This is a genomic window from Streptomyces sp. SID14478 (assembly GCF_010548525.1).
Lineage (GTDB): Bacteria > Actinomycetota > Actinomycetes > Streptomycetales > Streptomycetaceae > Streptomyces.
In genome coordinates, this window is sequence record NZ_JAAGMG010000846.1 from 1 (window position 1) to 46,382 (window position 46,382).

Annotated in this window: 45 protein-coding genes and 1 pseudogene; 34 read left to right on the top strand and 12 right to left on the bottom strand. The window is 69.1% G+C overall.

Annotated features, from left to right (window positions below; genetic code table 11):
- The 3 genes from G3I40_RS27695 to G3I40_RS27705 all read left to right on the top strand — a co-directional run.
- Window positions 1-463 (top strand): hypothetical protein (locus G3I40_RS27695; protein WP_343245029.1); only part of this gene is annotated, 463 nt, incomplete at its 5' end.
- On the top strand, window positions 433-3,051 hold the full coding sequence (locus G3I40_RS27700; RefSeq protein WP_164305051.1) for an ATP/GTP-binding protein: 2,619 nt from the start codon (window positions 433-435) through the stop codon (window positions 3,049-3,051). The genes G3I40_RS27695 and G3I40_RS27700, both read left to right, overlap by 31 nt.
- Window positions 3,048-3,962: a replication-relaxation family protein gene (locus G3I40_RS27705; protein ID WP_164305053.1), complete on the top strand. Its 915-nt coding sequence runs from the start codon at window positions 3,048-3,050 to the stop codon at window positions 3,960-3,962. Before G3I40_RS27700 ends, G3I40_RS27705 begins: the two co-directional genes overlap by 4 nt.
- Window positions 3,963-3,994: 32 nt before the next feature.
- Here the strand turns inward: G3I40_RS27705 and G3I40_RS27710 are convergent, their stop codons facing one another.
- The gene (locus G3I40_RS27710; protein ID WP_343245030.1) at window positions 3,995-5,395 is read right to left on the bottom strand and encodes a serine/threonine-protein kinase; all 1,401 of its coding nucleotides are present in this window, start codon (window positions 5,393-5,395) and stop codon (window positions 3,995-3,997) included.
- 535 nt (window positions 5,396-5,930) lie between these two features.
- Here G3I40_RS27710 and G3I40_RS27715 point away from each other — a divergent pair.
- The 12 genes from G3I40_RS27715 to G3I40_RS27770 all read left to right on the top strand — a co-directional run bounded on the left by G3I40_RS27715 (window position 5,931) and on the right by G3I40_RS27770 (window position 17,315).
- Complete coding sequence (locus tag G3I40_RS27715; RefSeq protein ID WP_164305056.1) at window positions 5,931-6,479, top strand: hypothetical protein; 549 nt, start codon at window positions 5,931-5,933, stop codon at window positions 6,477-6,479.
- A complete protein-coding gene (locus tag G3I40_RS46595; protein ID WP_203644884.1) occupies window positions 6,425-7,291 on the top strand; it encodes an ATP/GTP-binding protein in 867 nt (288 codons plus the stop codon). The genes G3I40_RS27715 and G3I40_RS46595 overlap by 55 nt, the downstream gene beginning before the upstream one ends.
- A gap of 37 nt (window positions 7,292-7,328) precedes the next feature.
- A complete protein-coding gene (locus G3I40_RS27725) occupies window positions 7,329-8,027 on the top strand; it encodes an SAF domain-containing protein (protein WP_164305058.1) in 699 nt (232 codons plus the stop codon).
- Window positions 8,027-8,878: a hypothetical protein gene (locus tag G3I40_RS27730; RefSeq protein ID WP_164305060.1), complete on the top strand. Its 852-nt coding sequence runs from the start codon at window positions 8,027-8,029 to the stop codon at window positions 8,876-8,878. Before G3I40_RS27725 ends, G3I40_RS27730 begins: the two co-directional genes overlap by 1 nt.
- Before the next feature lie 139 nt (window positions 8,879-9,017).
- The gene (locus tag G3I40_RS27735; RefSeq protein WP_164305062.1) at window positions 9,018-10,397 is read left to right on the top strand and encodes a CpaF/VirB11 family protein; all 1,380 of its coding nucleotides are present in this window, start codon (window positions 9,018-9,020) and stop codon (window positions 10,395-10,397) included.
- Window positions 10,394-11,332, top strand: coding sequence for a type II secretion system F family protein (locus G3I40_RS27740; RefSeq protein WP_164305064.1), 939 nt, complete (start codon window positions 10,394-10,396; stop codon window positions 11,330-11,332). The genes G3I40_RS27735 and G3I40_RS27740 overlap by 4 nt, the downstream gene beginning before the upstream one ends.
- A complete protein-coding gene (locus G3I40_RS27745; protein WP_164305066.1) occupies window positions 11,329-12,231 on the top strand; it encodes a hypothetical protein in 903 nt (300 codons plus the stop codon). The genes G3I40_RS27740 and G3I40_RS27745 overlap by 4 nt, the downstream gene beginning before the upstream one ends.
- Before the next feature lie 13 nt (window positions 12,232-12,244).
- Window positions 12,245-12,484 (top strand): hypothetical protein, encoded by a 240-nt coding sequence (locus G3I40_RS27750; RefSeq protein WP_164305068.1) that lies wholly within the window; start codon window positions 12,245-12,247, stop codon window positions 12,482-12,484.
- A gap of 10 nt (window positions 12,485-12,494) precedes the next feature.
- Window positions 12,495-12,887 (top strand): TadE/TadG family type IV pilus assembly protein, encoded by a 393-nt coding sequence (locus G3I40_RS27755; RefSeq protein WP_164305070.1) that lies wholly within the window; start codon window positions 12,495-12,497, stop codon window positions 12,885-12,887.
- 101 nt (window positions 12,888-12,988) lie between these two features.
- Window positions 12,989-13,351 carry a pilus assembly protein gene (locus G3I40_RS27760; protein WP_164305121.1) on the top strand — a complete coding sequence of 121 codons (363 nt, stop codon included), beginning with the start codon at window positions 12,989-12,991 and terminating at the stop codon, window positions 13,349-13,351.
- Window positions 13,348-13,842 (top strand): hypothetical protein, encoded by a 495-nt coding sequence (locus tag G3I40_RS27765; protein ID WP_164305072.1) that lies wholly within the window; start codon window positions 13,348-13,350, stop codon window positions 13,840-13,842. Before G3I40_RS27760 ends, G3I40_RS27765 begins: the two co-directional genes overlap by 4 nt.
- Window positions 13,839-17,315 (top strand): LysM peptidoglycan-binding domain-containing protein, encoded by a 3,477-nt coding sequence (locus G3I40_RS27770; protein ID WP_164305074.1) that lies wholly within the window; start codon window positions 13,839-13,841, stop codon window positions 17,313-17,315. The genes G3I40_RS27765 and G3I40_RS27770 overlap by 4 nt, the downstream gene beginning before the upstream one ends.
- A 61-nt stretch (window positions 17,316-17,376) precedes the next feature.
- Here the strand turns inward: G3I40_RS27770 and G3I40_RS27775 are convergent, their stop codons facing one another.
- Together G3I40_RS27775 and G3I40_RS48180 are read right to left on the bottom strand one after the other, a co-directional pair.
- Complete coding sequence (locus G3I40_RS27775; RefSeq protein ID WP_164305075.1) at window positions 17,377-17,817, bottom strand: hypothetical protein; 441 nt, start codon at window positions 17,815-17,817, stop codon at window positions 17,377-17,379.
- Between the two features lie 235 nt (window positions 17,818-18,052).
- The gene (locus G3I40_RS48180; RefSeq protein WP_343245031.1) at window positions 18,053-19,855 is read right to left on the bottom strand and encodes a DUF2637 domain-containing protein; all 1,803 of its coding nucleotides are present in this window, start codon (window positions 19,853-19,855) and stop codon (window positions 18,053-18,055) included.
- A 497-nt stretch (window positions 19,856-20,352) separates the two neighbouring features.
- On the opposite strand from G3I40_RS48180, the gene G3I40_RS27785 reads away from it, so the two are divergent.
- On the top strand, window positions 20,353-21,795 hold the full coding sequence (locus G3I40_RS27785; RefSeq protein ID WP_164305077.1) for a pentapeptide repeat-containing protein: 1,443 nt from the start codon (window positions 20,353-20,355) through the stop codon (window positions 21,793-21,795).
- 263 nt (window positions 21,796-22,058) lie between these two features.
- Here G3I40_RS27785 and G3I40_RS48185 read toward each other — a convergent pair whose 3' ends face one another.
- Complete coding sequence (locus G3I40_RS48185; RefSeq protein ID WP_343245034.1) at window positions 22,059-22,481, bottom strand: DUF6417 family protein; 423 nt, start codon at window positions 22,479-22,481, stop codon at window positions 22,059-22,061.
- Here G3I40_RS48185 and G3I40_RS27795 point away from each other — a divergent pair.
- Both G3I40_RS27795 and G3I40_RS27800 read left to right on the top strand, forming a co-directional pair.
- Entirely contained in the window at window positions 22,477-23,163 is a 687-nt protein-coding gene (locus G3I40_RS27795; RefSeq protein ID WP_164305081.1) for an HAD-IA family hydrolase, read from the top strand. The two genes, G3I40_RS48185 and G3I40_RS27795, sit on opposite strands and share 5 nt — an antisense overlap.
- Window positions 23,164-23,347: 184 nt before the next feature.
- Window positions 23,348-23,491 (top strand): hypothetical protein, encoded by a 144-nt coding sequence (locus G3I40_RS27800; protein ID WP_164305083.1) that lies wholly within the window; start codon window positions 23,348-23,350, stop codon window positions 23,489-23,491.
- A 173-nt stretch (window positions 23,492-23,664) separates the two neighbouring features.
- On the opposite strand, the gene G3I40_RS27805 is transcribed toward G3I40_RS27800, so the two are convergent.
- The 3 genes from G3I40_RS27805 to G3I40_RS27815 form a co-directional block, all read right to left on the bottom strand.
- Window positions 23,665-25,146: a glycosyltransferase family 39 protein gene (locus tag G3I40_RS27805; protein ID WP_164305085.1), complete on the bottom strand. Its 1,482-nt coding sequence runs from the start codon at window positions 25,144-25,146 to the stop codon at window positions 23,665-23,667.
- 52 nt (window positions 25,147-25,198) lie between these two features.
- The gene (locus G3I40_RS27810) at window positions 25,199-26,416 is read right to left on the bottom strand and encodes an IS3 family transposase (RefSeq protein WP_164305087.1); all 1,218 of its coding nucleotides are present in this window, start codon (window positions 26,414-26,416) and stop codon (window positions 25,199-25,201) included.
- A gap of 241 nt (window positions 26,417-26,657) precedes the next feature.
- Window positions 26,658-27,221: a hypothetical protein gene (locus G3I40_RS27815; protein WP_164305088.1), complete on the bottom strand. Its 564-nt coding sequence runs from the start codon at window positions 27,219-27,221 to the stop codon at window positions 26,658-26,660.
- Window positions 27,222-27,960: 739 nt separating this feature from the next.
- Here G3I40_RS27815 and G3I40_RS27820 point away from each other — a divergent pair.
- A pseudogene (locus tag G3I40_RS27820) lies at window positions 27,961-28,467 on the top strand (transposase); the annotation flags it as partial.
- Window positions 28,468-28,500: 33 nt separating this feature from the next.
- On the opposite strand, the gene G3I40_RS27825 reads toward G3I40_RS27820, so the two are convergent.
- Window positions 28,501-29,262 (bottom strand): metalloregulator ArsR/SmtB family transcription factor, encoded by a 762-nt coding sequence (locus G3I40_RS27825; RefSeq protein ID WP_164305090.1) that lies wholly within the window; start codon window positions 29,260-29,262, stop codon window positions 28,501-28,503.
- Between G3I40_RS27825 and G3I40_RS27830 the strand changes: the two genes are divergently transcribed.
- From G3I40_RS27830 to G3I40_RS27860, 7 genes are all read left to right on the top strand, one after another.
- Window positions 29,261-30,781, top strand: coding sequence for an MFS transporter (locus G3I40_RS27830; RefSeq protein WP_203644886.1), 1,521 nt, complete (start codon window positions 29,261-29,263; stop codon window positions 30,779-30,781). The genes G3I40_RS27825 and G3I40_RS27830 overlap by 2 nt on opposite strands.
- A 70-nt stretch (window positions 30,782-30,851) precedes the next feature.
- Window positions 30,852-31,724: a PhzF family phenazine biosynthesis isomerase gene (locus G3I40_RS27835; protein ID WP_164305092.1), complete on the top strand. Its 873-nt coding sequence runs from the start codon at window positions 30,852-30,854 to the stop codon at window positions 31,722-31,724.
- A gap of 1,538 nt (window positions 31,725-33,262) precedes the next feature.
- Window positions 33,263-33,523, top strand: coding sequence for a hypothetical protein (locus tag G3I40_RS27840; protein ID WP_164305093.1), 261 nt, complete (start codon window positions 33,263-33,265; stop codon window positions 33,521-33,523).
- Complete coding sequence (locus tag G3I40_RS27845; protein WP_164305095.1) at window positions 33,520-33,921, top strand: hypothetical protein; 402 nt, start codon at window positions 33,520-33,522, stop codon at window positions 33,919-33,921. The genes G3I40_RS27840 and G3I40_RS27845 overlap by 4 nt, the downstream gene beginning before the upstream one ends.
- Window positions 33,922-34,248: 327 nt before the next feature.
- On the top strand, window positions 34,249-34,458 hold the full coding sequence (locus tag G3I40_RS47370) for a hypothetical protein (protein WP_164305049.1): 210 nt from the start codon (window positions 34,249-34,251) through the stop codon (window positions 34,456-34,458).
- Window positions 34,459-34,496: 38 nt separating this feature from the next.
- Window positions 34,497-34,700, top strand: a complete 204-nt coding sequence (locus tag G3I40_RS47375; RefSeq protein ID WP_239091970.1) for a hypothetical protein — start codon at window positions 34,497-34,499, stop codon at window positions 34,698-34,700.
- A 92-nt stretch (window positions 34,701-34,792) separates the two neighbouring features.
- Window positions 34,793-35,401 carry a transposase family protein gene (locus G3I40_RS27860; protein WP_343245032.1) on the top strand — a complete coding sequence of 203 codons (609 nt, stop codon included), beginning with the start codon at window positions 34,793-34,795 and terminating at the stop codon, window positions 35,399-35,401.
- A 120-nt stretch (window positions 35,402-35,521) separates the two neighbouring features.
- Here the strand turns inward: G3I40_RS27860 and G3I40_RS27865 are convergent, their stop codons facing one another.
- Window positions 35,522-36,403 (bottom strand): SDR family oxidoreductase, encoded by an 882-nt coding sequence (locus G3I40_RS27865; protein ID WP_164305099.1) that lies wholly within the window; start codon window positions 36,401-36,403, stop codon window positions 35,522-35,524.
- An 88-nt stretch (window positions 36,404-36,491) separates the two neighbouring features.
- Here G3I40_RS27865 and G3I40_RS27870 point away from each other — a divergent pair, with 88 nt between their 5' ends.
- The 3 genes from G3I40_RS27870 (at window position 36,492) to G3I40_RS27880 (ending at window position 39,354) form a co-directional block, all read left to right on the top strand.
- Complete coding sequence (locus G3I40_RS27870) at window positions 36,492-37,070, top strand: TetR/AcrR family transcriptional regulator (RefSeq protein ID WP_164305101.1); 579 nt, start codon at window positions 36,492-36,494, stop codon at window positions 37,068-37,070.
- A gap of 279 nt (window positions 37,071-37,349) precedes the next feature.
- Window positions 37,350-37,571 (top strand): hypothetical protein, encoded by a 222-nt coding sequence (locus tag G3I40_RS27875; RefSeq protein WP_164305103.1) that lies wholly within the window; start codon window positions 37,350-37,352, stop codon window positions 37,569-37,571.
- Window positions 37,572-37,950: 379 nt separating this feature from the next.
- Window positions 37,951-39,354 (top strand): PIN domain-containing protein, encoded by a 1,404-nt coding sequence (locus G3I40_RS27880; RefSeq protein WP_164305104.1) that lies wholly within the window; start codon window positions 37,951-37,953, stop codon window positions 39,352-39,354.
- 255 nt (window positions 39,355-39,609) lie between these two features.
- Here the strand turns inward: G3I40_RS27880 and G3I40_RS27885 are convergent, their stop codons facing one another.
- Both G3I40_RS27885 and G3I40_RS27890 read right to left on the bottom strand, forming a co-directional pair.
- A complete protein-coding gene (locus G3I40_RS27885) occupies window positions 39,610-39,987 on the bottom strand; it encodes a toxin Doc (protein WP_164305106.1) in 378 nt (125 codons plus the stop codon).
- A 3-nt stretch (window positions 39,988-39,990) separates the two neighbouring features.
- Window positions 39,991-40,242 carry a hypothetical protein gene (locus tag G3I40_RS27890; protein ID WP_164305108.1) on the bottom strand — a complete coding sequence of 84 codons (252 nt, stop codon included), beginning with the start codon at window positions 40,240-40,242 and terminating at the stop codon, window positions 39,991-39,993.
- 675 nt (window positions 40,243-40,917) lie between these two features.
- Between G3I40_RS27890 and G3I40_RS27895 the strand changes: the two genes are divergently transcribed.
- The 3 genes from G3I40_RS27895 to G3I40_RS27905 all read left to right on the top strand — a co-directional run bounded on the left by G3I40_RS27895 (window position 40,918) and on the right by G3I40_RS27905 (window position 43,826).
- Window positions 40,918-42,174 carry a glycosyltransferase family 4 protein gene (locus G3I40_RS27895; RefSeq protein ID WP_203644888.1) on the top strand — a complete coding sequence of 419 codons (1,257 nt, stop codon included), beginning with the start codon at window positions 40,918-40,920 and terminating at the stop codon, window positions 42,172-42,174.
- The gene (locus G3I40_RS27900; protein ID WP_164305110.1) at window positions 42,171-42,674 is read left to right on the top strand and encodes a hypothetical protein; all 504 of its coding nucleotides are present in this window, start codon (window positions 42,171-42,173) and stop codon (window positions 42,672-42,674) included. Before G3I40_RS27895 ends, G3I40_RS27900 begins: the two co-directional genes overlap by 4 nt.
- Window positions 42,675-43,043: 369 nt before the next feature.
- Window positions 43,044-43,826 carry a D-glucuronyl C5-epimerase family protein gene (locus tag G3I40_RS27905; RefSeq protein ID WP_164305112.1) on the top strand — a complete coding sequence of 261 codons (783 nt, stop codon included), beginning with the start codon at window positions 43,044-43,046 and terminating at the stop codon, window positions 43,824-43,826.
- Window positions 43,827-44,563: 737 nt separating this feature from the next.
- Here G3I40_RS27905 and G3I40_RS47380 read toward each other — a convergent pair.
- A complete protein-coding gene (locus tag G3I40_RS47380; protein WP_343245033.1) occupies window positions 44,564-44,842 on the bottom strand; it encodes a UDP-N-acetylglucosamine 2-epimerase in 279 nt (92 codons plus the stop codon).
- Between the two features lie 554 nt (window positions 44,843-45,396).
- Here G3I40_RS47380 and G3I40_RS27915 point away from each other — a divergent pair.
- Both G3I40_RS27915 and G3I40_RS27920 read left to right on the top strand, forming a co-directional pair.
- Window positions 45,397-45,786, top strand: a complete 390-nt coding sequence (locus G3I40_RS27915; protein ID WP_164305114.1) for a hypothetical protein — start codon at window positions 45,397-45,399, stop codon at window positions 45,784-45,786.
- Window positions 45,787-45,887: 101 nt separating this feature from the next.
- Window positions 45,888-46,382 (top strand): sortase (locus G3I40_RS27920; protein WP_164305115.1); only part of this gene is annotated, 495 nt, incomplete at its 3' end.

Sequence of the window (46,382 nt, forward strand, 5' to 3'; positions counted from 1 at the left end):
CGCCACCGGCGCGGCGCCCGACCAGTTCGCCTCGCCGACCCGCTCGCCCGCGGGTGAACTGCCGCCGCGGGGTGAAGGACGGGCCGGGGACCGGGCCATCCAGCAGTTGCTGGAACAGTCCTGGCCCGCCGATCTGTCCGCCGCGCAGGCCAAGCAACTGCTCGATACGGCAGCAAAGGTGCTGCGCGCGGACGCCACGGGACTGGGCCAGGACGCCTTCCCTAGCGCGTTCCCCAGCGCCGCGCACTCCGGCGCCGTCTCCCCGGCGTTCACCCGGATCCGAATCCAGGCCGCGATCGCCCGCCAAGACCCCGCCCGGCCGGGCCAGACGCTCGCACATCTGGTGTGGGCCGCGGCCGACCGCGGCGGCACGTACACCGACGGCCGTCTCGCCGACATTCCCTTCACTCACCGCACCGGAGATGCCACCGCATGGACGCCGCTTCCCCCCGCCACCTCATGACTGTCCAGGCCCTGCCCGACCTCGCCGATGCCAGCTTCGCCGTGGGCCGCGCCGCGTGGTGGCTCGTCGCGCACTGGTACGTGCCGCTGTTCCTCGCCCTCGCGGCAGGTGCGCTGTGGGAACTGATCAGCAGGCGCCTGTCCGAGCTGGCCTCGCGGGAGCGGTGCGTACTGATGGTGACGCCCGCGCCGTACTTCGACCCGGACGAGGAGCGGGTGCTGCGCCAGGGCCTGAAGATGCTGCAGGCCGCGAACGCGCTGCCGTGGTGGGCCCCCAAACGCTCGCGGTCAGTACGGATTCGGATGCGCTCGGACGAGACGCATCCCCTGTCCTACCGGCTGGAGGGACCAGAGGGTGCGCAGAAGTTTCTGCGGGTGAGCGCGTTCGGCGACGCCGTGGCCGTACAGAATATGTCGCCCAAAGATGCCGAGCGTGCGTGTGAGCAAGCAGGTGACCAGCGGGACTTCGAGGTGCGCGGGGAAATGGTCCTGCGCGGCAACCCGGCTTCCTATCTGCGCGAGGTGCCGCTGAATCCGGATCCGCTGCAGCCGATCGTGGACGCCGTCTCCGCGCTGAAGACCGAGCTCGGCGACCTGGTGGAAATCTGCGTCGACTTGCAGCCCGCACCGCGGCCCGCGGTGCGCCTGCAGCGCTGGCAGCTCATGCAAAGGGCCCGCGGCGAAGAGCATGCCGAGGCCCGGGCAGCATCCCGGTGGATGCGCCAGGACGTGGCCGCGGCCGCCGATTCGCTGCGCACCCTCGCCCAGGGCCGCAATCAGGGCGCGGCCCCTCTGGTCGTGCCGCACCCGCGGCGCGTCGACAGGGACAAGGCGCTCGGCAAGCTTGCCGACGACACCGCGCTGGCCCGCGTGCAGATCCTGATCCGCTGCGCCTCCGACCGCGAGGGCCGCGCGCGGGCCCTGCTCGCCCAGGTGCAGGGCGGTTTCACGGTGTTCGCGCACGAAGCGCGGCTCGCGCCGCGCGGTCTGCGGCTATTCGCCTGGTGGTGGGGACCGGACCAGTGGCCGCTTCGCCGCAGCTGGCAGCGCCGCTGGGACCTGGGTCAGTGCCGCCCCTCCAGTGCGAACCTCGCACGGCTCACCGAGCTCACGGGCCTGCTCAAGCCGCCAACCCGGCACTGCCGCCTCCCGCTGCTGCCCGCCCAGTTGCCGACCTTCGAGCACGGCAACGCAGACCTGCTGCTACAGGGCGCTCTCGTGGAGAGCGACGGGACGCGCCGACTCGTCGCCACGCATGCCGCGCAGACGCTGTTCGAGACCGGACTCGGCAAGTCCGGCGCCGGCAAGACCGAACGGGCCCTGGCCCAGGCGATTGCGGTCGCACATGCCGGTGGCGGACTGCTGTACGTCGACCCGCACGGTGACTCCTGGCACCGCGCCGCCCCCTACCTCGCCCACCCCATGATCATGGCGCGGGTGCAGGTCGTGGATCTCAAGCCGGCCGACAACACCCGGCCCATCGCCGCGTGGAACCTGCTCGACATGAGCGCCGGGCAGCCGCGCCATGAGGTCACCGACGCCGTCGTCGACGGACTGGCCGCCGGCATGAAGTGGGACGACACGAGCACGCCGCGCGGCATCACCATCCTCACCGCCTGCGTGCAGGTCCTGACGGCCCTGAACGCGAAGGCCTGCGCGGCGGGCCGGCCCGAGGCGCAGGCCACCGTCTTCCACATCACCGCGCTGCTCACCGACCGCACCTTCCGGACCGCCGCGCTCCAGGCCGTGCGCGGCGAGCTGGGTGACGAGGCGAGTTCCTGGTGGGACAGCGTCTTCCCGTCCCTGACCTACGACGCGTTCGGCATCGTCCTCAACCCGCTGACTCGGCTGTCCCAGAACCCCGTCTACCACGCCTTCCTCGGCCAGCCCCAGGGCCGCCTCAACCTGCGTCGCGCCATGGATACGCGCCGCATCCTGTGGATCTGCACTGCCGGCAACGGCCCCAACGACCGGCTGGTCTCCAGCCTGATCGCGCACGAACTGCTGCGCGCCGGACGCTCCCGCCGCGACACCGCGCCCGACGACCGCGTCGACTTCCGCGGCTACCTCGACGAGCTGATCACCATCGCGGGCAGCGCCCCCGAGTCCGTGGCCAGTATGTTCGAAGACCTCCGCAAATCGAAGGTGTTCATCCACGGCATGTCCCAGTCTCTCAGCCGGCTCCCCCAGGCCGTGCGCGAGGCGCTGCTGCAGAACTCCTCCACGCTGGCCACCACCACCGGCACCCGGCGGGTCATCAAGGTCATGACCGAGGAATGGGGCGAGCGCCCCAGCGAGGACCAGGTCATCGCCCTGCCCTTGTACGAGCACTACGCCTCCTTCACCGTCGACGGCCAGCGGATCGGGCCGGTGCGCATCTCCGGCATCCACCTCGACGACGACTTCACCCACCTCGCCCGCCCCCAGCAGGTCAAAACCCTCAACGCCCGCGCGCACCGGGCGGCCGGCGGACGCCCCCTGCCCGAGGCGGCGCGCGCCGCCGCTACCCAACTCGGCGCCGTCCGCGCCTTCCTGACCACGCTGACGCCCCAGGCATCCGTCGACATGACCAAGGGATACCGCTCATGACCCCGCCCAAGACCGCCCCGTTCATCCCCAGCAGCCGCGAGAACCTGGACCACCAGATCATCGGCATGATCGCCCAGCACCGCATGGTCACCGTAAATCTGCTGCACCAGGTCCTGCTGCACGGCCAGCGCCGCGAACACATTTCCCGCGCCCTGGCCCGCCTGCGCCGCCAAGGCGTCGCCGACTGCGTCGTGCTGCCCGCCTCCCACGGCACCCGCGCCTGGTACCTCACCGAAACCGGCGCCGACATCACCCGCCACCTACCCCAGATGCAGGACCGCCCGCCCTACCCCATCACCTCCACCAGCGCCGCCTCCCTGCGCACCGCGCACACCCTCACCGTCGTCCGCGCACACGCCAGCTTCGCCACCACCGCCCGCGCCCGCGGCGACGAACACGGCCCCTGGGACTGGATCCCCGAGGTCGCCCACAACGTCGGCGACGGCGAACGCCTCATCGCCGACGCCCTTCTCTACTACACCCACCACACTCCCGGCGGGCAGCGCACCAAATACCGGGCCTTCGTCGAGGTCGACCGGGCCACCATGAGCAGCGAACGCCTCGCGGCCAAACTCATCGACTACGCCCGCCTGTTCATCTACGAACCCGCAATCGTCGGCGCCACCCGCCGGGCACGCACCGACGCACTCGGCGGACCGGCGTGGCTGCGCTGGTATCCCGCATTCCCGCGCGTCCTGTTCATCCTCACCGGCGCCGGACCCACCGCACTGGCCCACCGCATCGAGGACCTCGCCACCATGGTCCGCGAGCACCCCACCGTCGCTGCCCTCGCCCGGACCATCCCGATCGGAGCCGCCGTCCTCGAAGACATCGAGACCCTCGGCGTCGACGCCCCCGTATGGCACTGCCTGCGCACCCCGGGCGCGACACGACCCTGGACCGAACTGTGACCCGCCGCGCTCACGCCCGACGGCAGGAGCACCTACTCGTACTCGGCTCGCGGAACCAGCCGCATCGGTGCCCGCGCCACGGCGATGCGACGCAGGCCGGGTTTCGGCGGCCCGAAAGACACGCGGGCGATCGCCGCCGGCGTGTCCCGGCCCGTCACCTCTTCGACCGTGCCGAAACCGAACACGGCGTGCTCCACCACGTCCCCGACCTCCGGGACGACCAGCGGCTCCTCCACGGGCAACAGAGCGCGCCGGCCCGCTTCCCAGGCGAGGTACGTCTCCAGGTCGCCCCGCCCCACCCTCTCGGCGGGCTGGCGCTGTTCAGCCCGGCGGACGCGGCGAGCGGCGCGACCGCCCCGCCACCACCGCCACCCAGCACCACGGATCTCATCCTCGCCGCCGGCAGCGACCGTGACCGGCTGCGAGGCCAGCGCCACAGGCTCGTCGAGCGCAGGCGCGGACGCGACGGTCGGCAGGTCCCACCAGGGCGTCGCGGCCGGCACCTCCCACCAATCGCCGTCCGGCGGCGAACTGGCCTCGGGCCGGTCCTGCGCGCTGGATGCGGGCAACGGGCGGCCCTGCGCAGGCGGAGTCAGCGTGGTCAGGACGTGATGCAGGTCAGGGCGCTGCCCGGGGTCTTTGGCCAGGCAATGGGCGAGCATCGGCCTCAACGCCCTGGGAACCCCGTCAAGATCGGGTTCGTCGTGCACGACCCGGTACAGCAGGGTAGGAACGTTTCCGGTGCCGAACGGGCCGTGCCCGCTGGCCGCGTACACGAGCAGTGCGCCGAGCGAGAAGACGTCGCCGGCCGCCGTAACCCGGCGGCCCTCAGCTTGTTCCGGAGCGAGGTAACCGGGTGTGCCGATGACCGCGCCGAGGGTGGTCAGGGTCGGCCCCTCTCCCGCTGCGCGGGCGATCCCGAAGTCGATGATGCGGGGGCCGCCGGCGGCCAGGAGCACGTTGCACGGCTTCACGTCGCGGTGCACGAGACCGGCCCGGTGCACGTCGAGCAGCCCCTCGGCGAGCCCCGCCCCCAGACCGGCGGCCTCGGCAGCGCAGAGCGGACCGTGTGTGCGGACATGTGTGTCAAGGGCGGGGCCGTCGACGAACTCGGCTGCGACCCACGGTGGTTCGCCGGCCGGGTCGGCGTCCACCACCGCGGCGGAGAAGAAGCTGTTGACCGTGCGGGCGGCGGTGATCTCGCGGCGGAACCGCTCGCGAAAGCCGGGGTGGGCCGCCAGTTCGGGCCGCACGGTCTTGATGACGATCGGGCGCCCGCCGGGCGTGGCCGCCCGGTACACCGTACCCATGCCGCCCGCCCCGATACGACCGTGCACCGCGTACGGCCCGAGCCGGGTCGGGTCCTGCGCGGCCTGCCCGCCTGCCCGCCTGCCCGCCTGCCCGCCTGCCCGCCTGCCACCGCATCCTCCCACCGGACCGCTTGCTGCATCGCCGTGTGCATCTGCATATTCGCGTCAATTGCCCGCTGGTCAAGACGAGTTCGGATGTACGTCGGAGCGCACATTGCAGCAACTGCACAGTCCGTAAAAGTGCGATCCGGGCAAGGCAGGCGCATTTCACAAGGCCGCAACCTTTGACCAGTCACCTGACCTGGCCAGAGACATGACGTGCCGTCGGAGAACCTCGACGGTTCAACTACTGGAATGGTATGGCCCGTTGACAGAGAGTGGCCTAATGTACGTGCCAGCGAAGAATCGGAACCGCCCCGTCATTGAGATGTGTGTATGGGTACAGATGGAGCGGTTGCGGCGAGACGGACCTCATGAGGCGATGAGGCCCCCGGTCCACGACCAAAGACCGACTGGAACCACCCTTCGCGAAGCCGTTGATCGCCTCACGCCACGGGGAGAGTCCATGACACGAGCAGCACGGCACCCGGCATATTCCGCCCTTCGCAAGCGAAAAAGCGTCCGCTCAATCGGCTTTACTTTGGGCGCCGCTGCGCTCGTGACCACCCTGCTCACCGGCTGCTCTGGTGACGACGGCAAGGGCCCTGAGGCAACCCTCGGCCCCAAGGACCCCACGGCTTCGGCCTCGAGCGGTGATGCCGCCTCGCCGACTCCCAGTCCGACCGACCCCAATGCGGCAGTCAAGCAGGCTGTGCTCGACACCTACGACCGCATGTGGGCAGAGCAGGTCAAGGCTTATGGCAAGGGCAGCATCAACGGCACTGCCCTACGCGAGTACTCCGCGGGGCCGGCCCTGGCGGACACGCAGATCGCCATGGACAGCTTCAAGGAGAAGGGCGTTGTAACCCGCGGGGCGCCCACTCACGAGGTCACGCTGAGCGGGCTGAAGCCGGAGAAGAAGGTGCCCTGGGCGAGTCTGACGGACTGCCTGGACACGACCGCCTGGAAGTACGTCTACAAGAAGACCGGCAAACCCGTCGACATGCCCAAAGATCAAGTACTCAAGTACGTGACCAAGGTGCAGGCAGAGAAATGGGGGAAGTCGTGGAAGATCGTAGACGTCAAGCCGTCCAATACCTCCTGCTGACCGGCGCACTCGGCACCCTGCTGCTCTACCCGACGAACACCGCCGGGGCCGATGTCCCCATGGGCGCGCACTGCAGCGACTTATCACCGTTCATCACGTGCAAGGCCGATGGAGACACTGCATCACGCGGTGAAGGTGACAAAGGCGGGCGCGCCGCTCCCAAGGGAGCCGCACAGGGCAAACCTCCGAAGTGCAAGACTCAGGTTCTGGAGCCGCAGCCTGAGCCGGGGAGCCTTTTCTACAAGGGTCCTGGGAAAACCGTCTACGAGCGCGTGTGCCCGGATGGCAACACCACGACCGTCGGGGTAACTCCCGGCAATGGTGCACCCGCCATCGATCCGACCGTCGTTGCGCAGCAGGCGGTCGACAAGATGAAGCTGGTGGGCCCGAAGGTCGCCAGTCCGCGGGCGAATGCGAAGTACGTGGTCGGCGTCCCGATGTGGTTGTGGGTGACACCGAGCGCGACGACGTTCGGGCCGAACTCAACGACGGCATCGGCCGGTGGCGTCACGGTGACGGCGACGGCCAAGGTGTCGAAGATCGTGTGGTCGACGGGAGATGGCGAGAAGGTCGTGTGCAACGGACCGGGCACGCCGTTCACGAGTACCCGCAAGGGCTTGGAGTCGCCGGACTGCGGCCACATCTACCAGACGGCGTCCACGCAAGAGCCCGGTGCGAAGTTCCATCTGAGCGCCGTTTCGTACTGGAACGTGACGTGGCAGGCGAACACCGGTGAGCAGGGGCAGATCCCGACGACGCGTGAGACCGATGTGGCGTTCACCGTTGGCGAGTTGCAGGCCGTGGGCGACTGATGGTTCCGCGGATTCTCGAACGAGAGAGGCACGTGAGGTGAGCAGGACGGATGTGCCCGCCCAGCCGGCGGCGCGCGAGGCTCAGGTGGTAGCGCCGAGGGCGGGGACACAGGCCCGCTGGCAGGCGCGGCGGCGTCGGCCGGGCATGGTGGCCGCCGCGGTGGCGTGTATCGCCGTGTGCGTGGCGGGCAACTGGTGGTACTGGACGCAGAACGGGCAGCGTCAGCAGGTTCTGGAGCTTTCGCGTGATGTGCCGGCGGGGAATGTGATCAAGGACAGTGATCTGAAGGCTGCCTCGGTGGCGCTGGATCCGTCGATGCAGGTGGTCGGCATCCAGCAGCGTAGTCAGGTGGTCGGCATGCGGGCGCTTTCCTCGCTGCACTCTGGCGCGCTGCTGCACCCCAAGGAGGTCACCCGTAAGTCGTTGGTGAAGGGCGGGGAGCAGAAGGTTCGGATTGCGCTGAAGTCGGGCCAGATGCCGCAGTTGAGGCCCGAGGACACAGTGCAGGTCGTGTTCACCGCGGATGCCGCATCGTCGTCCGCGGGTGCGCCCAAGACCGAGGACACGAGTGCTCCGCAGTCGGTGCAGGTCCGCGTGGTGTGGGTCGGAGCGGCGCCGGAATCCACCGGTGAGCAGGTGGTGGATGTGGCTGTGGACAAGGCGCAGGGCCCGAAGCTGGCGGCGCAGGCGGCCGCCGGCGACGTGGCGCTGGCGGTGAACGGGGCGGGCAGCTGATGGCGGTCATCGCGTTGGCTGGTCTGCCCGGGGCGCCCGGTGTGACGACAACAGCGTTGGCTCTGCTGCAGAGTTGGCCGTTGGAGGACGATCGGCGCACGCTGCTGGCCGAGTGCGATCCCGACGGCGGTGCGGTGCTGGCCGGGGCTTTGCAGAGCAGTCTGCGGGCGGACATCGGGCTGCGGAACCTGGCCGTGTCGCGGCGAGGTGAACAGCCGCTGCCGCAGGCCTTTTGGACGCAGCTGGTGCGCCTGGGAGGCGACGACGGGGCGGCCAGTGAGCGGCATGTGCTGCTGCCGGGCCTGCCTGATCCGTCGCTGGCGCCCTCGTTGAAGCCTGAGTGGCCGGCGTTGGCCGACCTGTTCGTCGGGATCGACCGTTTGTCCACCCACCCGCATGACGTGCTGATTGACCTGGGCCGCAGTGGCGTCTACGGGCCCACCCGGGTGCTGGCCCAACGCGCCGATCTGGTGCTACTGGTGATGCGGGGCACGCTGCGCAGCCTGCATGCCGCGAAGTCGCGTGTCCCGATGGTGCAGGCCGCGCTGGAGGACGGGCACGGCGGCCCGAGCCCGTCGCTCGGCATCCTCCTGATCACGCAGGGCTCGTACGGAAAGCGGGAAGTCGAGAGCGAACTGGAGACCCGGGTGATCACCACGCTGCCGTACCGGCCGGAGGAGGCGGCGGTGTTGTCGGACGGGGCGCCCGAACCGCGGAAGTTCGCCAGGTCCCCGCTGATGAAGGCCGCGCGAGAAGCCTGCCCGCCACTGCAGCAGTTGGTGCTGATGCGTCGCTCGCGCCTCAGGTCGCCGATGCAGCAGCGCCTGGCGGAGGTGCGCCGTGCGCGCTGAGCCCGTCTACCAGGGTCCGCAGCCGCCGCGGCGGCGCACGTCCCTGCCGCCCCAGCAGCCTGCCGCGACGCCCGGGCCCGTCCCGCCGGGACAATTCGGCCCGCCGCCCTCGCCGACCGCCCAGGCGAGGCTCCCGCACGTGCAGACGGCGGGGCCCGCTTCCTTCCAGGAGCAGCGGACCGGGCTGTTCCGCCCAGCGCACAGCATCAAGAAGGTCGTGCTGGAACAGCTACGCGAGGAGGGCAAGCACCGCACGACGAAGCTGGCCCAAGAGGCCACGGAGCAGCGGGGCCGCTCGTTGATCAATGAGCAGGTGGCGGTCTGGGCGGACGCGCAGGGCGTGGCGGCCGGTGGCCTGGTCGATCCGGCGCTGGAGCGGGATCTTGCTTCGCTTGCGTTCGACATGTGTTTTCGTGCCGGGCGGCTGCAGCGTTACCTCGATGACGAGCAGGTGGAGGACATCTGGATCGAGGGCTTTGAGCGGGTCTTCCTCAAGTACGCCGGCCGGCGCAGCCCCGTGCAGGTGGACCGGGTCGCCGACTCGGAGGCCGAACTGCACGAACTGGTGCGGGACCTGATCAGCACCTCCGGGCATAATCGGCAGTTCTCCACGCACTCGCCGCAGGTCGAGCTCGAGATGCGGGACGGGGAGCGGCTGCAGGCACTCGGCCCGGAGATCACTGATGGGCGCACCCATGTAACGATCCGCCGCCACCGCTATCTGGACGCCTCGCTGCCGCGGCTGGTGGCGCTGGGAACGGTCAGCCAGGAGGCCGCCGATGTGCTGGCGGCCGCGGTCCGCGCCCGCCTCAACATCATGGTGTCCGGGGAGGCAGCGGCCGGAAAGACCACGTTTTTGCGGGCACTGCTCAAGGAGATCGCTCCCGAGGAGCGGTTCGGCACGGCGGAGACCACGTTCGAATCGCTGACCAGCCGCGCCTTCCACCCGCATGTGGTGCCGATGCAGGAGCGGTTCACCAACGGCGAGCGCGGCTTGGACGGCCGGTCGGCGGGTGAGATCACGCTCACCGACCTGATCAAGGCTGCCAAGCGGATGTCGCTGACCCGCACGATCGTCGGCGAGGTCCGCGGTGGGGAGATCACCGCGATGATGGACGTGATGACCAGTGAACGGCGCGGCAACATGTGCACCATCCACGCCTCCGACCCGTCTGCGGTCTTCGACCGGGTTGCCGAACTGTACTTGCGCGCCCAGGAGAATTTTTCCGAACGCCTGGCGTACCGGCAGATCGCCAACGGGGTGCACTTTATCGCCCACTTGTCGGTCGATGACCAGGGCACCCGCCGTCTGTCGCATATCTGGGAGGTCACCGGTGTCGCGCATGACGGGCGCCCCGGCCACAACGAGATCTTCGGACCGTCCGACGGCTTCGCCGGGCCCGCGGTGCCCCGGGACCGGATGAGCGAGCCCAGAATGCGGCAGTTGACCGCGGCCGGCCTGGCCTCTGACCTGCTGTCCCCTCAGGCCGTGGCCTACCTTCACGGAGGCCGCGCATGATCCCCTCCTTGTGGTGGATCGTCACCGGCGCCCTGGGCGGCATCGGGGTGGTGCTCGCGGTGGCCGGGCTGGTGGGAACCAGTGCGCCGAAGAAGCCGCTGCCGTGGCAGGGCGAACGCGGCACCATGGCCCGGCAGTTCGCCGCCCAGCGCCGCCTCCTCCTTGCCGTCGCCGGGGTAGCTCTGCTGGTGGTGTGGCTTGTGACCGCCATGGTGATGGCCGGCGTGATCGTCGCCGCCGTGATCGTCGGAGGCCCGTGGCTGCTGGCCGGGCAGGCCGTGAACAGGACGCAGATCGCCCGGCGCGAAGCGCTGGCCGACTGGGCACAGCGGCTCTCGGAGATGGTGCGCCTGGGCAACGCCCTGGAACGCTGCCTGATCGCCTCCCGTAAACACGCGCCCACCGCGCTCGCCGCCGAAGTGATCGACCTGTCCGACAAGATCCAGGCGGGGTGGCCCGCACACGAGGCCCTCGCCGACTTCGCCCGGGGCCTGGACGACGTGACCGGGGACAAGGTGTGCGCCGCTTTGATCATGGCGGCGCGGGACCCGGGCCCGGGCCTGGCCCAGGCCATGGAGGACCTGTCCGTCTCCGTGCGCGAGGAGGTCAAGCAGCGCCGCGCCATCGAGGCCGACCGGCAGCGGATCCGCACCACCGTGCGGGGGCTGACGATCGTCGCCCTGGTTTTGGTCGGCCTGGGTTTCACCGTCCCGTCCTACACCGGCGTCTACGCCGGGGCGCTGGGGCAGCTGGTCCTGGCGCTGCTCAGCGGCGGCTTCGTCGCCACCTTGATGTGGGGGCGCAGTTACGCCACCCGCGGGCGCAGCGCCCGGGTTCTGGTGCCCGACCGCAAGAGCCCCGTCAAGGTGCCGGAGCGGCCCGATGCGGACGAGGACGGCTTCGCTGCGGCGGAGCCGGTGTGGGGGGCCTCATGAACAACCTGGGCATCGTGATCGTCTCCGCCGCGCTGGGCGGCGGCGGTCTGGCGCTGCTGGTCAATGAACTGTTGCCCGCGGCGCCCAAGTTGGGGCCGGCCCTGGACCGGCTCAACCCGCCCCCTGCACCGCCGCAGGCGGGCGTGCAGCCCGCAACGTCCGTGCAGTCTCGGGCCCAGGAGCAGTTCGGGCAGTGGCTGCTCCGGAAGATTCCGCTCACTCTGCCCCGCCGGGATCTGGACCTGCTGGGCCACAGCGCCGAGGAATTCCTGTTCAACAAGGCGGTGCTGCTGCTGGTCGGCCTGTTCACGCCCTCGGTGTTCGTGGCCGCCTGGGTTCTGCTGGGCATCAGCGTGCCGCTGTATGCGCCGGCCGTCGTCGGTCTGATCCTCGCCGTCGTGTGCTGGTTCGTCCCGGACCTGATGCTGCGCCGCGACGCGCGGAAAGCGCGTGCCGAGGCCGCCCACGGCATCGCCGTCTACCTCGAGCTCGTCGCGCTGCGCCTGGCGTCCGGCATCGCCATCGAAGCCGCCCTGGAACAAAGTGCCTTCGCGGGCCGCGGCTGGGTGTTCCTGCGTCTGCAGGACGCGCTGATGGCCTCCCGCGTCGAGCGCACCAGCCAGGCCACAGCGCTGCACCACCTCAGCGGGCGCCTGGAACTCGCCGTGCTTGCAGACATCGCGGACTTCGCGCGAATGGCCTCCGAGGAGGGCGCCTCGGTGTATGCCCCGGTGCGTCACCGCGCGCAGAGCCTGCGCAGCGAGCAGCTCGCCGCTGAGGCCGCCGTGGCCAACGCCGACACCGAGAAGATGCACGGCCCGATCGGGGTGATGTGCGTCCTGGTCCTGGCCGCGATGGCCTTCCCTGCTCTGATCAACGCTTTCAACCTGTCGACCTGAACCGGAGATTCTCGTGTCCGACATGCTTTTGAAGGCGAGCATGCGTCTCGCCCACTTCCCTACTGTGCTTTCGCGCCGGCTGCGTGAGGTCCGCCGCCAGATGAACGAGGAAGGCGACCGGGGCGACAACCCGATCGTGACCGTCATCTTGTGGGTGGCCGGGATCGGCATCGCCATCACGATCGTGGCCGCGCTGGTCGCGCTGGGCACCCGCGCGTCCACGAAGGTCGACAACGTCGACCTCGGGGACTGAGCAGCTGGCGATGAGACATCTGCGGGACGAGCGGGGGTCGTCCCCCATCCAGGCCGCCATCATCTTCCCGGCCGTGATCATCATCTGTTTTCTGCTGATCCAGGGCGTGTTGTGGGCCTACGCCCGCAACATCGCCTACACCGCGGCCCGGGCGGGCGTGATGGCCGGCCGCACCTATGACGCAACGCCGGCCGACGGCCAGACCCGCGCCCAGCAGGCACTGGACGAGCTGGCGGGGAACGTGCTGCGCGGCACTGCAGTCAGCGCAGACGGCAGCAGCGCTGAGACGATGCGTGTGCACGTTCGCGGGCAGGCTCTGACCATACTGCCCGGTTTCCACCTGACGGTGAACGCCACCGTCACCGGGCCGATCGAACGGTTCACCATCCAGGGGGCGCCGTGACGCCTCACAGGAGGTGCGCCCCGGCCGGTTGGCGCGTCCCCTTGCGGGACGAGCGCGGGAACACGGCGATCGAGGCGGCGATCACGGTCCCGGTGCTGATCATGCTGGTGCTGCTGTTCGTGGCCGGTGCCCGGTTGTCGCTGGCCGGGCAGAAGACCGACGCGGCCGCCGAGGCCGCCGCCCGGGCAGCCTCGCTGGAACGCACCCCCGGGCAGGGACTGGAGGCGGCCAAACGCGCCGCCCGCGACGCCCTGTCGGGTGAGCAGCAGGCCTGCACCAGTGTGGCGGTACGCGCGGACACTTCGGGGCTGGCTGTGCCGGTGGGGACAGTGTCGGCGGTCACCGTGCGCGTGGAATGCCGTGTTCCGGTGGGTGATCTACTGCTGTTCGGCGGCGGGCCCGGCATCCGAACGGTCAGCAGCACGTTCACGTCCGTTGTCGACGCCTTCCGGAGCCGCACGTGAACCGCCTCGAGAACATCACGCACCCGGTGGCACGCCTGGGCCGATGGCTCGTCCGCCGACCGCGTGCCGTGCCGTTGGACGACCGCGGCGGGATCAGCCTGTTCATCGCCATCATCACCGGCCCGCTCATCCTGGTCTCCGGGCTGCTGACCGTGGACGCCTTTGGCAGTCTGCGCTCTCGTGAGAACGCCGACGCCCTGGCTGTTGAGGCCTCCCGTGCCGCGCAGCAGGCTGTCGACCTGGATTCCGTCATCCCCGCCCACGGCATCAAGATCGACCCGGCAGCGGCCACCGCGGCCGCGCATGCCTACCTGGCGCGGGCCGGCGCCGAGGGCAGCGTGCGGATCACGAACGGCGGACGCCGTATCACTGTGACCGTGACCGGCAGCTACCACGGCAAGTTCTGGCCCCACACCTTCACCCACCAGGTCTCCAGCAGCGCCCGACTGCTGTTCGGCACCACGCACCCCGAGGACGGCGAGAGCCCATGACCCGCTCCCCCGCTACCCGCGCGCCGCGGCGCCCGCGACCGACCGTGGGTCTGCTGGCGCGGGCCCTGGGTGCATTTGCCGCGCTCGCCTTCACCCTCGTTGTGATCCCGTATGTGCTGTGGCAGGCCACCAGCGCCATTGCCAGCGACGGTCTGGACGCGCTGCGGCACGCCTTCACCCGGCAGGACATCAGCGCCGCCGTGCTGATCGTCTGCTGCATCGGCTGGCTGGCCTGGGGCTCGTTCGTGCTCTCCCTGTTGCTGGAGGTCCCCGCGCAGCTGCGCGGGGTGCGTGCGCCGCGTCTTCCCGGGCTGCAGATCAGTCAACGCGCTGCCGCCTCCTTGGTCGGCGCGCTCCTCGTCCTGGCGCCGACCGGGACCGCACTGGCCGCAGCCCCCGCCCAGGCAGCACCCAGCTCCCCCGCCACAGCCGCGAGCACCACCCAACTCCCCGGCCAGGTCCAGCGGTCGATGCCACGTACAGCGCAGGCCGCCGCCACGACCGCGCCTGAGCGTGCGGCGCGGGAGACCTACACGGTGCGCGATGTGCGGCCTGCGGAGAGCCTGTGGTCGATCGCAGAGCACCTTTACGGTGACGGCGAGGCATACACCCACCTCGCCCACGCCAACGAGGGCACTACCATGATCGACGGGCGTACGTTTCATGCGAGCCTGCCGATCCAGCCCGGATGGGTCCTCCAACTGCCCTCCGGCATGAACCGGATCGACGCTCCCCACCCGGCGGCCGGTGAACAGCTGCAGGTACAGAGCGGCGGGGAGCAGCACGCGGCCGGGGCGCACACGGTGACCCGCGGCGAGACTCTCTCCGAGATCGCCCAGGACGAGACCGGTGACGCCGCGAACTGGCCGCGCCTTTATGAAGCCAGCCGCGGTGCCCAGCCCCACGGCCTCCCAAGGATCACCGACCCGGACTTGATCCGTCCTGACCAGCAGGTCACCATCCCCGACTCCGCCGGTCAGGAGTCCCCCGCCGCTCCTGGGCATCAGGACGAGCCGGCGACACCGCGTTCCCCCGGCGATTACGCCGACGACGACGCTCAGCCGGGCACCGGCCACGGTGCCGGGCCGTCCGGCCCGGCCCGCGGCGGGCAGGAGTCGGCGCTACCCGCGCCGACCGTCTCCGCTCCGTCTGCACCGTCGTCAGCGGCACGCTCCCCGCAGTCATCGCCGACCCGCGAAGGCGGGCAGCCTTCCACCGCCCAGCCGACCGAGCGGCCGCACGCCTCCCCCGGCGCCCCGTCCGCAACTCCTTCTGCGTCCGCGCCTGTTCCCGCGCAGTCTGGGCAGCCCGCACCGTCCGCCCGGCCACAGCAGGACAGCTCCTCGCCCCTCGCGATGTCGTCGGTGGTGCAGGCGTTTGCGGTCCTCGCCGGGGCGCTGACTCTCACGCTCGCCGCCAGGCGGCTGTGGCAGTGGCGCTCGCGCCGCCCCGGACAGAGCGTGCCCGAGAGCGAACCTGCCGCAGTGGAAGAAGAGTTGGCGGAGATCGCGCACGACGGCGCCGCGGGCGTGCGGCGCCTGAGCGCCGCACTGTCCGCACTGTCCGGCGCTGAGGGCGTGCCCGGCGAGCTCCCGGTGCTGCGGGCCGGGCGGGTCACCGCCTACAGCGTTCAGGTCCTCCCTGACGATGTCGCCGCGCCGCCCCAGGCGCCGTTCACCTCCTCCAAGGCGGGCTGGTGGGACCTGCCCGACAGCGTCGAGCTGCACGAGCCCGTCGCAGACGCGGTCCCCCCGTATCCGGCGCTGGTCACCCTCGGCATTTCCCCGGACGGTGACCTGCTGCTGGCGAACCTGCCCCCCTGGCAGGTCCTCCTCGTCGACGGCTCCCCCACCAGCCGGAGCGAGGTGATGGCCGCACTCGCCACCGAACTCTCGATCGGCGAGCAGGCCGACCATGTTGAGGTCGTCACCTGCGGGATGGGCGCGCTCGGCTCCGAACTGAAAGCGCTCGGTGTGCAGTACCTGCCCGATCCCCGTCTCGCCGCCAGCGAGCTCGCCGAACGGGTCCTGGAAGCCCATCAAAACCCTGGCGACCGGGGCGCACCGTACCTGGTCATGTGCGCGGGCGACATCGACGAGGACACCTGCCAGGAGTTCGCCCAGATCCTGGAACAGGCCCGCCAGCTGACCCCGTGCATCCTGGTCCTGCCCGCCACCGCCGACACTGCCTTCCCCGACGCCGAAGTCATCGACGCCGATACGCACGGTCCCCAGCGCATCGACACGCTCGGCACCGACGTGTCCCTGCAGCGCCTGGACGCCGCCACCATCACCGAACTTGCCCGCGCCTACCGCCACGCACGCCGCCCCGCCGAGGAGGCGAGCGGAGTGTGGGAACACGTACCGCCTGAGCCGATCGCAGCGCCCCGTCCCTCCCCCGCAACCCCCACGGCACGGCCGGTGCCCCACCAGGCACAGGACGAAGCCGTGGAACTCGGTGCCACAGCCCAGGGCGCAACGGCGAGTGCGGGGACAGCCGGCGAGGTTCCCGATGTGTCCCAACCGGTCGTGTTCCAGACCTTCCTGGAGGCTGGCACCGATCCAGCACAGGTGCCGCTGCAGGCCGTCCCCACCGCCTCATCCGGCAACGAGGAGCCCGCCCTCGAACAACAGGCACCGCGCTTCCTTATCCCGCCGGTGCACGCGCTGCGCACGGCCGAACGGCCCGGGCCGGTGCCGCTGAGCGACGACGACTTCGCCGTGACGGAAGCCAGCGCACGCGACAGCGCACCCCGGCTGCGGGTGCTGGGCACGGTGACGATGGACCACGTCACCAGCGGTTCGCTCTCTCCACGGCTCACTGAGCTCGCCGCGCACCTGCTCCTCAAGCCCGGCAGCAGCGCCGACAGGTTGTGTGAGGACCTCGGCGAGAGCGAGCCCTGGTCCGCCAAGACCCTCGGCTCCCGCTTCCGTGAACTGCGCACCGAACTCGGCACCAGCCCCGACGGCGATCTGTACGTCCCCCAGCGGCACGGGAAGTCCTCGCCGTTCGCGCTGGCGGACACGGTGCGCTGCGACTGGAGTGAGTTCGAGCGCCTGGCCGCGCTCGGCCTCAGCCGCGGCGAGGAGGGCCTGCGCCACCTCGAGCGCGCACTGGGCCTGGTCCACGGCATGCCCTTGGCCGAGCATCCCGCCACCTGGATGACCGGGCTGCGCACCACGATGCAGACGAAGATCACCTCCGTCGCACACACCGTCGCCTCCTACCGCCTGGCAGAGGGCCCGTATCAGGACTTCCCCAGCGCGCGACAGGCCTGCACAGTGGGTCTGAGCGTGGACTCATACTGCGAGTGGCTGCACCGCGCCCTCATGCGCACCGAGGCCGCAGCCGGCAACCACAACGCCCTGCAGAAGGCGATCGCGCACTGGCACGACGCCACCCGCCACCTACCGGCCGCACAGATCGACCGGAAGACCCAGGCACTGGTCGACGAGCTCGTCAACGCGTCCTGACCGAGATCTGGTTCAGGATGCGGCCAACTCACTTGCGGCGGAGAGCAGTTCCTTGCGCCGTCTAGGAGGAGGCTTCGAGCTCCTGGGCGGCGTAGGCGAGCAGTTCCTGTGCCGCCGTCTCGTTCGATACGGGTGGGTGGTCCTGCCAGCGAGCCACCGTCTCGCGCACCATCACGGCGACCGCCTCGGCCTGGCGGACCAAGTCATCGTCCAAGCCCGTCGTCTCGCCTGCGCCGTCGGGTCCGGTGACCACGATCGTCCCGTGCAGCGGGTACAGAGCGATGCCACGCCACGCACTCGCGAGCGTCCACGCGGTCAGATTCAGCCGGGTGCCTGCGGCCGAGGTATCGCCAATGTGGAGCACCGCCCGCCGATGGTAGACGCCCTGGTTCAGGGCTTCGCCGACCTCGCGCCGGATCGCGTCGTAGGCCTCGCTCGGGTCCTCGGGCAGGTCGATCGTCGACACGGTCGTGTCGACGTCGATGCGTAGTGCGGTCGCCATCAACGGGCCCTTCTCCTGCGGGCAGCACCCCGTGGTTCTTGCTGCGCAACGTCTTCGATCACCGTAGTACGCAGTGCACACCCGGCAGGGTGCGATGACCAATCTGTGCACTCCCCCACGGTCGGCGACGGCGCCGAAGATCCTCGCGCGCTGCGCAGCCCCGGTGGCACGTTGACGAGTCGCGCAGCGGAAACATTCAGGTCACGGCACTATGCAACCTCTGGACGGCGGCGGGCTACTGCGGTGCGCGGGAGGTGCGCAGTACGTGGTGGCGGCGCTTGAATCCCGACGCGAGGTGCTCGGCGCGTTCCAGATCGTCAAGGGTCAGCGGCCGGTTCCCGGCTTTGACTCCCTCGTGGGCAAGGCGCTCGAGGAGCGCCTCGTGAGCCGGGGGCTCCCCCGCGCGCTCGTACTCGTCGACCCACCGGCGGTAGATGCGTTGTTCCAGTGCGTACCGGCGCAGCGTGCTGGGGCTCACCGGCTGTCCCTTGTCGCCGTACACGCCCGAGGCGGCGAGTTGCCGGGACAACTCCTCCCACGCGGCGGCGCCCTTGGGCTCCGCGCCATGGGCCTCCACGTAGCTCTGGTAGGCAAGGTAGTACCGGTCCGGGTTCGTGAGCCTGGCAGGCGCCTCCCCCACATCGCCCCCAGGTGTGGGTCCATCGAGGGGAACATCGATCTGGGTGCGGTCCCGCTGCGACGGCACAGGGACCGGGTCAGCCGAGCTCGACACGGTCTGATCAAGCCCCGCGGTGTGATCCACAACCGCCTCGACAGGTATGTCAGATCGCGGTGGCTGTGCCGCGATCACCCCGGTGGGCAAGAGGTGCGGGGCAGGGGCGTTCAGCTGGTACCGCTCGTTCAGGTACTGCCCGAAGGAGGCGGCATCGGGCGCGGTGCCGAACTCGTCGACGTAGGCGCGGGCAACATCCCAGTAGAACGCGGCCCACGTCTCGTCCGAAACGGCCTCGTCCTGAGCCTGTTCCGCCGCGGGCGCCTCCTGTCCGTCCCGAAGCTCCGCGGCGCGAGCCGCGTACGCGGTCAGCAGCGGCACCAGCTCCTCCTCCGACAGCGGGCTGTCGTCGGAGAGACCGACCCCGTGCTCCATCCGCAGATGGTGCGCAAACTGAGCTGGGGTCGGTGCCTGCTCGTATACGGCCAGGAACTCGGCATAGGCAGCGAAGTGGCCGAAGTCGACGACCGGCGGGGCCTGCTCCGTCGTCGGCGGCTTGGTGAACCACGGACTCGACGGCTCCGGCGAGGGAGCGTCCGCTGCCTCAACCAGCGCGTCCAGTTCGAGGGCCGGCTCTTGCGGGACTTCGGGCAGCAGCAGTTGCGGCTCGATGCCGGCGGCAGCGAGGCCCTCCGGCGCGGTCTGCGCCAACGGCACCCCGTAGCGCGCCAGCCGCAGCGGCATCAGCGACTCCACCGGCGCCTTGCGCCGCCAGGCACGCCCGAACCGGGAACGCAGCCGCGCCTGGTACACCAGCCGCTCCTGCTCCAGCTTGATCACCGCGTCGTACGACCGCAGCTCCCACAGCTTCATGCGCCGCCACAGCAGGAACGTGGGCAGCGGCGAGAGCAGCCAGCGCGTGATGCGCACGCCCTCCATGTGCTTGTCCGCGGTGATGTCCGCGATCCGCCCGATCGCGTGCCGCGCCGCCTCGACCGCGACCACGAACAGGATCGGGATCACGGCGTGCATGCCGGTGCCCAGCGGGTCCGGCCACGCGGCCGCGCCGTTGAACGCGATCGTCGCCGCCGTCAGCAGCCACGCCGTCTGACGCAGCAGCGGGAACGGGATGCGGATCCACGTCAGCAGCAGGTCCAGCGCGAGCAGCACACAGATGCCCGCGTCGATGCCGATCGGGAAGACATACGAGAAATTTCCGAAGCCCTTCTCCAGGGCCAACTCGCGCACCGCCTGATACGAGCCGGCGAAACCGATCCCCGCAATCACCACCGCGCCCGCCACCACGACACCGACCAGGACACGGTGAATACGGCCCAGGCGCGGGGCTATTCGGCCCGAGGTCACGAACGGCTACCCTCTCAACTCTGCTGCCAGCAATATCCGTTCACGCTCTCACGAGACCCACAGGTTCCTCCCGCCGTTCGCCTGGATCGACATCAGGTCGTCAGCAATCCATGTCGCACAGGACGCCGATACGACCCGATTTCACCCTTGTCCCAGCGCACCCCGGCCGTCGCGTCCCTTCGATCAATACGGAGGTACCGAGTGAAATCCGAGTATGAGTGAGAGCCGAGTACCAGAACGGATGCGGACCCCTGCAGCACAGTCGCTTGAGTCGCTGAGGTCGTCGCCGACCGTCCTCGTCCCCACGGTGACATCAGACATCGCGATACGACCTGAGACGCCGTGGAATAGCCGACCATTAGGGAGAGTGCCTTCCTCGGTGGCCCGGCTCTGACCTCATGGATCCGGGGACACGGGAGCTTGTCCTAGTCTCGGGACGGCTGTCGGCCATCACAGCCCGTGCAACCGTCGGTGCTCCGCTGGGGTCCTACCCAGATATGGGATCACCTTCGCCCCGGCGCCGCCGCACCGAGCGGCGCGGACTGCGCCTGTGGCCGGTCGGCAGCGTCCTCGCGCTGGCCTTCACCATCGCCCTGCTGGTCGCCGGGGCCGTCTTCTACACGGGATGGGACGTGCTCGGCGCCCGGGAAGTGAAACGCGAACACCGCCTCGACTCCGCTACCCTCTTCGATCTGGTGAAGCTCTCCTTCGGTGTGGTGGCCGGGGCTGGCGCCCTGGTTGCCCTGGTCGTCGCCTACCGCCGCCAGCGCATCGACGAGGACGGCGCCTTGCGCGAGAGCACTCGCCTGCACACCGAGCGCTTCACCACCGCCGTCTCCCAGCTCGGCGATAACTCTGCTGCGGTCCGCCTCGGCGGCGTGCACGCCCTGGCCGGCCTCGCCGACGACGCGCCCATCCGGGACCTGCGCCAGACATCCATCGACGTGCTCTGCGCCTACCTGCGCCTGCCCTACACCGCAGAGTCCGAACTGCCTGCAGATAACGCGGAGCTCCGGCACGCTTACCTGGGTCTACGGGAAGTCCGACACACGGTCATCCGTGTCATCCGCGACCACCTACGCCTCGCCCCCGGGCACCAGCACTCATGGCGAGGGCACGACTTCGACCTCACCCACGTCACCTTCGACGGTGGAGATTTCTCCGGGACCGTCTTCTCCGGCGGCATCGTCGACTTCAGCAACGCGATCTTCCGCAGCGGCACGGTCACCTTCCACGACGCAGAGTTCTCCGGCGGGACGGTTGACTTCAGCAACGCAGCCTTCTGCAACGGCACGGTCACGTTCCAGAACGCGGAGTTCTCCGGCGGCAAGACCTCCTTCCACGGCGCAGATTTCGAAGGGGGCACGGTCGACTTCACCAACGGGGCTTTCAGCGGTGGCACGGTCACCTTCGACACCGCGATCTTCGGCGACGGCACGGTCACCTTCCACGGCGCGGAGTTCTCCGGCAGCAGGATCTCCTTCCGCTCCTCTCACTTCGATGGCGGCATCGTCACCCTCCTCGTCGCGACCTTCTCCGGCGGCATAGTCGACTTCAGACACGCAGAGTTCTCCGGCGGCGGGGCTGTTTTCAACACTGCGACCTTCACCGATGGCACGGTCACCTTCCACTCCGCGATCTTCCACGGCGGCTCGGTCGACTTCCGTGGTGCGCACTTCTCTGGCGGCAGCCTCGACTTCAACGGCGCGGTCTTCGACGACGGCGGCATGGTCGACTTCCGCTCCGCGATCTTTTCCGACGGCAGGGTCGCCTTCTACGCCGCTGACTTCGATGGCGGCACGGTCGACTTCAGACACGCGGAGTTCTCCGGCGGCACGGTCGACTTCAGCGGTGCTGTCGGCGAAGCACCGCCAGGGTTGATGCTGCCGAGCGGCCCTCCTCCCGGCGGGGTGAGCGTGCCCCCAGCCTGGGCCACCTGATCGCGCTGCCGTCAGGAGCCTTTGCGCAGGGTCGCCGTGTCGCCGTGTCGCCGTGTCGCCGTGTCGCCGTGTCGCCGTGTCGCCGTGTCGCCGTGTCGCCGTGTCGCCGAAATCGGCATAACTGTGACGCACGGCCGTTCGGGGCCCGACGTTCCGCGAAGACTCGACAAAGAACTGGACTCCTGCCCCAACGCCCCGGTGAAGGTCACCTTCGCCCGCTAGAAGCGGGGCCGTGGGCGCCCTCCGCTGCTGGGGTCACTTGTTCAGTTCTCTGACGGGATGCGGGCCGCGATCTCGATGGCGAACCACTCCGCTTCCTCGGACAGTTCATCGCCCTCGCTCGCGATGAGCCGGAGCAGATGCAGCAGATCGTGCGCCTCTTCCAAGGTGAGCATCTCCAGGCGGCGCGCAGCACCGTCCTGAGCCGGGATCAGGTTACGAGTGGCGGTGGGATCTTGGGACGTCATGCCGACTTCAACGCGTGAAGCAGCCGGCGGAAACTCGGTGACCGCGGTGCGTACCCGTAACGGCCCAACCGCGGGCGGCAGGCCGGGGTCGCTGCGGTTGGCGCGTGGGAGTCTCCGAGCTAGCGTCCCTCTCCCCGATACCAGAAGGCTGGGGCCTGGCGTGAGGGCTGTCCCGCAAACTGCCTGTTCAGAGGCCTGATGGCATGATCGAGGCGTGATCGGTGAACCTGCTCAGCCCGGAACCAAGAAGTATGTCCTGTTTGATGTCGATGGCACGTTGATCGATGCCGTGGACAATCAGCGCCGGGTTTGGCGCGTGTGGGCGAAGAGATACGGGCTGGATCCCGATGAGGTCTACCAAGTGGCGCTGCGCACGCGGCCGATGGAGACCTTCGCGCAGGTCATTCCGACCCGTGATCCGCGGGAGTGCCTGGCCGCGCTGCACGACCTGGAGGACGAGGATGTGCGGTCCGGCATGTATACGGCCTTCGACGGGGCCTCCGAGCTGCTGCACGCTCTGCCCTCCGGGTCGTGGGCATTGGTGACGTCGAATTACGCGCACCGGGTGCGCGGACGCTTTTCCCGGACCGGCTTGCCGGTGCCGGACGTGGTCGTGGATGCCGCTTCCGTTGAGGAAGGCAAGCCCTCACCTGTCCCGTATCTGCTGGCTGCCAAGCGGCTCGGTGCCGAGCCGGCGGACTGTCTGGTGATCGAGGACGCCCCCTCCGGGGTGCAGTCCGGGCTGCGTGCCGGCATGACGGTGTGGGGAGTCAACACTCCCATCGCCGTCGACGGCGTGCATCGGCACTTCGGGAGCCTGCGTGCCGCGGTCCCCGACATTCTCGCCTTCACGTCCGCAACCCACCCTCACCAGCCGGAGGGCTCAACGCCAGAGGAATGATCTTGCTATGGCTGGTGTGATCACGGCGTCGGAATCGTCTTGGACAGCCCAGGTCTCGGAGAGCTTCAGGCGGCGCACACGGATCTACCCAGCGCCCGGGTACGGGCTCCTCACGCTTCGACAAGCAAGGAGATGCGGCCCCATGCATTCATTGCGCTGGGCCACTACCGCGTAGCGTAAGAGCATGACTGACACGCACGATGCAGACGATGACGAGACAGTGATCGGTGTACCCGCCGATGACGTAGAGACGGCTGATGAGGAACAGGAAGAAGAAGCGGCAGACGCGTGGGTGATCCCCGATGGTGACCCTGGTGGCGGTTGGTAGGCGCAACATCGGAACAGGCTGAAGGCGGGGCAGTGGGTGTTCCGCTTTGGCAAAGCCCACCACCTCGATGAGGCTCGGCCGTGGATGAGGCTCGGCCGTGTGTTGCGTCTTATCGAGGGGTGGTACCGGGCGGTTGTGCACGTGGGGCGCGTCAGGCTGTGCTCGGCTGATTTCTACGATCGCAGGGTGAGCACCGTGGCGTCGCCGGCCGACCCGTTCGTCGGGATTGTACGGACGTCGGTTTTCCGTCCGTGGAGGAGCTTTTTGAGTGTCTTCTCGTCAGGCTGCAGTCGGCCGCGCTCGAAGAGTACGAAGTTGATGTCGGTGTTGGCTGGTGGTTCCATGTGCCGGTATTCGCGGTAGGTGACGGCATCGCAGCCGGAGTACCAGCCCATCTCGGGTTCGTATCCGCTGACGATGAGACACGCTGTGTTAGCGCTGAGCTGTTGCGCCACCGGTCGCGTGGAGTCGCTCAGGCGTTCCGGTCCGGGCATAGCACCGTGCGCGATGACTTGTGTCGTCGCTACGGTCGTCACTGCCGCCAGCATGGCGACAGCTGCAAGAACTGCGGACGCCCAGTGCCTGCCGACTCGGTTGGCGATTGCGGTCACTCCCAGGATGGTGAGGAGGATGACCGGCAGGTAGATGAAGCGCGGCTCGCCGTCCGTCGCGAATCCGAGGATGACGCAGATCAGAACGGCGCTCGTACCGAGAAAGACGGTTCGCTGGTCGGTCTCTTCGCGGAGCCGACTGGCGCGCCAACCTGATTTCGACAGACGTCGGGCCGCTGCTGCGAGTGCGACGATGCCCGCCACCATGACGACTGCTCCCAGGTCACCGGCGAGCCGGTACGGGAAGATGGCCAGATAGTAGAGAAGGCCGTCCCCGATGAACCTGCGCTCGGCCTGGTCCGTTGCCCAGAAGATGAGACCGAGCGGGGAGCCCGTTTCCTTCGTCGCATAGATGAAGTGCGGGAGCAGTCCGAGAAATAGCGTCGCGGCTGCGAAGGCCAGCCGCCGTCCCTGAGCCATCCACGCGCGCGGCCCGTACGCGAGCACTGCGGCGATGGCTATCGCGAGCATGTTCCCGACGATCCCGTAGCGCAGGTAGAAGGCCGCCAGGACTACGACCGGAAGGACGTACAGAGCGCGCGAGTTCTGCTTCTCCTGTGTTCTGACCAGGAGGTATACGGCGATGAGGAGAAGTCCGGTGGAGCCGATGTCATTGAGGAACTCAGGTACGCGGCGCAGGAATCCCAGTCCGCTGAGGAGCACCAGGACGATGACGATCGCGCGTCGGCGTGAGGTCCATTGCGCGGCGACGAGGTAGACCGCGGTGAGGGTGAAGAGGCTGAGCAGCAGCGCGATGACGCGCAGGGAACCGACGTCGTTGTGCACGGCGAGCGCGAGCCTGCCCAGTGCCGGGAGGCCGATGGGACGGTAGAGGCCCCATCCTGCGTCTGGGGTGTCGTCCAGCCATGAGCGGGCTTTGTTGGCGTAGACGGCTTCTTCGTGGGCGAAGTGCGGTTCGTGTCCTTGGAGCCAGTTCCAAGCGCTGGCAGTCAGCAGCAGGACTCCGACGAGATAGGTCTTGGCGGGGACCTGTCGTGCCTTGTGGAGAAAGGTGTGGGCGGGGACGGGGACCGTGTTCGCCATCCAGCGTGGTCGGGCCACCTGAAGTTTCCCCGTGATCCTGGACACTCGTTCGTTATGCCGCGAGGGCGTGTTGATGCCGCTGCCTGGTCTCGGCCGGGGTGAGATAGCCGAAGATTTTGTGCTTGCGCAGGCGGCGGCGGTTGTAGAAGGTCTCGATGAAGTTGAAGACCTCGGCGCGGGCGGTGGCCCGGTCGGGCCAGAACCGGGTTCCGATCTCTTCCTTGAGCAGGGCCCAGAAACTTTCCGCTGCGGCGTTGTCGAAACACGAGCCGGTGCGTCCGCAGCTCTGCCGTAGCCCCAACTTGATTATCTGATCGCGGAATTGAGCCGACGTGTACTCGCTTCCGCGATCACTGTGGACCACGCATCCGGACTCCAGATCGCCTCGGCCGTGGGCCATGTCGAGGGCGTCCACGACAAGCTCGGCGCGGTGGTGGTCGGCCATCGCGTAGCCGACGACCTCGCGGGTGGCCAGGTCCAGCCAGCAGGCGAGGTAGAGCCAGCCCTCGGCCGTCGGAAGGTAGGTGATGTCGCCGACCAGCTTGGTGCCGGGGCGCTCGGCGTGGAAGTCGCGGCCGATCAGGTCCGGGGCCGGCTTCGCCTTTGCACCCGGCCGGGTCAGCGAGCGCCGCTTGCGGCGGGTGACGCCGCGGATGCCGCGCTCACGCATGACGCGGGCGACGCGCTTGCGGTTCGCTCGCCGCCCCAGACGTCGCAGCTCGGCGTGGATGCGCGGGACGCCGTAGGTCTTGCGGGAGGCGATGTGGAGCACGGTGATCTCGTGCGCAAGTGCGTCGTCGGCCGCCTGGCGGGCCTGGCGGACGGCTCCGCCCTCGCGCCAGGCGTAGTAGTAGGAGGAGCGGGTCACGTGCAGCACCCGGGACAGCAGTATGACCGGGTAGTTCGCCTTCTCCGCGTGGATCAACCGGTACAACGCGGTCACCGGTCGCTCTCCTTCACGAAGAAGGCCGTCGCCTTTTTTCAGGATCTCGATCGTCTGCTGCTGCTCGCGGTTCTCCTTGCGCAGTCGGCGCAGTTCCTCGCGCTCGGCGCTGGTCAGCTCGCCCGGGGCGCCCTCGCCCCGGGCGGCTTTGGCCCGGGCGGCTTTGGCCCGGGCGGCTTTGGCCCGGCGGTACCAGCCGCGCAAGGACTCCGAGCTGATGCCGAGTTCCCGGGCGACCGCGGTGACCGTCTTGCCAGAGGAGTCGACGAGCGCGATCGCGTCCCGCTTGAACTCCTCGGTGTACCGCTTCGTGTACTTGTTTCCCACCTGGTGCTACTTCCTCTGGAACCTCAGGTCCCAGTCTCCAGGTGTCCACGATCAAGGGGAAGCTTCACGTCCCGCCTGCCCCAGAGTGCCAGGCGACGAAGCAAAAGCGGCACAGACCTCCAGGACTGACCGCGCCCCGCTGTTGGGCACCCGGTTCACGATCCGGACCCGGCAACGCCCCGGGCCTGCGCCGAGTACGGCGGACCGGGGCGGACGCCCGAGCGGGATATAGGTGTTGCCGTTACCGGGCGCGCGACTTCTCGGCGTTGATTACCTTGTCGAACGCGTCAAGCTTGGTGAACGGGAACTGCTTGAGCCCCGCGTCGTTGTTCCGATACTCGACCTTAAGTGTCGCGATCTTCTCGTCGGTGACCTTGTCGAGGGTGTCGAGGAACTCTTTACGGCGGTCGGTGCAGATGCGCGTACGAGTGGCATCAGTCAGCCCGGTGGGCTCGGTGCCGAGCAGGTGCTCGGTGCCGCTGCCGGCGCTGCCCGAGACGGCGGCAACGGCCTCGTCGTACGGACTGGCGTTGTCGGTGAAGTTCCACACACTCATGCGCGAGACGGTCGCCCAGTCGTTGTAGAACTGTTCGTCGTGGTGGGGCGTGTTACAAAAGTACTTCACGGTGGCGATGGAGCGCGCTTCGAGCTCCTTCTCTCGCGGGTCCGGCTTGGCCGCGAACGCGGCTGTCGTGCCAGCGGCCAGGATGAGCCCTGTAAGCGCTACAACCGTGGATTTCCGACGGATAGTCATACCGCTTATAAATGCCCGAGCCACAAGGAACTTCTCTATTTCGGGGTACATGCCACCCATTCGATGCAACACGGAAATGAGTTGTCCCGGGCTATGGGCGTTTCGCAGGCCGCGAGAGGGTCGCGCGTCTGGGCTTCGTTGTCCTTGACTTGGCGATCCCGGCGACGCAGGTCGGCAAGCAGGTCCCGGGCGATGTCGCGTCGGCGGGTCTCGGTCGCGGTGAGCGGCCCGGATGCCCTTCATCAGGGCGGCGGCTTTGTCCGCCGGCAGTTGGGTGGGGGGCGCCTCCGGGAAGCAGGCCACGCAGAACGGCGTGCAGGCGGTTGGTGATGCGGGTGCGTTCGTTGACGAGGTCATTGTGGCGCTCGGTCAGCAGGCTAAGGATCGTGGACTGGTCCTCGGCGGTGACCTTGCGCGGGCAGTGTGGAAGAGTGCCTCCTGAGCGACATGGAGGCCGTCGGCTGGGTCGGTCTTGCGGTCTCCGCCGGTGGCCAGGAGCCTTGCCCGGGCCGACAGGGTCGAGGGCACGTCTACGACTTCCTCGCCCTCGGCAGCCAGTTACTGGGCGAGTATGCGGCCGAGGCCGCCAGCGCCTTCGATAGCGAAGCTGCATTGACCGAACCCGGACACTCCCACGTCAGCGAAGCCGCCACCCCCGCAGCGGAGGCGCCCCTTCCCAGCCGGGCCGCTCCCGCAGCCCGCCGACTGAAAACCCACTCGCTGGATCGACGTGCTGTCGCCGGGTCGGCGCTCCGTTCAGCGTCTTCGGCGAACGCCCGACGGTTCTCCGCCCGGCACCGATGCCGCCGCCCTCATCGTCCCAAGCCTCGCCAACTCGCTCCAGGCGGTGCTCGACCAGCGCAAACTACTGGCTCACCGGATTGAAGAACTGCTGGAGGCCCACCCTCTTTCCAGGGTCCTGATGTCCATGCCCGGCATCGGCAACAGGACCGGAGCCCGCATCCTCATCGACGTCGGCGACGGCACCCGTTTCCCCAGCGCCGCCCACCTCGCCGCCTACGCCGGCCTCGCCCCCGCGACCAGGAACTCGGGCTCCTCAATCCGCGGCGAACAACCCTCCAGACGAGGAAACAAGCAACTCAAACGGGCCTTCTTCCTCTCCGCGTTCGCCGCTCTGGCCGACCCGGCATCCCGCACCTACTACGACAAGAAGATCACCCAGGGCAAGCACCACACCCAGGCCCTCCTCTGCCTCGCCCGCCGCCGAGCCGACGTCCTCTTCGCCATGCTCCGCGACGGAACCTTCTACCAACCACCAACCCCGATAGCCCCTTGACCAAAGTCATAGGGACACCCCCCAGACGCCGGCTTAATCCGCCGGCGCCAGGCCGAATGCTTGCTCAAGACCGGTTGCTCCCGCCTGAGTCAGATGCACTGCGCGCGGGACCGTGCCCCAGCGCACCCAGTCCAACTCGAACAGGCGGGCGGCGAGCGCGGCGCCGAGGCCGCCGGCCAGGTGGTGGCGGTGTTCGCTCCAGTCAACGCAGTAGCGGATCGAGGGCCGGCGCGGGGGCAGGTGGTTGGTGTCGATGCCAAGGTCGGCCAGGTGCGCACGGCCGGTGTCGGTGAGTTCGTAGCGGATGTCGTGCCCGTAGGACGCGGGCCGGTCGCGTACCGCGTCCTCGGCGCGGTGGATGCCGTCGTGGCCGGCCAGGATCCCACGCTCGAGCAGCGCAGCCATGAGGTCGGTGCCGAGTTGTCCGGCCAGGTGGTCGTAGCAGGTGCGGGCGCGGTGCAGGGCACTGTTGCGGTTGCTCTGCTTCAGCGAGGTGATGGGCAATGGCGGGGCAATCAGCGCGAGCGCCTCCAGCGCGGCGCTGATGTCCGGTCCGGCCAGCCGGAAGTATCGGTTACGACCCTGCCGGGTCACCGTGACGAACTCCCCCTCGACCAGCTTCGCCAGGTGCACGCTGGTCGTGGCGGCGCTGATGCCCGCCTCGCCTGCGAGCGCGCTCGCAGGCAGGGGGCGGCCGTCGGCCAGGCACTTGAGTATCTTCGCCCGCGAGGGATCGGCGATCAGGGTCGCGGCGCGGGCGATGTCGGTCTGCTGCTTGAGCGGTCCGCCGTCCATGAGCTCAGCGTACGACATCGACACTTTGACGGGTAACGAAGTATCTGGCTTCGATGATCTCCTCATGACTGCAACGAACCTCTCTCCGCACACCGAAGTCCTTGACGCCACGCGGCCACAGAAAGGTGTCCGGCGCCCGAAGCTCACCCTGGTCCCGCTGATCGCGCTCAGCCTCGGCTACTTCCTCGTCATGCTCGACGTCACGGTCGTCAACGTCGCCATCCCCGGCGTCAGCGCCTCGCTGGGAACCGGCGGCACCGCTGTGCAGTGGATCGTCGACGGCTACAGCACCGTCTTCGCCGGTCTGCTGCTGCTCGGTGGCTCGTTGGCCGACCGGCTCGGTCACCGGCGGATGTTCGTGACTGGGCTCGGTGTCTTCACGGCAGCTTCACTGGCGTGTGCGGCCGCCGGGTCTGCGGGGGTTCTGATCGCGGGACGGCTGGCGCAGGGAGGCGGCGCCGCGTTGCTGGTGCCGGCGTCACTCGGGCTGCTGCAGGCGACATATCCAGACCGGGCGCTACGCGCTCGTGCTGTCGCCGTGTGGGGTGCGGTCGCCTCGGTGGCCTTCGGCGCCGGGCCGGTGGTCGGCGGGCTGCTGATCTCCGCGGGTGGGTGGCGGTCGGTGTTCTGGCTCAACGTGCCCATCGCCGCCGCCGCGATCGCACTGACGCTGCGGCACCTGCCAGCCGCGGCCCGCCCGTTGCGTAACCGCAGGATGGATTTGCTGGGCCAAGGCCTCGGCACCGTCGGCTTGGTCGCGCTTGCCGCCGGTCTCAACGAAGCCGGCGCGCGCGGCTGGACCTCGCCGCTGGTGCTTCTCGCCCTCGGCCTGGGCGGCGCCGCACTTCTCGCCTTCGCCGCCGTGGAGCGCGACCTCCAAGCCCGCACCACGGCCGGCGGGCCGCGATCGCCGCTGCTGCCGCCGTCCCTCTTCGCCTCGACCGCCTTCACCACCACCGCAGCCGTGGGCCTGCTGATCAGCCTGGGCTACTACGGCATGCTCTTCCTGACCACCCTGTACTTCCAGCAGGAGCGCGGCCTCAGCGCCCTTGGCACCGGCCTGGCCCTACTGCCGTCGGTGTGCATGGGCCTACTCGCGGCGCCACTGTTCAGCCGCATCTCCGCCCGCACCGGCCCGTACGTGCCGATGGCCGCGGGGCAGGTCCTGGGAACACTCGGCTTCCTCGGCTGGCTACTCGCCGGGGAGCACACCCCGTACCCGTTGCTATTGTTCGCCCTGATCGCTACCGGCCTCGGCCAAACCACGACGGCGCTGGCGGCCACCGCCGCCATCATCGACGCCGCCCCGGCCGCCGGCGCGGGCATTGCCACCGCGGTCTTCAACGTAGCCCGGCAGACCGGCAGCGCCGTCGGCGTGGCCCTCTTCGGCACCTTCACCGCCACGGCCGCAAGCTTCACCGCGGGCCTGCGGCTATCAGCCGGCATCGCCGCGGCCGCATTCGCCGCCGGCGCCCTGCTCGCCCTGGCAGCGCGGCGGGGCGCAGCCGCCGGCCGTTGACCTGCCCGCCCGCGACCAGCTACCTACGCCCGTTCCGCAAAGCCTGCTCCGTATGAAGGGATCACTTCCGATGAACGCCGCGATCACCCCCGATGTGCTGCACTACACCGCCTTCGCCACCAGCCCGGCCGGCGGCAACGGCGCCGGCGTCGTGCTCGACGCCACCGGACTCAATGATGCCGCGATGACGGCAATCGCCGCCGAACTCGGCTACTCCGAATCCGCCTTCCTCACCCCCGGTCCGGACGGCGCCACGCCTTCCGCGACCGGCCGGTCCTTCACTCTCCGCTTCTTCAGCCCCATGGCAGAGGTGGACTTCTGTGGCCACGCCACCGTGGCCACCGCCGTCGCGCTCGGCGAGCAGTTCGGGCCCGGCCACTTCGACCTCCACACCCAGGCCGGCCTGGTGCCGGTGACCGTACGGGAGGAGAACGGAGCGCTGAAAGCCACCCTCACCAGCGTGCCGCCCCAGGTGAGCGAGACGGATCCCGCGGACGTGGCGGAGGCCCTCCGCGCGCTCGGCTGGGCGGACGGGGAGCTCGACACCGCGCTGCCGCCGAGGATCGCGTACGCGGGAGTGCGGCACCTGGTGCTGGCGTCCGCCACCCGCGAGCGACTGGGCCGCCTCGACTACGACTTCGACCGGCTGCTTGCGCTGATGCGCCGCCTCGACCTGACCACGGTGCAGTTGGTCTGGCGCGAGTCGGCGACTGTCTTCCATGTCCGTGACCCCTTCCCCGTCGGCGGCATCGTCGAGGACGCCGCCACCGGCGCCGCGGCCGCGGCCTTCGGCGCGTACGCCCGCGCGCTGGACCTGGTCCCGCCGGACGCCCGGCTGACCCTGCACCAGGGGCACGACATGGGCCGGCCGTCGCTGCTGGAGGTCGAGCTGCACCCGGACGAAGAGCGCATCCGGGTCACGGGCACTGCGGTCCGGCTCTGACCCTTATGCCCAAGACCGCCTGCCACCTCGCGCGCTGCCCTCCGCCCGTCACGTGCCGCTCCGGACACTCGGCGGGGTCGACCTGCTCGGAAAGGCTGAACGAGCCCATGAACCACCGGGCGGCTGCGAGGCCGCCCTCCGCCTGGATCTCTGCCGCGGCGACCGACTGAACAGAGATCACCCACCTGCTGGCGTGGAGTGTCGGGCTTATGGCTTGCTGGTGGGCTGGGTGAACAGGTCCAGCAGGCTTGTGCCGTCCAGGTGAAGGGTGTACTGCGTGCGCCGTCCGACCCGCTCACGGCTGAGGTGCCGGCGTCTTCAAGGTCGGTGACGATCTTTTGGGCTGTGCGTTCGGTGATGCGGCAGGCTGCGGCGATGGCGCGGAGGCGGGCGGAAGGGTCGTGGGTGATGGCCATCAGCACGTGGGCATGGTTCGTGATAAGGGACCACGATCCGGCTCGTTCCATGATCATTTCTCTTCTTTGTGCAGTCCGGTAACCAGGTGCGAATTACCGAAATTGCGCTTCGGTGATGGGCTGCTGGTCATCGTAGGCGGGCGCGAAGGGGCCATGTGCTCTGCCCGGCGCGGGAAGGGGCTGCATGGGAGGCTTGGTGTCGGGGCAGGCGCGTGGCGTACTCGTACGCCGCCCGGCACGCCGGACCCGATGATGGATGCGGCGTGATCCGCAGCCGCTATCCGCGCCCGACCTTGCCGCTACGCGGCGGGCTCGCTTAGCTCGCGGCGGATCGGGTTCAGGTACTCAGTGCGCACCGTCTCTACTCGGTGCTCAGCCGCTCGGCGCGTTCCCGCACGGCACGGAGCTGGGATATCGGGGCCTCAAAAGCTCGCATGCAGGTCAGCGTTCCACACCGCGAAAAAGCGAGAGCCAGGGCCCCGGCACTGCGCCCGGGCACCTGACTCCACTTCCGGATGCTCACGACGAACCGGGCGAGATACCCAGCGTCACATCTTCGAACGTCCACCGCGTGGCGCTGCGCGCTGCGCATCTCGGAGGACAAGGCCGCAGGGCATGAGTACAGCGTTGGTGAAGAGCCGCCAGGACCGGCCAGCGAGGGTCCAGGAGTCGATCGCGGCCGCGGTCGCCTGCCCACTGTGTCCGGACATCGACGCCGAGGTTGGACTGTAGGTTCTCCCCAGGACGCTGGGTGCCGAGCAGACGTTCCGCTGGCGGGCCAACAGCAGCGGAGCCGTGGCGAGCACCACCCACCTCGGCCGGATCGGACATCAGGCCAACGAGGAGTACCGGGCCCGATTCGCCCGGTTGCCGGCACCAGCGCGTGGAGAAGGCCACGGCGCGGATCCTGGCGGATCCTGGTCACGCCGAGGTGGAGCTCTGCCGAGTTCCGCTCCGTGCAAGTCGTTCAAGTTGCACTACGTGCCACTGCTGACGTTACGGGTGCCTCCTGCTCCCGGTGGATCTTTGCCGGCAGCCGTGATCACGCTCGTAGGCCAGGCAGCTCGTGCCCAGCCGCGAGAAACTAGAGATGATCTATAGGTCCGGGGGTACGATGGGGGCATGAGCCTCACTACGATTCAGGTCGACTCCGCTGTCCGGGACCGTCTGCGGATCCTGGCCGACGCAGCGGGGACCAGCATCGGCGGGATCGTCGCCGACCTGGCCGCTCACACGCTCACGCCAGCCGAGTTGGAGGAGCGCACGGCCGCGGCACGCCGAGTGCTGACCGAGGAATTCGGCGCGCGCCTTAACGACGCGGCCGAAGGGCAACGGGCGGAGGATTTCTGGGCAGGCCTTGAGGGCACTGGCCACGCCGCGTGAGCGCCACCGCGGTGGTCTTCGACCACACCGCACTGGCCGCGCTCGGCAGTGGTCACAGCTTCCTGGCCCACCTGGTGGAGGCCGCGCACCGCGATTCCCACCGCCAGGTCCTCGTCCCCGTCCTGGCCTTGACTCGCGCGGAGCAGGACCGTCCCGGCAGTGCCGAGCACTTCGCCGCCCTTCCCGCGTTGTCCTTCGTCGACCTCGATTTCCCCACGGCCAGCGCGATCGGCGCCCATGGCACGGCCGGGCATGCCTGGGAGGTCACGCACGCCACGCAGGTGGCCCGCCCTGGCCCGTACTGGCCCGACGGTCTCACTCTGTTCACCTCCACGCCGGATCTCTACGCGCAGCTGGGCGTCAAGGCCTTCCCCATCGACCCGACCGGATCGTCCTGAGCCCTGCGCCCCACTGGCACCTGGGAGTGCCGGGTCGGCGTGTGCGCGCCTGCTACCGAGCGGAAGATTGTTCCCGACGAGCCGGTCAACGTGGTCGTCCGCCTCGCTGGACACGTCGCACACATCCGGTACGCGCACGCGCGCTGTCGCATCTCCGCAGTGAGCCTCCGCCAACTTGAAATCACAGGTCAAAGGGCTGGCGTGACCGGTTCTCGGGGCGCTCGTGCTGGTCGTCGGCGGCAGTCTGCGGAGTAGATCGTTTGACGGAGCCGGACGGTTCGCGGATTCCTGCTCGCTTAGGCCAAGCGACCTTCTACCATCCGAGGCATGGATCCCGAGCCGCTGGAACGGATCACTGCGCGGCGTGCGGAGCTGGACGAACGTGAGGAACTGCTCGCCAAGGAGTTGGCGGAGGTGCGGGCCGAGCGGGACGAGCTCGCTGTCGCGGAGCGGGTTCTTGAGCGGGTAGCGAGCAGCTTGCCGACGAACGCGCCTCGGCCGCGCCGGCGCCTGGGCAGGTGGGCGGACGTGCGGTGATGCTGGTCCCGCACCGAACGCCGGACATGGAGGAGACCATGCTCCCGCCGGACTATCAGCGCATCCTTGCCGCCGTGCGGCAGGCTGCCGGGCCGGTCATGGCCCGGCAGGTCGGCGACGCCCTGGGAATCGACGTCAGTGTGCGGTCCAAGCTTGAGCCGCTGCGCGGGAAGCTGGTCAGACTCGTCGATCGCAGTTGGCTGCGCAAGCTGCCCGACGGCCGGTTCACCACCCGCCTGTGACCTGATCTGCCGCCTGGAGAAGGAGGCGGGCGTAACCGGGGTGTCCCCGGCGGCCGTTGGAATTGTGTGACGAAAACCAAAAAGGCAACGACGTGTCCGAGTCGACAGTCCGCCGCTGGCGCGACGAGCTGATAACCCTCCTCGCCGCGCAGGCCCCGCGCCTGGACCGCGCCCTGAAGAAGGTCGCCAGGCAGGGCGGGGAGGTGGTCCTGATCGACGGCACCCTCATCGCCACCCAGCGCCGCACCGGGAAGACCGACCGGCGCAACTACTCTGGCAAACACCACCGGCATGGCCTGCACTTCCTCGCCCTGACCGATGAGCGGGGCCGGCTGATCTGGATATCCGCCGCCCGGCCCGGCCGCACCCACGACAACACCGCCGCCCGCCACGACCACGTCCTGGCCCACCTGCGCGCCGCGGGCCTCGGGGCCCTGGCGGACCTCGGCTTTCGCGGCCTGGACAACGACGTGCTCGACCCCGTGATTGTCACCGGCTTCCACGCCACCCGCGCCCACAAGCTCACCCTCGGCGAGAAGACTGCCAACCGCGTCCTCGCCAACGGGCGCGCACCGGTCGAGCACGGCTTTGCCCACCTCAAGAATTGGCGGATCCTCACCAAACTCCGCACCGACCCGGCCCGCGCCACCTGCCTCCTGCGCGCCCTGCTCGTCCTGACGAACCTCGAAGTCAACCGCTGAGGGATCCGCTCAGCACGCCGTCGCCCACGACGAATTGGAGTGTTCCGGTACCGGGCGTACCGGCCCATTGCCAGTGCCCCATTGAGTCGACCCCGTCCGGTCCCCTGGAACCGGTCTGCGTCAGGGCTGAATGGTTTCCAGGTCCTCGAGGAGGCTGGAGTGGGTCGGCTGCCACCCGAGGGCATCGCGGGTGTGGGCGCTGGATGCCGGCTGGTCCATGGCGAAGATCGGGCCGAACGGGCCGAAGTTTTCCTGCGGAACCTCCTCGACCGGCAGGCCCAGTCGCCGGCCGATGACCGTGGCGATGTCCCGCACCGCGTCGCCCTCGTCGCCGACGGCGTGCCAGGCCGTCCCCGCCGGTGCGGACTCAAGGGCCAGCCGGAACAGGACGGCTGCGTCGAGCGCGTGCACGGCCGGCCAGCGCTGGGTGCCGTCGCCCGGGTAGCCGGCCGCCCCGGTGCGGCGCGCTTGATCAGTCAACAGGCCGGCGAATCCGCCCTGGCCCTCGTTGTGGACCGTGCGCGGCATCCGGACAGCCATGCTGCGCACACCGCGCGAGGCAAGGTCCAGCAGCGCATTGACCGAACGGCCCCGGCCACCCACCGGTCCGTCGGTCGGCAGCGGATCGGCCTCGGTGGAGGCGCGTCCCGGCACCCAGGGCGTCCCGGAGACCGTGACGATCGGGCGGTCGCTTCCGATGAGTTCCTGCCCCAGCGTGGCGAGAGCTGCGCCCTCCTCGGCGATGGCCTGCGCGAGAGCGTCCGGACTGCTGTAGTCGCGTCCGAACGCCAGACTGATCACGCCGTCGCACTGCCCTGCACCGGACCGCAGGACGTCGAGGTCCGCCAGGTCTCCTCGCAGCACCTTGGCACCAGCGCGCTCAAGGGCCCGCGCGGAGCCGTCCGAACGAGCCAGTGCGAGAACGGTGTGGCCGTTGCCGAGCAGTTCGGCGACGACGGCGGAGCCGATGGTGCCAGTACCGCCGGTGACGAAGACATGCATGAGCTCTCCCTGAAAGTGATGGGACACCTGTCCCATCACTGACCCTACACGGTGACGGGACAGGTGTCCCATCACCTATCCTGGTCGCATGGCTAGATGGCAACCGGGGGCGACCCAGCGACTCGTCGTTGCGGCCGTCGACCTGTTCACCGAGCAGGGGTACGACGCCACCACGGTGGCGCAGATCGCCGAGCGCGCCGGCGTCACCAAGAGCACCTTCTTCCGGCACTTCTCCGACAAGCGCGAGCTACTGGTCGCCGGCCAGGAGACGCTCAGCAGGCTGCTCGCCGATGGCATTACCGAGGCCCCTGCAAGCGCCAGCCCGCTCCAGGCGGTAGCAGCCGGTCTCGAGCGCGCATCGAGCGCCATGGGACCGACGAACCGCGAACTCGGCCCCCGCCTCGCAGCAGCCGTGGCAGCCAGCACCGAACTACAAGAGCGCGACGCCCTCAAGAGCGTCGGCCTCGCGGCCGCCATGACAGCCGCGCTCATCGCCCGTGGCGTCCCCGACCCGACCGCGCACCTCGCGGGCGAGCTGGGAGTCCTCGCGTTCAAGCGGGGATACGCCCAGTGGTCTGAAAGCGATCGTGATGACACGGAAGGGCTCGCGCCACATGCACTGGCAGCCCTGGAAGACCTGCGTGCGGCAACTGCATCGCTGGGCTGATCCATGCCACTCGGCTGTCGGCGCCACGGGCACTGTGGCGCCCGTCGGCTGCCTCCGAGACGCCCTGCTCTTCCTGGCAGACCTCCAAGCCAATCGCTGACAGATGACCTACTGCGCAGACAGTCACCCAGGACCAGCGTGAGCACCCCGAGAGCCGGTCACGCCAGCCCTCTGACCTGTGATTTCAAGTTGGCGGAGGCTCAGTGGTGGACATCCCCAGTGGTGGGCATCCTCGAATAGCGCACCCCCGGCCACGCGCCGGCTACGCCGGATGCGGGGATGACGATGCAGATGACCGCCGCGACCGTCGAGCACGGCCAGTCTGTCCTGCCCACCCTCATCGCCGAACTCGGCTCCGAACTCCTCGACATCCTCGCCTCCCACGTCCTGGCCCGCGGCTTCTCCCCCCCCCCGTCGGGCGGATACGTCAAGCCCCCGCCCATGCAAGCGGCTGGCAAGCCACGTACACGACACCCGACAGCAGCGGCGTCGCGGAGCTGACGGTGGCCGAGCCGGACGGGACGCTCTTCTATACCGGCACCATCAACCCACCCGCCCCACAGGGCAAGCCAGTTCAGATGTCACCCGATCGTGCGGCAGACCCGCCCGGGGGCAGGCGGTGCTGGCTATGGCATCGGAGCGTCGTCGCCAGGCGTGCTCGCTTTCATGGCGTACCTGCCATGAGTGGGGCCGGTCAGGAAGGGACGGGGACAAGACGGGAACAGGCGCGTCAGCAGAGCGCGGTCCACCGCGGCACGACGGACACGAGTCCCGAACCGTCTCCATAACCCCAGCCTCCCCCACCTTCGAGACGGGGGAAGGGAGTTGGGCCGGTATTTGTTCGCTCGGGCTTCTTTTGTGCGGGATGATGCGGTGATGTATGGAGGAACTGTTGATCGTCTTTGATACCAACGTCGTGAATCGCCTCTCCCCCTCGAGTCCGCGGGCGGACTTGATCCACGCTCTGCGGAGCTCTGGCCACCACCGGGTCGGGGTTCCTCAGATGGTGCTGGAGGAGATGGTCGCCCATCAGGCGAAGCGCTACTACAAGGCGCACCTCGCAGCCGCGGAGGCGCTCGGCGCGCTCGAGGCGGAGACTCCGTGGACGCCGGAGTCAGTGCTGGCGGATTTCGACCTGGAGCGTTGCCAGGAGCACTGGCGTGCCGCGTACGCGGACATCTTCGAGGTCATCGCGACGAGCGGTGAGGCCGCCTTCAAGGGGCTGGCCCGGGAGGCCATGGCGCTGCCTCCGGCCAAGGACAGTAAGCCGGTGACCGGCGGCAGGGATGCGGCGATCTGGTTCTCCGTGCTGGAGTTCATGGATGAGAATCCCGACGAGGGAGTCTTCTTCGTGACCGGCAACCACCGCGACTTTGGTGACGGGAGTGCGTTCGCGTACCCCATGAACGAGGACCTGGAAGGCAAGGAAGACCGGTTCACGTTGCTCCCCGACTTCGACTCAGTGGTGCAGCGCTTCACTAAGGCGGTCCCGGGCGAGGACGCGGCGGCGGCCGCCGCCGAACTGCTGTCGAGCGATCCCTATCTGGGTGAGATCAGTACGGCTGCGTTCGAGCTCGAGGCGCCTGCAAGCTTCGTCGGCATCGGTCCGAGCGGCGAACCGGTGACATGGTCGTCGTGGGCGCTGCTGCCCAACGTCGAGCTCCTGAGCGTCGCCAACGTGACCGGGCACGAGATCGAGGGCGACACCTGGTACACCGCGGAGGCACAGTGGCTGCTGTCCGGGGTAGTCCATAGCGCGGCTGATGCTGAATCGTGCGCAGCGAGTGTGTGGCAAATCAAGGTGCTCCTCACCACGGGGACCGACCGCGACGGTTCAGCGCCCACGCTCCTGGCCGCACAGGACCCGGCGCTGCCGCGGGCGGAAGACGAGGAACGCTGTATCGCCGTCGTACGCAGAGTTCGAGAGTCTGTGCGCCGTCTGGGTGGGCAGGCACAGCAGCTGGTCCTGCCCGACGTTACGAGATCCTTGCGGCCGCTGCTGACATCGCTCGAGAGCTCCGTCACTCGTCAACTTGCCGATTCCTTGCCCAAGTTCACTTTGCCTCCGTCCCTCACACGAATCCCGCACCCGTACTCCGGCGCTCAGATCGCCAAGATCCTGGCCAATTCCCACCCCGCTTACGACACGTCCTGGATTACGAAGGCCGCACTGCGATCGCTCGCGCCCACAACCGGGCCAACCGCTCGCCTGAAGCAGACGGACGACGTCGCCGAGAACCACGAGTCCGACGAGCAGGACGAACACGGCGGCGAGGCCGAGTAAACCGCGGCGAACCCCCCGAACGTCTCCCCTTGCGGAGTTCGCTTCGGTCAGCGGACGACGGATGTGTGACATCACGCTTGGGTTCTGCGCGGACAGCAAGCGGGTCACCAACCGCGCTACGCGGCGAAGCCGACGTTCACGACGTACCCGGTACCGCGCGCCCGTCGGCGGGCCCCTGGCCCGCTCGCGCCGCCGCGGTGACCACACTGGTCCGGCCGGGAGCGGCGCAGAGGAGATGGCCAGTGCGATCCTCGGTCACAAGCGCCAGGTCCGGATCCGGTCGGCCGCCGTGAAGACGTCTGCCTTGCCGGAGATCAGCTCGCTGGCAAGGTCGACCAGTTCGCCGTACGGCGCGTTCAGGCCCTCGCCGCTGGCGTGCATGTAGGCGACCGTCACCGCGCAGGCGAACCGGACGTTAAGCGCGGGCAGCGGCTTGAGCAACAAGAACGTGTGCAGCAGTGCGGCGGCGCGCCAGGAGACGTCGGAATCGGTGCCGGCCCGTGGCGGATCGACACGGTGCCGGGCCACGCCTGCCATCAGCGCCGAGTAGTCACTGACGTACGGGCTGTCCGGCAGGGCGACCTCCTGCTGCTGCAGGAGCCATCGCATGTCGATATGGAGGACGGGCGGCATCGCTCAGGCGGCCCGTCCCGCCGAGCCGGCGGTGGGACCGTCGTCCAGTCCGGCAGCCGCGATGGCCTCCGCGAGAGCCGGGTCGCGGAAGGTGCGCGCGAAGATCTCGGACCCTTCCTTCAGCGCCCGGTGCCGGGCAATGTGGTCGGCGGTCGAGGCGCGCACCAGAGCCTTGAGAGTGACCCCCTGCTCCCGCGCCAGTTCACGGAGCTCCACGAGCTCCTCGTCGGTGTACTCCACATTCAAAGCAGGCATGCACAAAGCCTAGCGTTGAGGTACCCAGAGAACAATATCCGCAGCTCATTGCACCCTGCCCGGGGTACCTGTCGGTTTTCAATGGGCTGGGATAGCCCGGCCCATCCTGCTGTTCGGATCACTCCTCGCGCAGCCGTTCCACGATCTGCTCGTACTGACCGACGCTGACGTTGCCGACCATCTCCGAACTCGTCACCGTACCCACCCTTTTACAGGCCGGAGCACGGCCCCGTGGCCGTGAAACAAGGACTCCGGCCCGCCCGGCACCGGCAGAATCCGCCCACCAGTCGCCGCCGGAGAGGCGCACTGCTCCCGAATATGGGGCGCCCGGAAGCTCTCCGCAAAGCCCTCTGCCACACCACTGCGAGCGGTGGTCCCCGTGCGTACCCGAGTCCTCCAACGTGGCAGGTGCACGAGATCTACGGATGTTCAAAGATGGGTTCTGATGGGCGAACGCCATGCGGTACACGCTTCTCAGATCTGTTGCCACGCGATTGCTTCCTCGTTGTGGGACAAAAGCTGCGCGGCCGGCCGCGGAGCCTCCTGGAGTTCACCTGGTGGGCACAGTTGTCTTCTTTTGAAGGAACTTGCGCACGTCGGCGGCCGCCGTGGCCTGCTGTGTCGTTACCTCTGGACGTAGTAAAGGCTCAGACCGGTCCGAGGGAAGAAGTGTGCATGCACGAGCGGCGGGACGTGGCCGTGGTGACTCCGTGGTACCCCAGCCGGGAGCGCCCCTTTCGCGGAGCGTTTGTCCAGGCGATGGTGGAAGCGACCGCCCCGGCCTGTGCGCAGCTCACCGTCTACCACGGTGAGCCTTGGCACCTCTCCGGTGCGCTGGCCGATCACGAGTCCGTACGGGCCGCTCACGTGAAGCTGTTGCCCCATGCTTCTCAGCCTCTGCCGACCGTGGGCGGGGCGGTGCTGCGCTGCCTGCCGGTGCTGGTGGACCGGGTGCCCAAGACGTCTGTGCTGTTGTGGGCCGGTCTTGCGCGTAGGCATGGCGACGCGTTGCGGGCCGCACTGGGCGGGCAGCCGTTTACCGAGCCGGTGGTCCATGCCCATGTCGGGTTGCGGGGCGGCTGGGCGGCCCTGCAGAGCTGCGGGCCAGCCACGCGCCTGTATGTCACCGAGCATGCGTCCTTCGTCGCGGATGTCCTGGCGGAGCCTTCGGCCCGGGCCATGTATGACGCAGTGCTGCACCGGTGCAGCCGCTTCTTCACGGTCGGCGAACAGATCCGCCGGACGCTGCTGGACGTCTTCCCTCACCACACGGACAAGATCGACACGATCCCCAACCCAATCTCCTTCGCCGCGCAGCGCATGCAGCCGGTGCGCACTTTGCGGCGGTGGCTGTATGTCGGCGGGCTCAAGGAGAGCAAGGGGGTCGGCCCGCTGCTGGAAGCCTTCGCCCGGTGCCGCGCCTCGGACCCGAATCTGAGGCTCACGCTGGCCGGGGACGGCGCGCTGGCCAGACCGTTGCGTGCGCGGGCTGGCGAACTCGGGCTGAGCGACGCGGTGCGCTTTGCGGGTGCGGTGCCGCCCGATCAGGCACTGCAGTTGATGCGCGAGCACGACCTGCTGGTACACCCCAGCCAGGGCGAGACCTTCGGCATGACGGTCGTCGAGGCCATCGCGGCGGGGCTGCCGGTACTGGCCACCCGCACCGAAGGCACCCGGACCGTCTTGACCGGGATCGAGAACGCCGCCGGCGTCCTGATCGACACGGACGCCGATGCCACGTCCATCGCGGACGGCTACCGGAAACTGTGTGCACGTTTCCCGCACGACCTCGGCCTGCCCCATGCCCGCCTCGTGCTGGCCTCCCGCTACGACTATCAAGCCGTCGCCAGAGCCCATCACCATCACTGGTTCCCGCCTGACGGGCCCGGCCACCCGCCCGCACCGGACCGCGCCCTGGGAGGTGTGAGGTGAACGTTCTCTTCCTCGCCCTGGACGCCAGCCGTGCCCGCACCACCTGCGCCGAAGCCGCCCAGGTGGTTCGGGACGGCGGCCGGGCCGTCGTCCTGATCGAGCAGGCAACCCGTTGGGCCGACCATCTCATCACTCCGGGCGTGCAGCGCATCGAAACAGACGTCCTCGAGATGCGGCACTGGGTGCGCAGGTGGGAGTGGCAGCTCCTGTTCGGCCTCCCCCGAGCCCTGGCCCGCGCCATCGGCCGCGGCCCTTTGCGGCCGCTCCTGCACGCCACCGAGACAGCCTACGAAGGGGTCCTGGCAGGCCCGCTGCACCGGCGCGTGTTCCTCCCCGTGTACCGAAGGGCGTGGGGAAGTGGAAATCCGGAGATGATCCGTCACTTCGTGCGGCGTGATGGACCCTTCGACCTGATCGTCGTCTGTGACCCCACGTCCCTGCCCGTGGCCGCGTCCCTGGCCGAGGACGGCGCACCCGCTGTCGCCTTCCGCCTGAACTGAAACCATATGCGGCCCGCGCGGCGGAAACGGACGCCCACACGAGGGGCACTGCGCGGCTAGCCGCGCGTCACCGTCGCCTTTACCCGAGCACCATCCAAAATCATTCAAATGACAAAAAGGGTTCGCGAGGGCAGCCGTACGCGGGTGCGCGGGTGGGGCAGCATCCTCGTGCTCGGCGTGGCACTGACCTCCTGTGCCGTTACGGGCACACGGGAACCAGCACCACACCGCTCATCCGTTGAGGCCCTGGCGCTGGATCACGCCACGTCGGGGTTCCGCCCCGCTCTCCTTCCGGCCGGCCAAGGGCCCTGGCAGCAGGCCCGGCCCGCGTCCCCGCGCGTGAGGGCCCTCTCTCTAGACCACAGCGGTGTGCGCATCTTCACCCAGGCAGGCAAGAGCTGGGACCATCCCGTCGCCCAGAGCTCCTACGCTCTCGACCTCCTCGCGGAGTTCGACCGCAGCGGCCGCACCGAGTCGATACGGCTGGCCACCGTCCAGGCCGACCGTCTGCTCGCGCTGCGGATCCAGACCCGGGGTGCCTGGTTCTTCCCATACCCGTTCGACTTCCCCTCCCCCGCCCACCACCTGAACCTGCATGGCCCCTGGTACTCGGCGATGGCCCAGGGCCAAGCGTTGAGCCTGTTCACGCACCTCGCACAGAACAAGGCTCTGCCGACGCAGCAGCGCGCCCGCTACCGGCAGGCCGCGGACCGCACGTTCCAGTCCCTCCTACTCAGACCGGACCGCACCCAGCCCTGGGTCACCCACCTCGACCAGGACGGCTTCCTCTGGCTCGAGGAGTACCCCAAAGACCCTCCCGAGCAGTCCGACCGCACCTTCAACGGGCACATCTTCGCCACCTACGGCGTGTGGGACTACTACCAGCTGACCCGCTCCCCCTACGCTGCACGCCTCTTCGACGCCGCGACCACCACGGTCGCGCACTACGCGCCGCTCCTCCGCCGTGCCGGAGGCATCTCCAACTACTGCGTCGCACACGGGCATCCCAACGCCAAGTACCACCAGATTCACATCACCCAGCTCCACAACCTGGCCCTCATCAGCGGCGACCAGCGCTTCGAGCGCTTGTCTGCACAGTTCCGCGACGACCACGACGCAGGCATCACAGGCGCAGAGGCGAGCAGCCGCTGATCGGCAGGGCGCCCCTGAGCAGCAGCCGTCCACGTGCTCCTGGCGTCAGAGGCCGCCGATCCTGTCCAGCTGCCAGGCCCGCTGGTTCCGTTCGCCCAGCCGTTGCACCACGCGGACCGCGGCCAGGCCGTCACTGTAAGGGGCCCATCCGGCGTGTGGGGAACGGGACGTGTCACGACGTCAGCCCAGCCGACCGGCCAGAGCGCCGCAGGGTCGGGCACCAGCTGACTCCAGCCCTCCGGCTGACGTCTCAGGCCACTCCGTCTCAGGGCGCAGGGTCGTACAAGCACGCCTCAGGAGAGACGCCTCCTTCTACAGTCCTCCGAGTCCGTCCCCCACCCCCGCTGAGCCAAGCACGGCGGCGACCAGGCCGCGGACGGGGAGCGGACGACCCACGGACACCGCCCCCGTGCCAGTTTCACCCTGTGCTGTTCCGCGCGTGCGAGCAGCCGGGCTGGGCGAGCAGCACGACCGGCAAAGGCAGCGTCGGCCAACGCGGTCAGGCGGGCCGGGGCGTCGGTGTTCTTGGCGCGGTGCATGGTCACCAGCAGGAATGGCTCTCCGGCCCGGGTTTCGTCCGGCAGTGCGGCTTCAACCGCGCGGCCAGCCAGGGCCTCGTCATGCATGCGCAGGCAGATGTCGACCATCACATCCCCGACCAACTTCGAGCGCTCCGCGAGCCCCTCGGCCGCCAGATGCCGCATCGCCTGCGGGGCGGTACGAGCAGCAGGTCGGCCTCATGGTCGGTCAGGATCCGGTGGTGCTCTTCGAGCATGCGCCGGTTGCAAGAGCCCCGCCTCTGCCTCCAGATGTGCGGCCGGCAGATGCAACATCACCGCGCTGAGGCCCGCGGCGAGGGTGGAGATAGTGTCGCCGTAGACCACTATCCTTAGTGGACGCTCGTGCTGTAGGACCGAGTCGAGTGCGCTCAGAGCGGGCCCGGTCTGCGCCGGGGCTGCCGGATCAGATACCGAGATGCACGTCGTGGCAGGGATCTGCAGTCCGCTGAAGTACACGCTCCCGCCACCGACCGCGAGCCGCCCGTGGCCGCAGGGAACCGACTAGGCGGCTGTGTCATCTCCAGTGGCGGCGCCGGCGGTAGCTGCACTCTGAGTGAGGCTGCCCACGGGCATCAGTCCGGTCCCACCGTCGCGATGGGTGAGGTGGGGCAAGCTACTTGGCCTGCCCCACCCTCCTGCCACCAGGTGTCGGGGATCCACCTGGAGGAGGCTTTCCCCACCTGGTGCAGCCTGACCGCTTTTCATTACTGACGGCAGAGCCGCGCCGTGATGAATTGCCGTCAGCGCCCAGTCGGACGCACGGCTTTCGGGCACGAGAGGCTCGCCCCGCACGGCCTTTGCTGCGTTGCTTCTACCCGGTGCAGCCGCCAGGCACCTTTCCTGGGGACCGAACGGGTTCTTGTATGTGGGCTGCACGACGGAACTCTTCCGTGTCACCGCTACCAACCATCCCCCGTGCGGGAGTGGTGATGGTACTGGCGCGGTCGACGCCGGAATGAATTCCGGAGCAGCAGAGCTTCGGGGGCCGCGTGGGTACGGGAGGTACATTCATGCGTTCCATACGAGTGCTGACGGGCCTGGCCCTCGCGGGTGCCGCGCTGGTGATGTCCGTGCCGAGCGCGCAGGCGGTGTCGCCGAGCTGCCAGCAGGCACTCGACGACGCGGAGATCACCCAGCGCAACGCGGACACGGTCAACGCCGACCCGAACACCTCCGCCGCGGACAAGAAGGCCGCCACGGACGAGGCGAACCAGGCCGCTTCCACCGCGCAGCGGTTCTGCGACTCCACCGACCCGGCCGTACGAGGGTCCGTGCACGCCGGTGAGGGCGGTACGCAGACCGGCACTGACCCGGCCGCACTGGCCGGCGCGGCAGCACTGCTCGCGGCCGGAGCCGGCGCCGTGTACCTGCGTCGCCGCGACAACGCCGAACAGGAATGATCGCCACCTGATGGGCTGACCCGGGCCCCGCTCCTCACATCGTCGAGACCGGTGCGAGAGGGCGGGGCCGCCTGTTCGCCACGGACCGGGAGATCGGCATCATGGCAACCGCCCCCACACCATCCGCGCCCTCCGCCCGCCGCCGCATGGCGTCGTGGGCCGCCCTCCTCGTACTCGCCGCCTGCATGATCTACCGCATCGCCGACAGCGGCGAAGACACAGGGACGCCGCCGCGGCCCAGCGCCGCACAGGCGCCCTCGAGCGACAGCGCGCCGGTCCGCGAGGCCGCCTCGTCCGTGGCCTCGCTGCCGGAATCGGCACCCGTGCGCATCAAGATCCCCAGCATCAGCGTGGACGCCCCCGTCCAGGGCCTTTCCAGGAACGAGGACGGCGGGCTGAACGCACCCCCTGCCGACGACACCAACCTCGCCGGCTGGGACGCCGCAGGCATCCCGCCAGGCAGCACCGGCACCGCCGTGATGGCCGGACACGTCGACACCCGCACCGGCCCCGCCGTCTTCTACGGCCTCGGCTCACTGAAGAAGGGCGCCACCGTCACCGTCAGCCGACAGGACGGCAGCACGGCCCAGTTCACC

Excerpts from the sequence above, each read along its gene's own strand:
- G3I40_RS27770 (WP_164305074.1), top strand. The coding sequence starts at position 13,839 with ATGACCCGCTCCCCCGCTACCCGCGCGCCGCGGCGCCCGCGACCGACC.
- G3I40_RS27865 (WP_164305099.1), bottom strand. The coding sequence starts at position 36,403 with ATGCATGTCTTCGTCACCGGCGGTACTGGCACCATCGGCTCCGCCGTC.
- G3I40_RS27700 (WP_164305051.1), top strand. The coding sequence starts at position 433 with ATGGACGCCGCTTCCCCCCGCCACCTCATGACTGTCCAGGCCCTGCCC.
- G3I40_RS27870 (WP_164305101.1), top strand. The coding sequence starts at position 36,492 with ATGGCTAGATGGCAACCGGGGGCGACCCAGCGACTCGTCGTTGCGGCC.
- G3I40_RS27745 (WP_164305066.1), top strand. The coding sequence starts at position 11,329 with ATGAACAACCTGGGCATCGTGATCGTCTCCGCCGCGCTGGGCGGCGGC.
- G3I40_RS27825 (WP_164305090.1), bottom strand. The coding sequence starts at position 29,262 with ATGGACGGCGGACCGCTCAAGCAGCAGACCGACATCGCCCGCGCCGCG.
- G3I40_RS27775 (WP_164305075.1), bottom strand. The coding sequence starts at position 17,817 with ATGGCGACCGCACTACGCATCGACGTCGACACGACCGTGTCGACGATC.
- G3I40_RS27805 (WP_164305085.1), bottom strand. The coding sequence starts at position 25,146 with ATGGCGAACACGGTCCCCGTCCCCGCCCACACCTTTCTCCACAAGGCA.
- G3I40_RS27835 (WP_164305092.1), top strand. The coding sequence starts at position 30,852 with ATGAACGCCGCGATCACCCCCGATGTGCTGCACTACACCGCCTTCGCC.
- G3I40_RS27730 (WP_164305060.1), top strand. The coding sequence starts at position 8,027 with ATGGCGGTCATCGCGTTGGCTGGTCTGCCCGGGGCGCCCGGTGTGACG.
- G3I40_RS27895 (WP_203644888.1), top strand. The coding sequence starts at position 40,918 with ATGCACGAGCGGCGGGACGTGGCCGTGGTGACTCCGTGGTACCCCAGC.
- G3I40_RS27840 (WP_164305093.1), top strand. The coding sequence starts at position 33,263 with ATGAGCCTCACTACGATTCAGGTCGACTCCGCTGTCCGGGACCGTCTG.
- G3I40_RS27885 (WP_164305106.1), bottom strand. The coding sequence starts at position 39,987 with ATGCCGCCCGTCCTCCATATCGACATGCGATGGCTCCTGCAGCAGCAG.
- G3I40_RS47375 (WP_239091970.1), top strand. The coding sequence starts at position 34,497 with ATGCTCCCGCCGGACTATCAGCGCATCCTTGCCGCCGTGCGGCAGGCT.
- G3I40_RS27740 (WP_164305064.1), top strand. The coding sequence starts at position 10,394 with ATGATCCCCTCCTTGTGGTGGATCGTCACCGGCGCCCTGGGCGGCATC.
- G3I40_RS27815 (WP_164305088.1), bottom strand. The coding sequence starts at position 27,221 with ATGTACCCCGAAATAGAGAAGTTCCTTGTGGCTCGGGCATTTATAAGC.
- G3I40_RS47370 (WP_164305049.1), top strand. The coding sequence starts at position 34,249 with ATGGATCCCGAGCCGCTGGAACGGATCACTGCGCGGCGTGCGGAGCTG.
- G3I40_RS27705 (WP_164305053.1), top strand. The coding sequence starts at position 3,048 with ATGACCCCGCCCAAGACCGCCCCGTTCATCCCCAGCAGCCGCGAGAAC.
- G3I40_RS27875 (WP_164305103.1), top strand. The coding sequence starts at position 37,350 with ATGACGATGCAGATGACCGCCGCGACCGTCGAGCACGGCCAGTCTGTC.
- G3I40_RS27760 (WP_164305121.1), top strand. The coding sequence starts at position 12,989 with ATGCTGGTGCTGCTGTTCGTGGCCGGTGCCCGGTTGTCGCTGGCCGGG.
- G3I40_RS27890 (WP_164305108.1), bottom strand. The coding sequence starts at position 40,242 with ATGCCTGCTTTGAATGTGGAGTACACCGACGAGGAGCTCGTGGAGCTC.
- G3I40_RS46595 (WP_203644884.1), top strand. The coding sequence starts at position 6,425 with ATGGGGGAAGTCGTGGAAGATCGTAGACGTCAAGCCGTCCAATACCTC.
- G3I40_RS27800 (WP_164305083.1), top strand. The coding sequence starts at position 23,348 with ATGACTGACACGCACGATGCAGACGATGACGAGACAGTGATCGGTGTA.
- G3I40_RS27785 (WP_164305077.1), top strand. The coding sequence starts at position 20,353 with ATGGGATCACCTTCGCCCCGGCGCCGCCGCACCGAGCGGCGCGGACTG.
- G3I40_RS27880 (WP_164305104.1), top strand. The coding sequence starts at position 37,951 with ATGGAGGAACTGTTGATCGTCTTTGATACCAACGTCGTGAATCGCCTC.
- G3I40_RS27915 (WP_164305114.1), top strand. The coding sequence starts at position 45,397 with ATGCGTTCCATACGAGTGCTGACGGGCCTGGCCCTCGCGGGTGCCGCG.
- G3I40_RS27830 (WP_203644886.1), top strand. The coding sequence starts at position 29,261 with ATGAGCTCAGCGTACGACATCGACACTTTGACGGGTAACGAAGTATCT.
- G3I40_RS27755 (WP_164305070.1), top strand. The coding sequence starts at position 12,495 with ATGAGACATCTGCGGGACGAGCGGGGGTCGTCCCCCATCCAGGCCGCC.